Source organism: Pseudomonas sp. PKS (genome assembly GCF_051913525.1).
Classification (GTDB): Bacteria; Pseudomonadota; Gammaproteobacteria; order Pseudomonadales; family Pseudomonadaceae; genus Aquipseudomonas; species Aquipseudomonas guariconensis_D.
The window spans coordinates 1-46,356 of record NZ_JBEGDO010000033.1 but is presented as its reverse complement, the minus strand read 5'-3'; the positions used below and the strand labels follow the sequence as shown (position 1 = coordinate 46,356).

The 46,356-nt window shown below is 64.3% G+C and carries 41 protein-coding genes; 21 read left to right on the top strand and 20 right to left on the bottom strand.

Annotated elements, in window-relative coordinates:
* Nucleotides 1-107: 107 nt before the first annotated feature.
* The 3 genes from nudE to ABOA88_RS22950 form a co-directional block, all read right to left on the bottom strand.
* Nucleotides 108-659, bottom strand: a complete 552-nt coding sequence (gene nudE, locus ABOA88_RS22960) for an ADP compounds hydrolase NudE (RefSeq protein WP_367852180.1) — start codon at nucleotides 657-659, stop codon at nucleotides 108-110.
* 106 nt (nucleotides 660-765) lie between these two features.
* On the bottom strand, nucleotides 766-1,893 hold the full coding sequence (locus ABOA88_RS22955; RefSeq protein WP_196171204.1) for a helix-turn-helix transcriptional regulator: 1,128 nt from the start codon (nucleotides 1,891-1,893) through the stop codon (nucleotides 766-768).
* A 139-nt stretch (nucleotides 1,894-2,032) separates the two neighbouring features.
* Nucleotides 2,033-3,076: a Rieske 2Fe-2S domain-containing protein gene (locus ABOA88_RS22950; RefSeq protein ID WP_367852179.1), complete on the bottom strand. Its 1,044-nt coding sequence runs from the start codon at nucleotides 3,074-3,076 to the stop codon at nucleotides 2,033-2,035.
* Between the two features lie 203 nt (nucleotides 3,077-3,279).
* On the opposite strand from ABOA88_RS22950, the gene ABOA88_RS22945 reads away from it, so the two are divergent.
* Nucleotides 3,280-4,206 carry an alpha/beta hydrolase gene (locus tag ABOA88_RS22945; RefSeq protein ID WP_367852178.1) on the top strand — a complete coding sequence of 309 codons (927 nt, stop codon included), beginning with the start codon at nucleotides 3,280-3,282 and terminating at the stop codon, nucleotides 4,204-4,206.
* 94 nt (nucleotides 4,207-4,300) lie between these two features.
* Nucleotides 4,301-4,474 carry a hypothetical protein gene (locus ABOA88_RS22940; RefSeq protein WP_367852177.1) on the top strand — a complete coding sequence of 58 codons (174 nt, stop codon included), beginning with the start codon at nucleotides 4,301-4,303 and terminating at the stop codon, nucleotides 4,472-4,474.
* Between the two features lie 3 nt (nucleotides 4,475-4,477).
* Here the strand turns inward: ABOA88_RS22940 and ABOA88_RS22935 are convergent, their stop codons facing one another.
* A complete protein-coding gene (locus ABOA88_RS22935; RefSeq protein ID WP_230388077.1) occupies nucleotides 4,478-5,068 on the bottom strand; it encodes a TetR/AcrR family transcriptional regulator in 591 nt (196 codons plus the stop codon).
* Nucleotides 5,069-5,229: 161 nt separating this feature from the next.
* On the opposite strand from ABOA88_RS22935, the gene ABOA88_RS22930 reads away from it, so the two are divergent.
* Nucleotides 5,230-6,990, top strand: a complete 1,761-nt coding sequence (locus ABOA88_RS22930; protein WP_367852176.1) for an FAD-dependent oxidoreductase — start codon at nucleotides 5,230-5,232, stop codon at nucleotides 6,988-6,990.
* 433 nt (nucleotides 6,991-7,423) lie between these two features.
* Here ABOA88_RS22930 and ABOA88_RS22925 read toward each other — a convergent pair whose 3' ends face one another.
* The 4 genes from ABOA88_RS22925 to ABOA88_RS22910 all read right to left on the bottom strand — a co-directional run bounded on the left by ABOA88_RS22925 (nucleotide 7,424) and on the right by ABOA88_RS22910 (nucleotide 15,288).
* Entirely contained in the window at nucleotides 7,424-12,460 is a 5,037-nt protein-coding gene (locus ABOA88_RS22925; protein ID WP_367852175.1) for an inverse autotransporter beta domain-containing protein, read from the bottom strand.
* 487 nt (nucleotides 12,461-12,947) lie between these two features.
* On the bottom strand, nucleotides 12,948-13,703 hold the full coding sequence (locus ABOA88_RS22920; protein ID WP_196171198.1) for a glucose 1-dehydrogenase: 756 nt from the start codon (nucleotides 13,701-13,703) through the stop codon (nucleotides 12,948-12,950).
* A gap of 61 nt (nucleotides 13,704-13,764) precedes the next feature.
* On the bottom strand, nucleotides 13,765-14,268 hold the full coding sequence (locus tag ABOA88_RS22915) for a VOC family protein (RefSeq protein ID WP_196171197.1): 504 nt from the start codon (nucleotides 14,266-14,268) through the stop codon (nucleotides 13,765-13,767).
* A gap of 93 nt (nucleotides 14,269-14,361) precedes the next feature.
* On the bottom strand, nucleotides 14,362-15,288 hold the full coding sequence (locus ABOA88_RS22910; RefSeq protein ID WP_196171196.1) for a LysR substrate-binding domain-containing protein: 927 nt from the start codon (nucleotides 15,286-15,288) through the stop codon (nucleotides 14,362-14,364).
* Between the two features lie 236 nt (nucleotides 15,289-15,524).
* Between ABOA88_RS22910 and ABOA88_RS22905 the strand changes: the two genes are divergently transcribed.
* The 8 genes from ABOA88_RS22905 to ABOA88_RS22870 all read left to right on the top strand — a co-directional run bounded on the left by ABOA88_RS22905 (nucleotide 15,525) and on the right by ABOA88_RS22870 (nucleotide 23,563).
* Nucleotides 15,525-16,589, top strand: a complete 1,065-nt coding sequence (locus ABOA88_RS22905) for an aromatic ring-hydroxylating dioxygenase subunit alpha (RefSeq protein WP_367852174.1) — start codon at nucleotides 15,525-15,527, stop codon at nucleotides 16,587-16,589.
* Nucleotides 16,582-17,694: an FAD-binding oxidoreductase gene (locus tag ABOA88_RS22900; RefSeq protein WP_367852173.1), complete on the top strand. Its 1,113-nt coding sequence runs from the start codon at nucleotides 16,582-16,584 to the stop codon at nucleotides 17,692-17,694. Before ABOA88_RS22905 ends, ABOA88_RS22900 begins: the two co-directional genes overlap by 8 nt.
* Nucleotides 17,695-17,784: 90 nt before the next feature.
* The gene (locus ABOA88_RS22895) at nucleotides 17,785-18,627 is read left to right on the top strand and encodes a transporter substrate-binding domain-containing protein (protein ID WP_196171193.1); all 843 of its coding nucleotides are present in this window, start codon (nucleotides 17,785-17,787) and stop codon (nucleotides 18,625-18,627) included.
* Between the two features lie 100 nt (nucleotides 18,628-18,727).
* Nucleotides 18,728-19,438: an ABC transporter permease gene (locus ABOA88_RS22890; RefSeq protein ID WP_196171192.1), complete on the top strand. Its 711-nt coding sequence runs from the start codon at nucleotides 18,728-18,730 to the stop codon at nucleotides 19,436-19,438.
* A gap of 15 nt (nucleotides 19,439-19,453) precedes the next feature.
* Nucleotides 19,454-20,191 (top strand): ABC transporter permease, encoded by a 738-nt coding sequence (locus ABOA88_RS22885; protein ID WP_367852172.1) that lies wholly within the window; start codon nucleotides 19,454-19,456, stop codon nucleotides 20,189-20,191.
* Between the two features lie 5 nt (nucleotides 20,192-20,196).
* Nucleotides 20,197-20,973: an ABC transporter ATP-binding protein gene (locus ABOA88_RS22880; RefSeq protein WP_230388075.1), complete on the top strand. Its 777-nt coding sequence runs from the start codon at nucleotides 20,197-20,199 to the stop codon at nucleotides 20,971-20,973.
* Between the two features lie 93 nt (nucleotides 20,974-21,066).
* A complete protein-coding gene (locus tag ABOA88_RS22875; protein WP_367852171.1) occupies nucleotides 21,067-22,614 on the top strand; it encodes an HAL/PAL/TAL family ammonia-lyase in 1,548 nt (515 codons plus the stop codon).
* A gap of 205 nt (nucleotides 22,615-22,819) precedes the next feature.
* Nucleotides 22,820-23,563 (top strand): hypothetical protein, encoded by a 744-nt coding sequence (locus ABOA88_RS22870; RefSeq protein WP_196171190.1) that lies wholly within the window; start codon nucleotides 22,820-22,822, stop codon nucleotides 23,561-23,563.
* A gap of 129 nt (nucleotides 23,564-23,692) precedes the next feature.
* On the opposite strand, the gene ABOA88_RS22865 is transcribed toward ABOA88_RS22870, so the two are convergent.
* The 4 genes from ABOA88_RS22865 to ABOA88_RS22850 form a co-directional block, all read right to left on the bottom strand.
* Nucleotides 23,693-23,845 (bottom strand): DUF3309 family protein, encoded by a 153-nt coding sequence (locus tag ABOA88_RS22865; protein ID WP_043215415.1) that lies wholly within the window; start codon nucleotides 23,843-23,845, stop codon nucleotides 23,693-23,695.
* 109 nt (nucleotides 23,846-23,954) lie between these two features.
* On the bottom strand, nucleotides 23,955-24,497 hold the full coding sequence (locus ABOA88_RS22860; protein WP_367852170.1) for a WYL domain-containing protein: 543 nt from the start codon (nucleotides 24,495-24,497) through the stop codon (nucleotides 23,955-23,957).
* 247 nt (nucleotides 24,498-24,744) lie between these two features.
* Nucleotides 24,745-25,653 carry a LysR family transcriptional regulator gene (locus tag ABOA88_RS22855; protein ID WP_043215411.1) on the bottom strand — a complete coding sequence of 303 codons (909 nt, stop codon included), beginning with the start codon at nucleotides 25,651-25,653 and terminating at the stop codon, nucleotides 24,745-24,747.
* Between the two features lie 70 nt (nucleotides 25,654-25,723).
* Entirely contained in the window at nucleotides 25,724-27,148 is a 1,425-nt protein-coding gene (locus ABOA88_RS22850) for an aminotransferase-like domain-containing protein (protein WP_070571661.1), read from the bottom strand.
* A gap of 439 nt (nucleotides 27,149-27,587) precedes the next feature.
* Between ABOA88_RS22850 and ABOA88_RS22845 the strand changes: the two genes are divergently transcribed.
* Nucleotides 27,588-28,997, top strand: a complete 1,410-nt coding sequence (locus ABOA88_RS22845) for an amino acid permease (protein WP_070571662.1) — start codon at nucleotides 27,588-27,590, stop codon at nucleotides 28,995-28,997.
* A 51-nt stretch (nucleotides 28,998-29,048) separates the two neighbouring features.
* Here the strand turns inward: ABOA88_RS22845 and ABOA88_RS22840 are convergent, their stop codons facing one another.
* Nucleotides 29,049-29,798, bottom strand: a complete 750-nt coding sequence (locus tag ABOA88_RS22840; RefSeq protein ID WP_367852169.1) for a FecR domain-containing protein — start codon at nucleotides 29,796-29,798, stop codon at nucleotides 29,049-29,051.
* A 72-nt stretch (nucleotides 29,799-29,870) separates the two neighbouring features.
* Nucleotides 29,871-30,791 (bottom strand): AraC family transcriptional regulator, encoded by a 921-nt coding sequence (locus ABOA88_RS22835; protein WP_196171186.1) that lies wholly within the window; start codon nucleotides 30,789-30,791, stop codon nucleotides 29,871-29,873.
* A 102-nt stretch (nucleotides 30,792-30,893) separates the two neighbouring features.
* Here ABOA88_RS22835 and ABOA88_RS22830 point away from each other — a divergent pair, with 102 nt between their 5' ends.
* Genes ABOA88_RS22830 through ABOA88_RS22810 form a run of 5 tightly spaced genes read left to right on the top strand, consistent with a single transcriptional unit; the run spans nucleotide 30,894 to nucleotide 35,338 of the window.
* Nucleotides 30,894-31,454, top strand: a complete 561-nt coding sequence (locus ABOA88_RS22830) for a carboxymuconolactone decarboxylase family protein (RefSeq protein ID WP_196171185.1) — start codon at nucleotides 30,894-30,896, stop codon at nucleotides 31,452-31,454.
* Nucleotides 31,455-31,502: 48 nt separating this feature from the next.
* The gene (locus tag ABOA88_RS22825; RefSeq protein WP_367852168.1) at nucleotides 31,503-32,567 is read left to right on the top strand and encodes an acyl-CoA dehydrogenase family protein; all 1,065 of its coding nucleotides are present in this window, start codon (nucleotides 31,503-31,505) and stop codon (nucleotides 32,565-32,567) included.
* On the top strand, nucleotides 32,564-33,391 hold the full coding sequence (locus ABOA88_RS22820; protein WP_367852167.1) for an ABC transporter ATP-binding protein: 828 nt from the start codon (nucleotides 32,564-32,566) through the stop codon (nucleotides 33,389-33,391). The genes ABOA88_RS22825 and ABOA88_RS22820 overlap by 4 nt, the downstream gene beginning before the upstream one ends.
* Nucleotides 33,378-34,583 carry an ABC transporter substrate-binding protein gene (locus ABOA88_RS22815; RefSeq protein WP_196171182.1) on the top strand — a complete coding sequence of 402 codons (1,206 nt, stop codon included), beginning with the start codon at nucleotides 33,378-33,380 and terminating at the stop codon, nucleotides 34,581-34,583. Before ABOA88_RS22820 ends, ABOA88_RS22815 begins: the two co-directional genes overlap by 14 nt.
* Nucleotides 34,583-35,338, top strand: coding sequence for an ABC transporter permease (locus ABOA88_RS22810; RefSeq protein ID WP_367852166.1), 756 nt, complete (start codon nucleotides 34,583-34,585; stop codon nucleotides 35,336-35,338). Before ABOA88_RS22815 ends, ABOA88_RS22810 begins: the two co-directional genes overlap by 1 nt.
* 28 nt (nucleotides 35,339-35,366) lie before the next feature.
* Here ABOA88_RS22810 and ABOA88_RS22805 read toward each other — a convergent pair whose 3' ends face one another.
* Together ABOA88_RS22805 and argC are read right to left on the bottom strand one after the other, a co-directional pair.
* Entirely contained in the window at nucleotides 35,367-36,053 is a 687-nt protein-coding gene (locus tag ABOA88_RS22805; RefSeq protein ID WP_196171180.1) for a GNAT family N-acetyltransferase, read from the bottom strand.
* A gap of 56 nt (nucleotides 36,054-36,109) precedes the next feature.
* Entirely contained in the window at nucleotides 36,110-37,042 is a 933-nt protein-coding gene (gene argC, locus ABOA88_RS22800; RefSeq protein ID WP_196171179.1) for an N-acetyl-gamma-glutamyl-phosphate reductase, read from the bottom strand.
* A gap of 217 nt (nucleotides 37,043-37,259) precedes the next feature.
* Here argC and ABOA88_RS22795 point away from each other — a divergent pair, with 217 nt between their 5' ends.
* The 3 genes from ABOA88_RS22795 to ABOA88_RS22785 all read left to right on the top strand — a co-directional run bounded on the left by ABOA88_RS22795 (nucleotide 37,260) and on the right by ABOA88_RS22785 (nucleotide 39,317).
* Nucleotides 37,260-38,141, top strand: coding sequence for a LysR family transcriptional regulator (locus tag ABOA88_RS22795; protein WP_367852165.1), 882 nt, complete (start codon nucleotides 37,260-37,262; stop codon nucleotides 38,139-38,141).
* 97 nt (nucleotides 38,142-38,238) lie between these two features.
* Nucleotides 38,239-38,508 (top strand): hypothetical protein, encoded by a 270-nt coding sequence (locus ABOA88_RS22790; protein WP_196171177.1) that lies wholly within the window; start codon nucleotides 38,239-38,241, stop codon nucleotides 38,506-38,508.
* Nucleotides 38,509-38,627: 119 nt separating this feature from the next.
* Nucleotides 38,628-39,317, top strand: a complete 690-nt coding sequence (locus tag ABOA88_RS22785; protein ID WP_196171176.1) for an MOSC domain-containing protein — start codon at nucleotides 38,628-38,630, stop codon at nucleotides 39,315-39,317.
* A gap of 9 nt (nucleotides 39,318-39,326) precedes the next feature.
* Here ABOA88_RS22785 and ABOA88_RS22780 read toward each other — a convergent pair whose 3' ends face one another.
* The 3 genes from ABOA88_RS22780 to ABOA88_RS22770 form a co-directional block, all read right to left on the bottom strand.
* Nucleotides 39,327-39,968, bottom strand: a complete 642-nt coding sequence (locus tag ABOA88_RS22780; RefSeq protein WP_367852164.1) for a TIGR04211 family SH3 domain-containing protein — start codon at nucleotides 39,966-39,968, stop codon at nucleotides 39,327-39,329.
* A gap of 269 nt (nucleotides 39,969-40,237) precedes the next feature.
* Nucleotides 40,238-41,611 (bottom strand): nucleotide 5'-monophosphate nucleosidase PpnN, encoded by a 1,374-nt coding sequence (gene ppnN / locus ABOA88_RS22775; protein ID WP_043215370.1) that lies wholly within the window; start codon nucleotides 41,609-41,611, stop codon nucleotides 40,238-40,240.
* Nucleotides 41,612-41,799: 188 nt separating this feature from the next.
* Nucleotides 41,800-42,861 (bottom strand): YeiH family protein, encoded by a 1,062-nt coding sequence (locus ABOA88_RS22770; RefSeq protein WP_196171174.1) that lies wholly within the window; start codon nucleotides 42,859-42,861, stop codon nucleotides 41,800-41,802.
* Between the two features lie 109 nt (nucleotides 42,862-42,970).
* Here ABOA88_RS22770 and ABOA88_RS22765 point away from each other — a divergent pair, with 109 nt between their 5' ends.
* Nucleotides 42,971-43,861, top strand: coding sequence for a LysR substrate-binding domain-containing protein (locus ABOA88_RS22765; RefSeq protein WP_367852163.1), 891 nt, complete (start codon nucleotides 42,971-42,973; stop codon nucleotides 43,859-43,861).
* A 28-nt stretch (nucleotides 43,862-43,889) separates the two neighbouring features.
* Here the strand turns inward: ABOA88_RS22765 and ABOA88_RS22760 are convergent, their stop codons facing one another.
* The gene (locus ABOA88_RS22760; RefSeq protein WP_440127990.1) at nucleotides 43,890-46,343 is read right to left on the bottom strand and encodes an invasin domain 3-containing protein; all 2,454 of its coding nucleotides are present in this window, start codon (nucleotides 46,341-46,343) and stop codon (nucleotides 43,890-43,892) included.
* Nucleotides 46,344-46,356 lie beyond the last annotated feature (13 nt).

Here is a 46,356-nt window from a genome sequence, read left to right as displayed (position 1 = left end):
TTTTGCCCAAGAGCAAAAGTAGGTCGCCGTAAAGGCGAAAAGCGCCGGTGGCGCCACCGCCAACACCGGATATTCACCCAATCTGAAAGCCCAAGCCCTACTTGAGTTCAGCCACGCTCAGCCAGGACCCCCATGGCCATGAACAGCGCCGCAATGGCCCGGGCTTCATGCAACTCACCACTGGCCACCAGCTTAGGAACATCCCCCAAAGCCACCGCCAAACACTCCAGAGGCTCAGGCTCATCACCACCCTCCATACTGCAAGGACTCAGCTGCTCAGCCAGCACCACCCGACAACGGTGACACAGATGCCCCGGCGCCAAGGTCAGCTCACCCAGCTCGGTCAGCCGACCGGCCCGCAGGCCGACTTCCTCCCCCAACTCACGCTGCGCCGCCTCCAAATAGCCCTCACCGGTATCGGCACCGCCCTTGGGCAAGCCGAGGATGGTGCCTTCGACCCCCACCGCATACTCACGCACCATCAGCACATGCTGCGGATCCGGCATGGCCACCAGCAGCACCGAGCGGTAGCCGGTACCGCGCAGGCGCTCATAGACGCGATGCTGGCCATTGCTAAAGCGCAGGTGCAGGGCTTCGATCTGGAAGTGGCTGCTCTGGGCCAGCAGCTCGGTCTTGAGGATGGTTGGGCTCTGGCGCATGGCGGGGCCTCTGGCGACGGAAAGCGACAGGGCTACTGTGCGCTGCCAGCCAGTGCCTGCCATCGTCCGAGCGGACGATGGCCAGGCAGGCGGGTAGGGCGGGGCTTCAGCCCAAGGTGGCGACGCTGCGCAGGATCAACCGCACGAGCATGGTCTGGCGTGTGACGCCGGTCTTGGAGAAGGTCGAGCGCAGATGCGCACGCGAGGTATTGCGGCTGATGCCCAGCTCCTCGGAGGCTTCGTCGAGGGTCAGGCCGTTGGCCAGTAGCATCGCCAACTGGGTTTCGGCCGGGGTGAAGTCGAACAGGGCGCGGACGATCTCCTGGGGCGCCGAAGACTGCTGCTCCGGGTCGCTGATGAAAATGACCACGGTCGGGCACTGCTTGCCCTCGCTCCAGGCCGACAGCGGCACTGAACGCACGATGATGCCCAGGTCCGCACGCCCGGAGGGGCGCTTGACGCGCATGGCCTCGACCACCGAGGCCAGGTTGCCTTTTTGCGAGAGCATGGCCTGGCGCACCAGGCGGCGAAACTCTTGGGTATCCCGGGCACTGCCGACTTGCAAGCCATCGTTGACCTGCTTGATGCCGTCCTTCTCCTGCAGCAGGCGTTCGGCCACCTGGTTGGTCTGCAGCACCTTGCCGGTGTCGTCGAGGATGATCGTGCCCACGGCCATCTGGTCCACGGCGCCGGCGTACAGGTTGCGTTCGGTCTCGATGCGGTTGAGCTGCATGTGCAGCTTGATCGAACGTTCCAGGTGCGGGATGAACCGCGCCAGCAGGTGTTTTTCCGAGTCGACGAAGGGCGCATCGTCACGCCCGCGGCTGATGCGCAGGCGGCACTGGGCGCCGTCGTTGGTGTTGATGTCCACACCCAGGATGTGAAACACATCCACCGGCTCCAGGAAGTTGCGGAAGAACTCCGACTGCTTGAGCTCGGCTTCGGGCATGAAGTCGGCCAGGGCGACCACTTCCCGGTTCGGCAGCCCGACGAATGGGTCCAAGGCGAAGAAGTGTTTGTTGTAGGACGCGGTGGCGTCGCTGGAGCTGCCGTTGGTGCTGACCATCAAGCCGTCGACCTGGGTGCTGGGCGGGCGCAGGATGAAGGTGACGTACTTGCTGTGCAGCAGGCTGTTGAGCTGATTGAGAAAGGTGACCCAGGGGATGGATTCCAGCGGGCCCTCGTAGAGCTGGCCGACCAGCTCGCTGAAGTCTTCGAAACTGAGAGTCTGCATCGGTGGTTACCGCTTCTTATTATTAGCATTGGCGTCGGCGAGCATATAGGCAGCCCTTGTCCGCGCGCAATGTCCTGTTGCGGGGCCCGACAGCCGCCCGTTCGGGCGGTTGCCAGGTTGTGCCAGGCGGGTGTAGCGGTCAGGCGCGCTCGCGGCTGCGCACGACGAATTGCTTGCTGTCACGGGTCTCATCGGCCAGCAAGGCGACGTCGGTGTAGAACTGCTCGTACCAGCGGCGCAGCTGGTACACCGGGCCGTCGCCGTCGCACAGCAGCGGGTTGTCGACGCGGGTCTTGGTGTGCCAGATGGCCACATCTTCGTAGAAGGCTTCCTGGGCCTGCTTGACGTAAGCCTTGGCGATGGCCTGGTTTTCGTCCTCGGACAACCCAGGGATCTTCTTGACCAGCACGCCATAGCGCAGGGTGAAGCTGTTGAGGTCGATCGGCACGTGGCAGTTGAGCAGGATCGAGTGGATCGGCTGGCCGCCCATGGCACCGGTCATTTCGGTGATCTGGTAGGCCGGGCCGTAGTAGGTGGCCACAGTGGTCAGCTCGCTGTCGCCAGACAACCGCTCGCTGCGCGCCCGCATGATCTGGGCGGCGGTGTGGCCTTCGAAGACGTTGCTGAACTCCTCGACCGGTGCGCCATGCACGCTGCCGAAGTGCGCCATGTCGGCGACGTTGTCGATCAGTTCGCGGCAGTTGGTGTCAATCTTCAGGTCGGCGATTTCCCAGTGGGCCCAGGCGTCGTCGAAGCAAGCGTCGATGCGCGGGATGGCCTGCTCGGCGATCGGCGGGTTGCCTTCGGGGTCGTTCCACACGAACAGCAGGTGGTTCTGCTCCATGATCGGCCAGCGCTTGATCTTCGCCCGCGGTGGGATGCGCTTGGCGTAGGGGATGTCGTCGCACACGCCGTCGGCGTTCCAGCGCCAACTGTGGAAGGGGCAGCGGATGGCGTTGCCTTCGATGCAACCGGTGCTCAGGTCGGCGCCCATGTGCGGGCAGTAGCCGTCGAGGATGTTGAGCTGGCCGTCTTCGCCCTGGAAGGCCACCAGGCGGGTGCCGAAGACATCCAGGCGGTGCGCCTTGCCGTCACGGTATTGGGCCGCCAGGCCCAGGCAATGCCACCCGCGCGCGTAGCGGTCCTCCAGCAGTTTGGCTTCGATACGGTGCAGCGTGCTCATGTTGTTGTTCTCCGGTCTTTGTTGGGGCCGCCGGCCGTACCACGCCACCTTGGTCACTGGCAGCTCGGTTGGCGGTACTGATGCACCCGAGTGATTCTGCCGCGCGTGACGCATCGGTCATCGTCTGAACGGACGATGGCCACCGTCGACGGTGCCGATCTACTGGCGTGCATGCCTACCTCGCAACGTTCAAGGAGAGCGCCATGCCCCTCGATAACCAGCTGGCCGCCGTGCTGCAGGGCTTCACCGCCCAGGGCGAGCCGGACTACGCCACCCTCGATGCCGTGCAGTACCGCCTGCACGCCGACAACCTGATGCCGCCGCTGCCGGGGCCGGACATGGCCGAAGTGCGCGACTTCAAGGTGCGCGGTGCGGCAGGCCTGTTGCCCGCGCGGCTGTACCGCCCAATGGCCGGCGAGGACTTGCCGCTGCTGGTGTTTTTCCATGGCGGCGGGTTTGTCATCGGCACCCTCGACACCCACGACAACCTGTGCCGCACCCTGGCCTTTGAGACCCGCGCGGTGGTGGTGTCGGTGGCCTACCGCCTGGCGCCAGAAGCGCGCTTTCCGGCGGCGCCCGAGGACTGTTACGCCGCCACGCGCTGGCTGGCGGAACACGCCGCCGAGCTGGGCGTGGATGCCAGCCGTCTGGCGCTGGCCGGGGACAGTGCAGGCGGCAACCTGGCCATCGCCGTCAGCCGCCTGGCCCGGGAGCGCCAGGGGCCGGCGATCCGTCATCAATGCCTGTTCTATCCGGTGACGGACGCGGCGTGCGACAGCGCGTCCTACCGCGACTTCGCCGAGGGCTACCTGTTGTCGCGGGCAATGATGGGGTGGTTCTGGGCGCAGTACCTGGAGCACCCGGAGCAGGGCGCCGACCCTTTGGCCTCGCCGCTGCGCGATGACGATTTGCAGGGCCTGCCGGCCACCACGCTGCTGACCGCCGAGCATGACCCGCTGCGCGACGAGGGCGAGGCCTTCGCCGAGCGCCTGCAGGCGGCCGGGGTGGCAGTGCGTGTGCAGCGCTGCGACGGCATGGTGCATGGCTTCATCAGCATGGCGCCGTTCGTCGAGGCGGCCGCCCGAGCGTTGCAGGGCGCTGCGGCGGACATCCGTCGGGCACTGTCGTGAAATTGATCCGCCTCGTCCGTTTGGACGAGGCGGGCCGAGAACGTCGCTTCTAGTCTGGCTTCACAACGTCTCCCTCGCGCATAGAGGCATGGCCATGAAAACAACAACAAGATTTTGCCTGACCCTGATCGTGTGTGCCTTCGCCGCCGCCTACGTGGCCGCCGTCACACGGCCTTTGCCCGTGCCGCTGAGCATGGCCTACTACTGCCAGCCCAACTACCAGCCCTGCTACCTGCCGATGCCCAGCGCCATGCGCCTGTTGCCCTGACGCTCAGGTGCCCAGGTGGCGTAGCAGGCGCAGCTGCTTGCGGATCTGCTCGGGCGCCTCGGGCACTAGGCAGTAGGCCAGGCATAGCCGGCTGATCAGGGCGATGCTGTCGTCCAGGCTGACGCTGGCGCCGTGGCGCTCGACATGGCGCTCGAAGGGGCCGGCCAGCAGTTGCTGCCACAACGGCGCGATGTCCTCGAGGATGTAGGCGAACACCTCGGGGCTGGCCGCCTTGGCCAGGTAGCCCTGGTGAAACCCGCCCCGGTGCTGGTCGCGGTAGCGCACGGCAAAGCACAGGCATTCTTCCAGGTAGCGCTCGAAATCGTTCTCGAAGCCGACCAGCTGTTGCTGCATGGCACTGAAGAACCCGGCGTTCTCGCTGCTGATCACCGCCTGCACCAATTCCTGCTTGGTGGCGAAGTAGCGGTACAGCGTGCGTCGGGAAATATTCGCCCGGCGCGCCACGTCGTCGATGGCAAACCCCTCCGGGCCCACCTCGCTCATCGCCGCCAGGGCGCATTCGAGGATCTGCTGTCGCCCTTGCTCGGCACTGTCCATGCGGCTGGCATCGCCCCAGCGCAGTTGTCGGGTCATGGCGGAACCTTCTGTGGTCATCGGGATTGGCGGCGATTGTCGCACTTAATGGCACGGCTGCAAGTTTTTGTGTCATCGCAATGGCTCTTAAATAAGAATATGTGACATAGTGCGAGCTCCATGGAATCGCGGCCAGCGGTCGCCAGCGGGGAGGTGCATCGATGAACAATGACAATCAGCAGGCTGTGCACTGGGACGCCGTCTACGACGTGGTCGTGGTCGGCTCGGGGGCCGGGGCCATGACGGCGGCGTTGCGGGCCCACGACCAGGGGCTGTCGGTCCTGATGGTGGAAAAGGCCGCCGAGTACGGCGGCACCACGGCCATCTCCGGTGGCGGGATCTGGATCCCCTGCAACGACCAGATCGAAGCGCTCGGCGGCAACGATTCTCGCGAGCAGGCCCAGGCCTACCTGCGGGCCACGGTCGGCGAGGACTACGACCCGGCGCGCATGGACGCCTACCTGGAGCATGGCCCGCGCATGGTTGGCTACCTGGCCGCCCAGGCGCAGACGTACTTTCGCGCCGTGAAGCGCTACCCGGACTACTACCCCGAGCGCGAGGGTGGCAAACCCGGCTACCGCACCATGGAGCCGGCGAGCTTCGATGCGGCGCGCCTGGGGGATGAATTCCAGCGCCTGCGCGCGCCGTCGCCGGCCACGCTGATCGCAGGGCGCATTGCCATGACTCAGGTCGAGGCCCACACCATCCTGGCCAAGGAGCCCGGTTGGCTGTGGCTCACCGCCCGCCTGGGCCTCAAATACATGGCCGACCTTGCCTGGCGCCGGCGCACGCCGCGTGACCGGCGCCTGACCTTGGGCAATGCCCTGGTCGCTAGTCTGCGCGCGGCGATGCAGGCGCGGCAGATCGAGCTGTGGCTGCAAGCGCCGATGCGCAACCTGTTGAGCCATGGGGGCAAGGTGACGGGGTTGGTGGTCGAGCGCCAGGGCAAGCCTGTGAACGTGCGCGCGGCGTTTGGAGTGATCCTCGGTTGCGGCGGCTTCGAGGCCGACCAACTGATGCGCGAGCAGTACCTGCCCAGCCCGACCCGCGCCGAATGGACGGCCGCGCCGCCGATCAACACTGGCGATGGCATCCGCGCAGGCCTGGCCCAAGGCGCGGACGTGGCGCTGATGGACCATGTGTGGGGCGCACCGACCGTGCGTGTGCCGGGCGAGGAGAAGCAGCGTGCGCTGTTCGTCGAGCGGGCGTTTCCGCGCTGCATCATGGTCAATGGCCGCGGCGAGCGCTTCGTCAACGAGGCCGCGCCGTACACGGACATCATCTACGCCATGTATTCCGACCAGGCGCGCACCGGCGCCAACGTGCCGGCCTGGCTGATCTTCGACGCCGAATACCGCAAGCGCTACCCCTGCGGTGTGCTGCTACCAGGCTCGGTGCAGCCGGACAGCAAGATTCCCGAGTGTTGGCTGGACAACGTCATCTACCGCGCCGACAGCCTGGCGGCGCTGGCGGGCAAGATCGGCGTGAGCGCGGCGGGGCTGGGGCAGAGCGTGCAGCGCTTCAACCAGATGGCGGCCCAAGGTGTGGACACCCAGTTCGGCAAGGGCGACAGCCTGTTCGACCGCTACTACGGCGACAGCAATTGCCGGCCCAATCCGTGCCTGGGGCCGGTGGAACGCGGGCCGTTCTATGCCTTGTGCATCGATGCCGGGGAACTGGGGACCAAGGGCGGCTTGTGCACCGATGCCGATGCCCGCGTATTGCGCGCGGATGGCTCGGTGATCGAGGGGTTGTATGCCATCGGCAATACCAGCGCGGCGCTGATGGGCAAGACGTATCCGGGGCCGGGGTCGACGATTGGGCCGGCGATGACGTTTGGCTACATTGCGGCTAATCATTTGGCGGGGCGGGTGCATCGGGAGCCAGAGAGGGCGTTTCGATTGGGATGTTCCGTCAATTGAGAGGTGAGTCGTCCCCAGCGTATCTAGGGAAAGGATTGGTATATATAAAATATGACTAATTTATCACCTGCAATTCAAGGGTGGAGATAATTAAAAAGCCTCCGGGCAGGAGGCTTTTTATTCTATTTGTCAATACTATACGCAGAGCGTAGGTGTTGTGGCAGTCTCGGGCATGACGTCTGGTGCGGGAAATAATGAATTGTTGTTATAAGTAAGCGGTTTTAATGTCATGTCTTCCCATCGGAGACATCAGCCCCCTCCAGATGAACGGTGAGCTCGGCCTTTTCGAAAGCTACCTTCGGGAACTTTGAATCATAGAAAGTTTCCTGATGCCAGGTTTGAGCATGAGTATTTATTTCCCACAGGAAACTAGCAAGGGGGTGGGCGCTCCCGCACGATGAGGAATGAACGCTCGCCATGCGGGTGGCGCTACTTACAAGGTTTTCTTGCAAGCGAAATGATGATACTCCCCTTCAGGTAAAGGTGTTGAGCTGTTTACAGCGATAGACGCCAGTAAATACTTGCCCGGCTCTGCTAGACTGTTTGTCCATGTATCGTTTGGGAGATTGCCCTTGGAGACGCCCTGACTTCCCCATTCACCGCGCAGCCCTCTGTCAAAGGTTGAATAGCTAATGTCCTCAAAATAGGGAAGGACGCCACCCTGACTTATGCATGTGGACCGACCAGTGGCGACGGTCCCGTAGTTGCTCGTGGTATAAAAGAACCAATCTTTGCTTGTGAACGTATAGCTCAGTGCCGCACCGCCGCGCTTGTCTTGCAGCGTGATGGTGACAGGCGTGCTAGAAGATGGCATGTCGATCAGCGTGATTTCCCCGCTGCTGGTCACGCTCACCAAGGACGGAGCGCTTGAGCTCCAGTTGTAGTGCAAGTAGTTTCCACCCATCAAGTCAAGCGTGAACGTCCCCCCTACGAACCCTGTCTTGGGGACAGAGGCGGAAGGCGCGAACGTCTTGCTCCCTATCCGCACGGCCTTGATCTCGCCATAGGCATCGACCGACACGTTGAGGTTGCCAATATCCGAGCCGTTGTATTGCGGATGCAGGGTATACAGGTTGGCCAGGGCTGTCTTCATCGTCGCGGTGTAAACCCCCGTCGTGCCTGTTTCGGTGATGGTGCTGAAGGTCGGGGTAGCCGTGTAGCCCGATCGGTCTACCACACGCAAGGACAATTGACTCGCAATGCCGGTGACAGGCTGGTTCAGGGTATTTTTGGCAACGATGGTCACTGTTGTTGTTGCCGAGTCGTCCGCCGCAATGCTCTTGTCGCTTACGGCAATGGACGAGTGCAGGGCAACCGGCGGCATGGGCAGCAGCTCCACCGTAGCTTGCAAGCTGCCGATGGCGGCGTTGTTGCGCAACGGGATGACTGTCCAGATATCGATCTGGGTGCCCTTCAAGGTTGCGGTATAGCGGCCCGCGCTCGTTTCGCTCACGGCACTTACCGTCATGTCCGTGCCTGCGGGGGTGCCGTGGCTGTCACGCACATCCAAGGTGAGCCCTGCAATGCCCGTCACGGGGTTGTTGTAGGCATCCTTGGCCTCGAAGGTCAGAACGGACTCCTGGCTGCCGTTTGCAGGAATGGAGGGCGGGCTAGCCTTGAAAGCGGATTTGCCGACGTCCACTGCGCCCGGCTCCACGATTATCTTCTCTTCGAGGTCCAGGGCGGCACTTTCAAAGAGCGGCGTTACTGTCCAGGTGTCGGCTTTGGTCCCGCTCAGGTTCGCCTTGTAGACGCCTGGCGCGGATTCGGTCAAGGCGGTGACGGTGACGTCGGAGCCTGCGTCCGCGCCGCTGTCGTTCTTCACGCTGAAAGACAGTTTGCTGGCGATGTCGGAGATCGGGTTGTCTTCGGCGTCCTTGACGGTGAGCGTCAGGACCGAGATGTCGCCGCCGCCGGCGATGATGTTGTTCGGCGCGGCGGTGAGGGTCGAGCGTGCTGCCGCGATGGGGCCGGCAGTCAGGGTCACCTTGGCTGCGAGGCTACCGAGGGCGCTGCCTTTGAACTGCGGGGTGACGGTCCAGACATCGGCCTTGGTCCCTTTGAGCGTCGCAGTGTACGTGCCCGGGGTGGTTTCCTTGAGGGGGTCCACGGTCACGTCGCTACCCGCCGCGCCGCCGGCGCTGTCAGTTACATCGAAGGCAAGGTCGCCAACGATACCGGTGACCGGGTTGCCTTTGGCGTCCTTGGCAGTGAAGGTCAGTTCGGACGGGGTGGAACCATTCGCTGTGATGGTGTCCGGGGCGGCGGCGATCGTCGAGGTGCCTGCGTCCACCACGCCAGCGGTCAGCACCACTTTCTCGCTCATGCCGGTGGCGGCGCCGTCGAGGATGAGCGCCACGGTCCAGGTGTCGGCCTTGGTGCCTTTGAGGGTCGCGGTATAGGTGCCTGGTGCGGACTCGCTCAGGTTCTCGATGGTGACGGCTGTGCCGGCCTCCTGGTCATGGTCGTTCTTCACGGTGAAGGTGAGCTTGGTTGCCAGGCCAGGGATCGGGTTGTTCTTGGCGTCCTTGGCGCTGAGAGTGAGCTGCGAGCTGTCGCTGCCGTTGGCATCGATAGGGTTTGGTGCGGCGGTGAATTTGGACAGGGCAGTGTCCAAGGTACCGGCAACCAAGGTCACGTCGGTGGCCAAGGCGCTCAAGGCGCTGCCTTCGAGCTGTGGGGTCACGGTCCAGACCTCGGCCTTGGTGCCGCTGAGCTTGGCGGTGTAAATGCCTGGGGTGGTTTCCTGCAGACGGGTGATGGTCACTTCGCCACCCGCCGGTGTGCCGAAGCTGTCGCGCACATCGAAGCTCAGGTTTGCCGCGATGCCGGAAACAGGATTGCCCTGGGCATCATTGACCTCCAGTTTAAGGTCGGATTCGCCAGTCCCTACCACGACGGAGGGTGGGTTGGCAGTGAAAGCCGATTTGCCGACGTCCACTGCGCCCGGCTCCATGATTACCTTCTCTTCGAGGGCCAGGGCGGCACTTTCAAAGAGCGGCGTTACTGTCCAGGTGTCGGCTTTGGTCCCGCTCAGGTTCGCCTTGTAGACGCCTGGCGCAGATTCAGTCAGAGAGGTGACGGTGACGTCGGAACCGCCATCGCCGCCGCTGCTGTTGGTCACGCGGAACGTCAGTTTGTCGGCGATGTCGGAGACCGGGTTGTCTTCGGCGTCCTTGACGGTAAGCGTCAGGGTCGAGATGTCGCTGCCAGTGGCTTCGATGGGGTTCGGCGCGGCGGTCAGGCTCGAGCGTACTGCAGCGATGGGGCCGGCGCTCAGCGTCACGGTGCCATTGAGCGTGCCGAGGGCGCTGCCTAGGTACTGTGGGGTGACGGTCAACACACCGGCCTTGGTGCCGGAGAGGCGAGCGGTGTAGCTGCCCGGGCTTGTTTCGGTCACTTGGCTGAGGGTGATACCGGTGCCCGGCGCGGTGCCAGCGGCGTCCGCGACGAGGAAAGTCAGTTTGTCAGCGATGTCCGGGACTGGGCTGCCGTCGGCATCGTTGGCTGTCAAGGTCAGGGTGGCCACGGTGGTGCCGCTGGTGTCGATCTTGTCGGGGGTGACCTTGAAGGCCGAGGTGCCGGCGTCAGGTACCCGGTCCACGATTGCGATCTTGGCCGATGCCAAGGCCGTGCTCTGGATGGACGGTGTGAGCGTCAGGGACTGCGGCAAGGTGCCGGTGGTGACGGTCACTTCGTATACGCCAAGCGATTTCTGGCTGAAATCCGACACCGTGGCGCCTACGGCGGCAGTGCCATGGGTCACGGCCATACTCAGGTCGCTCAGCGGCACGTCGATCAGGCCGTCCTGGGCGTCGCGCACGGTCAAGGTCAACACCTGGACGCCACCTTTGGTCGGCACGACGCTGTCGCTGGGCAGGAAGGTGCTGCGCGCGGCATCGAACACCGGCGCGTTGACCGTGACTTGTGTTTCGCTGCGGTTGGAGCGATTGCCTTGTCTATCCACGGCCACACCGTGCAAGGTGTAGGTGTTCACGGCCTGGGCGTCAGTGCGGTAATTGGGCAGGGTGAGCTGGTAGTCGCTGCCGCCCAGGTGCTCGATCTTGCCGCCGGCCTGCAGCAGGGTGTCGGCGCTCCAGTCAATGCGGTCAAGGCCGTACTTGCTCTGGACCGTCACCTGCAGGGACTTGCGCTCGCCACCGGCGCCGGCCACTTGACGGGGGACGTTCAGGCGGATGACTTCTTTCTTGCGGTATTCGAGGACGATGTTGTTGTTGCGCTCGACCAGGTCGTAGCGGCTGCCGGCCAGGGTGCGCATGGCCGCGACCTGGCTTGGGTCGGTCTGCTTGTTCCAGCTCTGGCCCAGGCTCCAGTTGAACTGCATGCCGAACTGGGTATCGCTGGCACCGGCATCGCCGCGACGTTGCTCGGCGCTGAAGGTGAGCAGCGGGATCGGGGTGTAGGTGACGCCGGTGGTCACGGCGTGAGGGTTCTTCTTGCGGTTGTCCTTGCCGAACAGGCCGACTTCGTTGCCGTAGTATTTTTCGTAGGTCAGCTTGCCGCCCAGTTGCGGCATGGACGGCAGCCAGCCTTCGGCGCGCACGTCCCAGCCGTTGGCTGGGCGTTCTTCGTAGTCGACCAGGTCGGGCGAGGTGCGCCAGTTGCTTAGGCGATGGTAGCCGTTGGCACTGAGCTTGAGGTAGTCGCGCCAGTATTCCACGCCCACGCCCAGGCGCGAGTGGCTGCGCGAGAGGTCGTGGTCGAAGAAGGTGTTGACGCCGACCATGTAGCCATCATTGAAACGGCGCACGCCCACACCCAGGTTGGCCTGGTTGCGGTCGTCGGTGCGGTGGATGCTGCCTTGGGTGAAGAGCAGGTGTTTTTCTGTGTCGTGTACCGGCAGCAGCAGGTCGAGCGAAGAGCTGGCCAGGGACAGTTTGTCATCGACGTTGATCTGCACGCGGGCAGTGCCGTAGCGGCTCAGCCACTCCTGGGTCTGGGCGCTGACTTCGCTGACCGCCATGCCGCGGGCCATGGAGGCTGCGGCGTCGCCCTTGTTGACATCCGAGGTGAGGAAGTTGGCGGTGCTGCTGGCCACGCCGGCGAGCTTGCGCGATTGCGCCTCCTGGTTCTGCTCGCTCGATGTGTTCGTCAGGCCGCTGGAGTTGAGCTCGGGTAGGGCCATGCGCGGGGTGCTGGGTACTTCCAGGCGGTCGCCTGGACGCAGGTTGTCAAAGCCATTGGCGAAAGTGCGGTCCTGGTTGAGCGTGCGCAGCTCAGCCACGCTCATGTTGAAGCGGGCGGCCACACGCTCGACGGTTTCGCCGGGGGCCAGGGTGTGAAGGACAGTGCGTTGATGTTGTGCGGTGCCCGGCGTTTGATCGCTGGCAGCACCGGCGTGGGTGGGGGTGAGGGCGACGGTCAACGGCAAGACGGCCTGGATGGCGATGTTCATCCAGGCCAACGCACGGGTGGGGAGTGACAGTTGCGAAGGCGATTTCCTAATCATTAGATGATCCCGAAAGTTCTTCAAACGCCAAATAATGGCGAACGCCTGTATCACCCACCGCGCTTTACAGGCGGCAAGGAAAGTTGCAGGAGGGAAGTTGCTCCTGAACTTTTTATTAGAAAGAGGTGCCGGCGGTATTGTCCGCTCGGGCGATGCAGGCAAGTGTTTGTAACTCCCGGGGCCGCGCGCTGTAGCGTGTGGGCGCTGAGGTGCAGGAGCCTTGGGTGTTACAGGTTTGATATTCGAAATAACGCAGCTAAGTTAGGGCTGCTGTGATGTGAAGAGTACGGGGATGAGTCGGGCAAATCTGTAGGAATTATCCGATTCTGTAGGAATAGGTAACTTTTTGATGAGGTTGTAGGACAACTCTACAAGTTTCAATGGGAGGGGAGGAGCACGGTTTTGCTTTTACTGTAAGCAACTTGGGGAGGCAACGGGCAAACGGCTTAGCCCCTGGGTGCGCAGGGCGCCCCCAGGGGTAGGACACTCAACCAAAGGTGGTGCCGGCGAGCATGCCACCGTCGATGATGAACTCGGAACCGGTGCAATAGCTGGACTCGTCACTGGCCAGGAACAGCACCAGGTTGGCCACTTCCTCGGGCTGGCCGATACGCGGAATCGGCAGGCCTTTGTAGACCTGCGCCGGGTCGAAATCAGCCATTTCCGGTGGGCGCGACATGACCGTGTCGATGCCGCCCGGGTGCACCGAGTTGACCCGGATCCCCAAGGCGCCCAGCTCCAGAGCCGCGGCCTTGGTCATGCCGCGCACGGCGAACTTGCTCGACGAATAGGCCGTGCCGTAGGCCACACCTTCCATGCCGGCGGTGGAGGAGACGTTGACGATCGAGCCACCGCCTGCCTGGCGCATGGCTGCCAGCACCGACTTCATGCCCAGCCAGCAACCGACCTGATTGACTTCGATCACCCGCTTGTAGTCCTCCAGCGAGCAATGCTCCAGCGGTGCCATGCGCAGGATGGCGGCGTTGTTGACCAGCACATCGAGCTTGCCGAACTGCGCCTGGGTCACCTCGACCGCCGCCTGCCACTGCTCGGGCTGGGTGACGTCCAGCGGTTGGAAGCGTGCGGCGTCGCCCAGCTCGGCGGCCAGGGCCCGGCCTTCGGCCTCCAGGACATCGGCGATCACCACGTTCGCGCCTTCGGCGACGAAACGCCGAGCTTCTGCTGCGCCCTGGCCGCGTGCGGCACCGGTAATCAGGGCGACTTTGCCTGCCAATCGACTCATCGTGTAGCTCCTTTTGTTGTTATCAAAGGGCCCCGGTGCTCGCACCGGAGCAGGGAAATGCTCAGGCGGCGAACTCCCGCACGGGCTGTTCGCCATCCCAGAGGCGGGCTTGAGCGATGCCGTGGTCGATCATCTGGCGCAGGCCTGCGCCTTCGATGACTTCGAACAGCACGCCTGGCTCGTTGGGGTTTTGCAGGTAGCAGACGCGGGTGGTGGCGTTGCCGGCTTCGAACACCGGTTGCAGCCCACGCTCACGCAGGTTGGCGACGGCGCTGTCCAGTTCGTCCACCAGCCAGGCCATGTGGTGCAGGCCTCGGGCGTCGCGGTAAGGGGAAGGGCCGTCGCTGGTGGTGTGGATCAGCTCGATCTGCAGGCCGCCCTGATAGGCCAGGCCCACGTTCATGCGAACCTCCACGGCCTGGCCTTGGTAGTTGCCCTGAAGCTGGACATCGCGAAACACCGTCCAGGGCCCGACGCCCAGTTGCAGCCAATGGTCGATGCTCTGCTCAAGGTCCTGGACCACGAATCCGAGTTGATCGAAGGCTTGTGGAGCAGGGTGGTGCATGGCGCGCGTCCTCTCTATGACACGTATTTATTATTTTGTGTCGGCATAATGGCACAAAATAATAAACATGTGTCATTGAAAAAGAAGCGAACCTCAGTCGTCCAGCAACCGCTGGCTGACCTCCTGTTGATCACGTCCCCGATCGATCAACCAGCGTTGGAACGCGCGGCAATGGCTGCGGTGGATGCTGCCGGGGTTCCAGGTCAGGTAGTACGAGGCCGGCATCGGCAGTGCGCGCAGGCAGGGCAGCACCAGTTGGCCGTTGGCGATGTCGCGGCTGATCATCGAATACTGCGCCAGGACGATGCCTTGCCCGTCGATGGCGGCCTGGATGGCCATCGATGACAGCGAGTAGATCCGGTAGTTGGTGATCTGCACCACGCCGACGCCCGTCGCCTGGAACCACTGCTCCCAGGACGGCGGTGAGTCGAACTTCGGTCGCCAGTCGATGGTGATCAGCGGGTGTTCGAGCAACTGCCCTGGCGCCACGGGCTCAGCCAGCAGGTGTGGGCTGCACGCCGGCACCACGCAATCGCGGAACAGCTCGATGGTGTGCTGGTCGTCGTGAATGCCTTCGCCATAGCTCAGGCGAAAGTCCACGCCGTTGGCCTGGGCCTCGGAAGGTTCGGTGTGGGTGCCATCGAGGTAGAGGCTCAGTTCGGGATAGCCCACCTGCCATTCGGCCACCTGGGGCGCCAGCCATTTGGAGAGCAGCGAGGGCAGGGCGCTGATATAGAGGTTGTTGGTGTTCTTGGAGCGTTCGAGTTCCGCATAGGCCGCGCGCAGACGTTCGAAGGCCTGGCCGCAGCCCTCGTGAAAGCGCTGGCCGGCGGCATTCAGGCGCAGACGCTGACCTTCCTTGACCGTCAGGCTCAGGCCCACGGCTTCTTCGAGAATTTTCATTTGCTGGCTGACGGCGCCGGGCGAAATGCCTAGGCGTCTGGCGGCCTGGGTGATGCCGCCGCACAGGCCGACGGCTTCGAAGACTTCCAGGGCGCGCAAGGGGGGGAGTTGGCTCATGGGGTGCTCGTTGGAAGAGGTTGTGGGGTACCGGAGTGCCTGTGGGAGCGGGTTTACCCGCGAAGAAGGCACCTCGGAACAAGCCAGTGGCCGATATCAAAGCTACCGCATTTGTAGTTTAGAAAAACTAAATAAATCAACAGAAAACACTATCTATTCTTTTGTATCTCCCAGGCCTAGGCTGTGTTCCAAGAACCTGATGCAGCCCAAGACAACAACAACAGGAGCCTCACGCCATGTTCTTGAGAAATGCCTGGTACGCCGCCGGCTGGGACACCGAAGTCAAGCAGGCGCTGCACGCCACCACGCTGTTGGGCGAGCCGGTGGTGCTCTACCGCAAGGCCGACGGCGCGGTGGTGGCCCTGGAAGACGCCTGCCCGCACCGCAAGCTGCCGCTGTCGATGGGACGCCTGCAAGGCGACACGGTCGAGTGCGGTTATCACGGGTTGACCTTCGACGGCGCAGGCAGCTGCGTGAAGGCTGCGTGCGTGTCGCGTATCCCGCAGGCGGCCAAGGTGCGCAGCTACCCGGTGCACGAGCGCTATGGCCTGGTCTGGCTGTGGATGGGCGATCCGGCGCTGGCCGATCACGCCAAGCTGCTGGAGATACCCGAATGGGATGACCCGGCCTGGGGGCTGAACCGCGGCGACTCGATGACCATCGACTGCAACTACCTGTACATGACCGACAACCTGCTCGACCCGTCCCATGTGGCCTGGGTCCACCAGAGCAGCTTCGGTATCGCGGCCTGCGAGTCCGAGCCTTTGCAGACCCAGGTCAACGACGACGGTGTAGTGGTCTCGCGCTGGTTGTATGACATCGACGCCGCGCCGTTCTACCGCCAGTACCTCAAGTTCGAGGGCCGCTGCGACCGTCTGCAGTACTACGAAGTGCGCTACCCGGCCCATGCCATCATCAAGGGCGTGCACACCCCGGCTGGTAGCGGCGGGGAGGGCGCGCCGGTGCACGAAAAAGCCTTCCTGATGGACTCCTACAACTTCATGACGCCGGTGGACGAGAACCGCACCCGCTACTACTGGTTCCAGCTGCGCAACTTCGATGCCGACGACGAGGAGGTCTCTGGTCAGTTCGCTGCCGATGTACGCCACGCCTTCGAGGAAGACCGCGTCGTGCTGTCGGCGGTACATGCCGGGATGAAACAACGCCAGAGCCCGAACATCGACCTGGCCATCGACGCCGGCCCGCTGCGTTTTCGCCGCGGCATGGAGCGCCTGATCCGCGAGGAACAGCAGGCGGCCCAGGGGCTGCTAGCGACTGTCGAGGTGCCCGCCCATGCCTGAGGCACTCCCCACCGCACAGGGCTTTGCGCCCTTCGAGGTGACAGCCAAGGTGCGCGAGAGCGCGACCATCACCTCGCTGCTGCTCAAGCCTGCGCTGAACGATGCGCCCATCGCCTTTCGCCCGGGGCAGTTCATCGTGGTGCGCATTCCCCAGGCAAAGGGCCCGCAAGTGCTGCGCGCCTACAGCCTGTCCAGCGATCCGGACGATGCGCGGCTCTTGCGCATTTCGGTCAAGCACGAGCAGGCCCCGGCGCACCTGCCCGAGGTGCCGGCGGGGGTGGGGTCGAGCTTTCTGCATGACGCGCTGCAGGTGGGTGGACAACTGGATATCGCTGGGCCCTCCGGCAATTTCGTCCTGGACGAAGACAGCGATCGCCCGGTGCTGCTATTGAGTGGCGGCGTGGGCCTGACGCCGATGGTGAGCATGCTGCACCGGCTGGTGACCCATTCGACGCGGGCGGTGTACTTCGTCCACGCCTGCGAGAACGGCAGCGTGCATGCCCTGCGCGACGAGGTGTTGGCGCTGGCGGCCAGACGCCCCGGGGTGCGGGTGCACTTCTGCTACCGGGCGCCCACGCCGGAGGATCTGCAAAGCGCTCATCACCACAGCAGCGGTCTGGTGACACGCGAGACCCTGCAGGCGCTCTTGCCGCTGGACGACTACGACACCTACCTGTGCGGCCCGCGGCCGTTCATGCAGGCCAACTGGCGGCTGTTGCGTGGTCTTGGGATCGAGCGTGCGCGCATTCGCTACGAGTTCTTCGGTCCGGCGACGATTCTCGATGAGGACGAGCCCGCCGCCCCAGCGGCCGCGCCGGTGATGCCTGTGGCCGAGGGCGCGCTGAGCGTACGTTTCGAGCCGTCGGGCCAGGCCGTGGTCTGGGACGAGGCCTGTCCGTCGCTGCTCGATTGCGCCGAGCAGGCGGGCCTTGCGCCACCGTTCAGTTGCCGTGCCGGGTTGTGCAACGCCTGCATGACCCCGCTGCTCAGCGGCACGGTCGAGTACGCCGAAGCGCCGCTGGCCGAGCCTGCGCCTGGGCATGTCCTGTTGTGTTGTGCCCGTCCGACGTCGCCAGTGGTCCTGGCGCTGGGCGGCAAGTCGTAACGCTGTTGGCAACACCCGTAGCACCGTGATCGTGATCCGCCTTGCCCGCGTGCCCCTGACGGCCCTTGTGGTCCGCATCGGAGAATAACAATGAACAACAAGAAACTCGGATTCGCCGCTTGCTCGCTGTTGCTGGCCCTGGCCAGTTTCAATGCCCCCGCCAAGGAGTGGGAGAGCCTTCAGATCGCCACGGAAGGTGTCTACGAACCCTGGAACCGCACGTTGCCGGACGGCAGCTTCGATGGCTTCGAACCGCAGATGGCCAAAATCCTTTGCGAGCGCATGCAGGTGCGCTGCACCCTCGTCGCCCAAGACTGGGACGGGCTGATCCCGGGGCTGAAGGCCGGCAAGTTCGACGTGGTGATGGATGCCCTGGCGATCAGCCCCCAGCGGCGCCAGGTGATCGACTTCTCCCGTCCTTACACCAAGGCACCGGCCACCTTCGTCGCCCTGCGTTCCAGCAGCATCGACCTGGGCGGTGGCAGCCTGAGCCTGCGTGGCGATGCGGCCCAGGACGGCCCGCTGGTCGATGCGCTGCGCAAGAAGCTCGAGGGCAAGCTGATCGGCATCGTCTCCGGCACCGTGTACAGCAAGTTCATCCACGACCAGTTCGGCCAGGTGGCGACCATCCGCGAGTACAAGACCCCACCGGAGCCTTTGATGGACCTGAAGAACGGCCGGGTGGACGTGGTCTTCGAAGACCTGGGTTTTCTTGCCGGGGAGATGCAGCGCGGTGGCAGTGATGTGGTGCTGGTGGGCCCTGCGATCAACGGGCCGATCTGGGGTGAAGGCGAGGCCTTCGGCATTCGCCAGGGCGAGCCGGAACTCAAGGCCAAGCTGGACGCGGCGATCGCATCGCTGATCGCCGACGGCACCATCGCCGAGCTCAGCCGCAAGTGGTTCAAACACGACTTCACGCCGCCCACGCACTGAGCGAGTGGCGTCGGCAGGCCTCGACCGGGGGCCTGCCGACCGGCTTCAGATGTGCGGCGGCCCTCGGGTTGCCGCGCCAAGACACGCTGATGAGTGGGGTATGCACGTGATCGATTTGATCGGGTTCGGCGCGACCGGCTGGGGCAGCGTGCTGCTGCTGGCCGCGCTCATGACGCTGTTGGTGACCCTGGCGGCCTTGCTGATTGGCGCGCTGCTCGGTGCGCTGGTGGCGGCGGCGAAACTACAGGGCAACGGGCTGTTGCGCTGGCTCGGCGAGATGTACACCACGGTGTTTCGCGGTGTGCCGGAGTTGCTGGTGATCTACCTGTTCTTCTATGGCGGTTCGGCCCTGGTGAGCCAGGTCGGCCAGTTGTTTGGCGCCCAGGGGTTTGTCGGCATGCCGGCCTTCGTGGTTGGGGCGCTGGCGGTGGGGGTGGTGTCCGGGGCCTACCAGGCCGAGGTCTACCGCGGGGCGTTCCAGGCGGTCTCGCGCAGCGAGCTGGAGGCCGCCAAGGCGATCGGCATGCCGATGCTGCTGCGCTTTCGACGGATCATCGCGCCGCAGGTGCTGCGCTTTGCCTTGCCGGGGTTGGGTGGGGTCTGGCAGATCAGCCTGAAGGACTCGGCGCTGATCTCGGTGACAGGGCTCGTCGAGCTGATGCGTGCCAGCCGCGTGGCGGCGGCGTCCACCGGCCAGTTCGTGTTGTTCTTCATCACCGGGTGTGCGCTCTACCTGTTGCTGACGGGGTGCTCCAACCTGGTGTTCTCGCGTGCCGAACTGCGGGTCGGCAGGACCTTGCGGCGCGGTTGAAAAAGGGGCTTGAGTATGTCGATCGACGTTGTGTTTCTAGGCGACACCCTGCTGCAACTGTTGCGTGCCTTGCCCACCACCTTGGTGTTGTTCGCCGCCTCGGTGGGCCTTGGGACCTTGCTGGCCGGTGGGGTGGTGTGGCTGCGGGTGTGCGACGTGGCGGTGCTTCGCCACCTGGCGCGGGGCTACATCTTCCTGTTCCGCGGCTCGCCGCTGCTGATACAGCTGTTCTTGTTGTACTACGGCCTGAGCCAGTTTCCAGAAGTGCGCCAGAGCCCGCTGTGGCCTGTGCTGCGCGATCCGCTGGCCTGCGCGGTGATCGCCCTGGCGCTGTGCACGGCCGGCTACATGGCCGAGATCTTGCGTGGCGGCCTGCTGGCGGTGCCAGCGCAACAGGTCGAGGCCGGGCGGGCGGCGGGGATGTCCGGTTGGCTGCTGGCGCGACGGATCATCATCCCGATTGCCCTGCGCAGCTGCCTGCCGGCCTATTCGACGGAGGTCATCCTGATGATGAAGGCCACCTCGTTGGCGAGCCTTGTGACGGTTTACGAGATCTCAGGGGTAGCCCAGCGGATCATCTCCGAGACCTACCGCACGCTGGAGGTGTTCCTTTGCGCTGCGCTGATCTACCTGGTGTTGAACTTCCTGATCGTCCGCACACTGGCGCGGGTCGAGCGTTGGCTTTCGCCCACACAACCGGCCGCCGCGCGACCGACAACAAGAAAGTACGCCGTGAGCGTGCGAAGAGGGTAAGTGGCATGACAACTGGCAACGATCCGGTGCTCGAGATCAAGCACCTGCGCAAATCCTTCGGCAACCTGGAGGTGCTCAAGGGCATCTCGCTGCAAGCCCACCAGGGGGACGTGGTGTCGATCCTCGGCTCCAGCGGCTCGGGCAAGAGCACCTTCCTGCGCTGTATCAACCTGCTGGAGACGCCCGATGCAGGCGAGATCCACGTGGCCGGCGAGCAGATCGCCTTCAAGCGCGGGCGACACCGCCTGCCGGTGCCCGCCGACCGGCGTCAGGTGGACCGCCTGCGCCCGGAGCTGGGCATGGTGTTCCAGAGCTTCGGGTTGTGGTCGCACATGACGGTGCTGGAGAACGTCATCGAAGGGCCGCTGCATGTGCAGAGGCGCCCGCGTGGCGAGTGCATCGAGCAGGCCGAGGCGCTGCTGGAGAAGGTCGGCATGGCCGACAAGCGCCACCATTACCCGGCGTTTCTCTCTGGTGGCCAGCAGCAGCGGGTGGCCATCGCCCGCACCCTGGCGATGCGGCCACGGGTGATCCTGTTCGATGAGCCTACCTCGGCGCTGGACCCGGAGCTGGTCGGCGAAGTGCTCAAGGTGATGCGTTCGCTCGCCGAGGAGGGCCGGACCATGCTGGTGGTGACCCACGAGATGGGCTTTGCCCGCAACGTGTCCAACCGCGTGGTGTTCATGCACCAGGGGCTGATCGAGGCCCAGGGCTCGCCTGAGGAAATGTTCAAGGACCAGCGCTCGGAGCGTTTCAGCCGGTTCATCCTCAGCCAGGCCTGATTCCTACACACATCAACGATTTTTCGCCTGTTCCTGTACAGGACGGGCTTCCTGCGCCCTGAAAAAAGGCCAACGAGTAGAGAGAGCAGAGCAATGCGTATTCACCCCCAAGATATTTCCACTGTGGTCCTGGACGACGCCAAGCCAACCCTCGAGCAGTTCATCGCGGTCGCGCGCTATGCCGCGAAGGTGGAGTTTTCCGACGCCTATCGCGCCCGTGTCGACCGCTCGCGTGGGTTGGTCGAGCGCTTTCTGGCGGAGAACCGCCTGGTGTATGGCGTGACCACCGGTTTTGGCGACAATGTGCGCCACGTGATTTCGCCGGAAGATGCCCAGACCTTGCAGGTGAACATCGTGCGTTCCCACGCCGTGTCGGTGGGCGAGCCGCTCAACCGTGAGCAGGTGCGGGCGATCCAGCTGATGATCCTGGTCAGCCTGGGCAAGGGCTTCTCCGGCGTGCGCATGGCGCTGCTGGAGCAGATCGCGGGCCTGCTCAACAACGATGTCATGCCCTTTGCCCCTGGCGAGGGCTCGGTGGGTTACCTGGGCCCTGAAGGGCACCTGGCCCTGGTGCTGATCGGCGAGGGCAAGGCCAAGGTGGCCGGGGGCGAGTGGATCGATGGCGCCCAGGCGCTGCGTCAGGTGGGTATGCAGCCGCTGGAGTTGCAGTGCAAAGAAGGCTTGGCGATGCTCAACGGCACCACGTCGGTCACCGCCATCGCCACCCTGGCCCAGTACAACGCCAACCAGGCGGCCCAGGTCGCCGACGTGGCCGCGGCGCTGTCGCTCGAAGTGCTCAAGGGCACCATCCGCGCCTTCGACCCACGCTACCACTCGGTCAAGGCGTATGCCGAGCAGGCCCAGACGGCGAACACCATCAAGCGTCTGCTCGGTGACAGCCGGTTGATCGAGGAAAACATCGATTACCGCCTGCAGGACACCTACAGCCTGCGCGCCATTCCCCAGGTGCACGGCGCCTCCAAACGCTTCATCGCCTACGCCCAGGCCTGCATCGACAACGAGATCGCCTCGTCCGGTGACAATCCGGTGATATACCCGACCTGCGAGGGCAACGGTGTCGCCATCTCCGGGGCGAATTTCGATGGCTCCTTCGTGGGCATGGCGGCCGACACCTTGTGCAATGCCATGACCAACCTGGCGAAGATCTCCGAGCGGCGCACCGACCGCATGGTCAATTCCCACTTCAGCGAGATGCCGGCCTTCTTGGTGCGCAACCCGGGGCTGAACAACGGCTACATGATCATCCAGTACACCGCGGCGGGGCTGCTCGGGGAGATGAAGGTGCTGTCGCACCCGGCCACCATCGACAGTGTGTCGACCTGCGGCAACCAGGAAGACCCGGTGAGCTTTGCCTTCAACGCGGCGATCAAGGCCTACCAAGTGTCGCGCAAGCTGGAGTCGGTGCTGGCCATCGAGCTGTTGGTCGGCTGCCAGGCGTTGGACTTTCATGATCCGGCCAAGGCATCCAGTGCCACACGTGGTGTGTACACGTTGGTGCGCAGCCTCGTGCCGGTGGCGGATGAGGACCGAGCGTTCTATCCGGACATCGTCGCGGTGACTGGCCAGGTGCGCTCGGGCGAGGTGATGGCCACGGTCGAGGAGGTGCTCGACCGGCGTTGAAGGGTACCTGCGGGCCGCGTTGCGGCCCATCGCAGGCTTCACCACCTCCTACAAAAAGCGACGTAAGTCACTGTAGGATTTGGCGAAGCCGGCGATGGACCGCACAGCAGCCCCACGTTTCTCGCCCTTGCTCCCGTCCCCGAACCTTGGCACCCTTTGCCGGCCATTGCGTATCGCCAAAACAGCAAAAAAAGGAACCGCCAAGGTGAGCTGGGAAAAAGTCGGGAAAGCCCTTGTGGGCGTGCTGGCCGTCGCGACCTCGGTCGCTGCGCTGTACATGGCGCTCAGGGGCGACAGCGGCCTCGAGGCGCGCCTGACCTACGCTTACCTGACCTACCCGAGCCAGTTCAGCGAGCGCATCAGCACGACCAACGATCTGCTCAAGTACGAGCGTCTGCACGCCCAGGTGAGTGCCATCGGCAAAGGCGCGTTGGACCATCAGCAGGTCGACAAGGTGGTCGACCTGGCCCAGGCGCCTTACCTGCAACTGTTCGCCAAGCCCTTCGAGGCGGGGTTGGTGGACCATCGCACCGGCCTGCTCATCGAGCTGCGCAACAAGGGCCAGACGCCGCTCAAGAACGTGCACATCCGCCTGCCAGCCAAGGGGCTGGTGCAGATTCGCGACGATTCCGGCAACGACAACATCCTCCAAGCGCCGACCAGCACGATCGATATCGACACGATCGGGCGGGAGGGGGCGTGCAAGGTGTGGGTCTACTTCGACTCCGACTACTCGCTGATCCGCCAGGGCGGGATCAGCATTCGCCATGCCGGCGGGGCGGCGGATGTACAGGTGTACCGGGAGCTGGTGGGGTTCCCGGCCTGGGTCGGGCGCTATAGCCGCGAGGTCAGCGTGCTGGTGGCGGGGCTGGCGGTGGCTGTGCTGGGGTTGTGTGCTGTGTGTCTGAGGCAGCGGCGCAAGCTGGCGCTTGTTCGCAAGGCCGCCTGATTCGCGGGTAAACCCGCTCCCACAAGGGCTGTGTCGAGCCCGCTTCTTGGGTGAGCCCGCTCCCACAAGCACCAGCGCAAGCCGTGTGGGAGCGGGTTTACCCGCGAATGGGCCGCTACCGGCACTCACTCATATGTAGCCGATCAACAACAACACCAACAGCACGACCAGCACCACGCCAATGATGCCGGAAGGGCCGTAGCCCCAGGCGCGAGAGTGGGGGAACACAGGCAAACCACCAATCAACAGCAGGATCAGGATGATGATGAGGATCGTGACCATGGTTGAATCCTTGCGTCAGTGGATGGGAAGGGGCCCGGCAATGTTGGCCTCTTGCTAAGTCCGACTGTTGCGTGGACGCAAAGATTCCATCGAATCCCGGATCGTCGCCTCAGTTGTGTTCCTCATGCAGGGCCAGGCTCTGGCGCAGCAGCTCGAGCATGGCACTGCGCAGCGCCTCGGGCGCCTGGACGCGGATCGCGCCAGCGTGGGACAGCAGCCAGCCCATCAGCGTGGCGTTGTCCTGCACCGTGGCGCTGAGGTGGGCGCCGCCACCGGGCAGGACGTTCAGGCGCATGTCCCCGGCCAGCGGCTGTTGTTGCAGACGTTGGGCCAGGGCATCGTCGACCCAGGCCTGCAATTGCACGGATGGCGCGGGGGCCAGCTCGTTCGGCTGCAGGGGGCGAACCTCACCCGGGGTCAGGCCCGCCTTCCAGTGCCAGCCGTAGGGCATTCCTTTGGCATTGCACTGCAACGGGAACAGGGTCGCCAGTTCGTTGAGATCGCGTTCGACCGTGCGCTTGGTGGTCTTGTGGCCGATCCTGGCCAGTGCTGCTTGCAACTGGGTGGCGCTCATGCCGGGGTGACGGTGGGGCAACAGGTTGAGCAACTGCCATTGGCGAGCGATGGTGTGGCGGGTGGTATGGCTGGGCAACGCGGCATCCTTGTCGAGCAGGGGGCTGATCGCTCGGGTAGTGGCGATTGGCTATGCCGGGAAGCATACACAAGCTGGCGGATCGGATCCAACTTGGGGCGATAGAGGCGTGGCCGTGTGGGGTGTGATTCAGGCCGTTCCGCTCTACCGGTGAACGCAAACACCGCGTCGTCTGTTTCGAGACTGAGGCCGTTCCCTCAGGGATCGCGGCGTTCTCAAGCTCTGCGCTGCACCTATGCGCGCCTTGTTACGCCAGGCTTTCGCACAGGCCCTCGATGAAGGCTTGCTCGGCCCGGCTCATGCGCTGGTCGCGGTTCCACAGCAGGTGCACATCCACATCGGCGATGCCGTCGAGCGGCGGCAGTTTCCACAGCAGTCCGGCGGCCACGTCCTCCTGCACGCCATGTTCGGGCAGGCAGCCGATGCCGAACCCGGCGATCACCAACCGGCGCACTTCCTCGAAGCTGGGCGAGGAGGCGACGATGCGGCCGGTGAAGCCTTGCTGGTCACGGAAGATGGTCAATGGCGAGAGCATGCCGCCGATCTGGTCGCTGCTGAAACTGACGAAGTTCTCCTGCTTGAGGTTGCCCTCCAACTGCCCGAACAAGCGGTGGTGCTTGCCGCAGAAAAATGCATAGCGCTGGCGCTGGAGCAGGCGTTGTTCGAGGCGGGCATGCCGGTGGCGGCTCAGGCTCAGGCCGGCGGTGGCGGTCTTTTCCTGCAGGGCGGCGACGATGTCTGTACTGCGCATCACCTCGATCTCCATCTCCACCCGCGGGTACTGCTGGTGGAAACGCGCCAGGAAGTCATCGAAGCGTTGGCAACACAAGCGGCTGATCATCAGCAGGCGGACCTTGCCGACCACCTCCGCGCTTGGCTGCTCCAGCAGCCCGCTGATCTGCGCGACCTGCCCATACACCTCGCCTGAGAGCTCGAACAAGCGCTCGCCCACCTCGGTGAGCACGAAGCGTGGTCCGCGGCGGGCGATCAGCGGACGACCGAGCTGCTCTTCCAGGCGCTTGAGCGCTTGGCTCACCGCCGGTTGGGTCAGGTGCAGACGCGCGGCGGCGCGGCTGATGGAGAGCTCCTGGCCGATCACCCGGAAGGTGCGCAGCAGGTTCCAGTCGAGGCGGTCGTTGAAGGGGCGGTTGGGCATGGTGGGGTTCGATGATCAACGGGTGGAGACTTGAGTTTAGCGGTGCGCGTACGGTCGGGGCCGGTAGGGGCTACATCCCGCCCCGACGCACATGCTTGACCAGCACCTTCTCCAGCAATTCCCACATGGCCGGCTCGGTGCTGAAGGCCACGTTGAAGCGCATCCAGCCGGTGGCCTTGGCATCGACCATGAACAACTGACCGGGCCCGAGCATGATGCCTTGCTCCAGGGCATCGTCCAGCAGCGCGGCGCTGTCGGGGATGGCGGGGTGGCGGGTCCAGATGTACATGCCTTCGTCGGACTCGGTGAACAGCTCGAAGCCCAGCCGGTGCAGGTGCCGGCCGACTTCCTGGTGGGCTTCGGCCAGGCGCTGGCGCAGGCGCTTGAGGTGCTTGCGCCAACGGCCGTCGATGATGGCCGCATACACCACGCGCTCCATCACCTGGGAGGTGGTGAGCCCCGAGCGCATCTTCAGGTGCAGCAGATGTTGCATGAGTTCGGGGTTGGCCAGCAGGTAGCCGACCCGCACATTGGGCGAGATGCTCTTGGAGTAGCTGCCCACGTACACCACCTGTTGCAGGTGATCGAGGCTGGCCAGGCAAGGCTGCGGCTCGGCGATCATGTCGGCGTACAGGTTGTTTTCCACCAGACGGAAACCATGGCGAGCGGCCAGTTGCAGCAGGCGATGCAACTGGGGCAATGGGGTACGCGAGCAGGTGGGGCTGTGCAGGTGCGGCTGGGTGAAGAACGCCGTGGGCCGGTGGTGGGCGAGCAGGCGCTCCAGTTGGTCCAGGTCGTAACCGGCCGGGGTGCGTGGTACGCCCACCAGGGTCGCGCCCTGGGTGCGCAGGATGCTCATCAGGTTGGGGTAGCCGGGGTCGTCCACCAGCACCACATCGCCTGGGCGTACCAGGGTGCGCACGGCCAGGTCCAGGGCTTGGCTGGCGCCGTGGGTGAGCATCAACTGTGCAGGATTGGCGACGATCGACAGCTCTTGTTGCAGGTTCTGCGCGGTCAGCACACGCAGCTCGGGCAGGCCCATGGGGTCGCCATAGCCGGAAAGTTCCAGGGGGCTGCCGGCCACCTGGCGCAGGCCACGACGCAGGCCGTCTTCGTACATCCAGTCGTTGGGTAGCCAGCCGCAGCCGGGTTTGTACGGCAGTTGTCGGGTTTCGAAGATCTGTTGCAGGTACCACTCGGAGTTGAACGTCGGCCGGGTGGTATCGGCCTCCTGCTGCTGGTTGTCGAGCAACTCGCTTGCCGCACGGTTGACGAAGAACCCCGCGTTGCCCCGGCTGACCAGCAGGCCCTGGGCAACCAGGCGGTCGTAGGCTTCGACCACGGTGAAGGTGCTCACCGAGTAGGTGGCGGCGAAGGCGCGGATCGAGGGCACCTTGGCGCCAGGCTTGAGGGTCTGCTTGTCGATCAGCTCGCGCAATCCATCGATGATCTGGTTGACCAGCGGCGTGGAAGAGTCGGGGTGTAGTTGCAGCATTCGGGTGCCTTCAGGGGTGCGTATCGCCAAGCGCCTGCAGGGTGTTGCGGGTGTATTGCATTGGCGGCCTGTACAGTGCAGTGCGTATTTCGTGCCGCTGTGCATGGCTCTGTGTGGCAGACATTTTTACATTACGTGTCAGTTATCGCCACCAGCGTACATGTCAGCGTCATGCACAATCACAAATTCGCTGCTTTGCCGTCGAGGTCCGCCTCGCACCTTCATTTCGTCGCACCGAGCCGTTGCCGCTCGGCCAGCACAGGTTTCAGTTCGTCCGGGGGCCAGCCTTCGGACGCGTAAGCAGGCCGCCATGGAAGGCCTGCGTGTGCCCCAGAGCACACCTTCCTGCCCGCATAGGTACTGATGTTAGGTGAGACCGATAGCCATCGGGGTTTCACAGTTTTTCCTTGGATAAAAAGAAGCACGGGGTACACAACTGATGGACGCAACATCCACATCCACCACCGCGAAGGGAGCGCACGAGAGCAAGCTCAGTGCCTCCCTCAAGTCGCGCCACCTGACGATGATGTCGATCGCCGGGGTCATCGGCGGCGCCTTGTTCGTCGGTTCCGGCAGCGTGATCCACAGCGCCGGACCGGCTGCGGTCCTGGCCTACCTGGCCGGCGGCATCCTGGTGGTGCTGATCATGCGCATGCTCGGCGAGATGGCGACTTCCTCGCCGGACACAGGCTCGTTCTCTACCTACGCCGACCGCGCCATCGGCCGCTGGGCCGGTTTCACCATCGGCTGGCTGTACTGGTGGTACTGGGTCATCCTGATGGCTTGGGAAGCCTACGTGGCGGGCAAGATCCTGCATGGCTGGTTCCCTGGCGTCAGTGTCAACGTGTTCGTGCTGGCCACGACCTTGGTGCTGATCACGGTCAACTTCTTCAACGTCAAGCACTACGGCGAGTTCGAGTTCTGGTTCGCGCTGATCAAGGTGGTGGCGATCGTCTGCTTCCTGACCGTGTGCACCGCAGCGGTGTTCAACATCTGGCAGTTCGGTGAAGTGCGTGGCGTGAGCCACTTGACCGCCGAAGGCTTCATGCCCAATGGCATCACCACGGTGATCGGAGCGCTGCTGGGGGTGATGTTCGCCTTCCTGGGCGCGGAGATCGTGACCATCGCGGCGTCCGAAGCCAAGGATCCGTCCACCCAGATCGTCAAGGCGACCAACTCGGTGGTCTGGCGTGTGTGCCTGTTCTACGTGGGTTCGATCTTCCTGATCGTCTGCCTGGTGCCGTGGAACGACCCGCACCTGGGTGAGTCCGGCTACGGCGCCTACCGTCGTACCCTGGAACTGCTGGGTGTGCCGTACGCGGAGCTGCTGATGAACTTCGTGGTGCTGACCTCGGTGAGCAGCTGCCTGATCTCCGGCCACTACACCGCCTCGCGCATGCTGTTCTCCCTGGGCCAGCGTGGCGATGCACCGTCGATGTTCAAGATCACCCGTGCCGGTACCGGTGTGCCGGTGTACGCGATCATGGGTTCGTGCGTGGTGGCGATCTTCTGCGCGCTGATCAACTTCAGCGAGACCCTGCGTCCGAAGGACGTACTGGAAACCCTGATGAACACCACCGGCATGATTGCCCTGCTGGTGTACCTGGTGATCGCCTTCTCGCAGCTGCGCATGCGTCGCAAGTTGCAGGCCGAAGGCAAGGAGATCCGCCTGAAGATGTGGCTGTTCCCGTGGTTGACCTACCTGGTGATCGCCTTCATCGTGGCGGCCCTGGTGACCATGGCGTTCATGCCTGACTACCAGATCCTGGTGATCTCCACCGGCATCGCCGCGGCCATCGTGGTGGCCATGGGCGTGGTGCACCAGATCCGCACCGGCAACCGCCACTAAGGCGCTCTTGCTGCATGACGCGGCCGGCTCCCCTCGGGGACCCGGCCGTTTTCATTTCTGCACGTCAGACCGGCTCACCACGGTCAGCCAGCGGGTGTAGGTGTCTACCCTGATGGGCAGCTCGGCACGCAGCTCGGCCAGGGCCTGGTCGCTGTCGTCCAGGGGCAGGTCGCGCCAGACCCGCAGGCCTTGCAACGCCTCGGCGTCGAACCACAGCAATCCCTGGCGGTGACGGGCCAGGCGCTCCAGGGTCTCGCTCAGGGGCTGGCCGTCTGCGGGCAGGCGCTGCAGATGCCACGCCGCCTGCAAGGTGCTGCTGTCCACGCTACCCAGGGTGCCCGGACCGCTGGCCTCGAAGCGCAGGTGCTGACCTTCGCGCAATGACAAATGGCCCGTGTCGCCCTCGAGGTCGGCCTGGCCTCGCAGCACACTGACCTCGCTGACATCGCCCAGGCGCTCGACGATCAACTGCCCCGCAAGGGGGCGCAAGGTGCCCTGGGGCGTGCTGATCCGAAAAGGTCGTGCATCGCCTGTGGCGATCTCGATCAACAGTTGGCCCTTGAGCAATTGCAGGTGCCGCTGCAGGGCATCGAACTCCACATCCACCGACGAGCTGGCGTCGAGGGTCAGCAGGCTGCCATCTTCGAGCTTGCGGGTCAGGCGGTGCTGGCTGTCGGTGGCAAGGTCGGCCAGCTCGAAGCCCTGTCCCATCCACGGGGAAGCGAGCAGGGCGGATGCCGCCACCAGGGCCACAATGGCCAGGGGCAAGGCGAGGCGTGGAAACAGACGGCGTGGGGTCATGGGCGTGGGGCGTATTTCTGGCTGGGCTCAATCCAAGGATAGCCCCTTCACAAGCCCAGCCCCTGCGCGGCGTCAGTGGCCTGGCGGGTCTTCGTGCTGGCGGCGATAGGCACCGGGTTGCACGCCCACGGCCTTGGCGAACGCGCGGGTGAAGGCCGCCACCGATTGATACCCCACCTGCGCCCCAACTTGCTCCACGGTATTGCCGGCCTTGAGCAGTTGGCAGGCATGGCGCATGCGCAGCGCCAGTAGCACCTGGCCCGGCGATTGCCCGGCCAGGTCGTTGAAGCGCTTGAAGAACGCCGAGCGCGACAGCCCCGTGCAGGCGGCCATGCTTTCCAGGGTCCAGGCCTGGCCCGGGCTGGCGATCAATTGCTCCAGCAGCGGGGCGAAGGCTGGCTGGCGGGCAAGGGCGACCAGCCCGTGCAAGGCCTCCCCGGCATGCACCTGTTGGCGCAACACGTACAGGAACAACAGATGAGTCAGGCGCTCGAGCAGCGTCTGCGAGGGCGCGGGTGAGCGGCGGCATTCTGCCAGGATCAACTCGAACAACGCCCGTGCGGCATGCCCGGCCGGGTCATCGGCGCGCAGCAGGATCCAGTCGGCCAGGCCGTCGACGATCAGCGTCGACAGCCCCGATTGAAAGTGAAAGAACCCACACACCAACCCGACGCCTTCCTCGGCCTGGGTGTCCAGTGCCTGCATGTGCTGGCGTGGCTGAGTGCAGGCGCTGGCCGGGTCGGCATCACTGGAAAGCCGATAGCCCAAGTCGCGCAGCAGGAACACCGCATCGCCACGCTCCAGGCGCACGGCCTCGGGATGGCCATCGACATGCAGCCAGCAATGCCCCTGCACCACCAGATGGAAACTGGCCCGGCCCATTCCCTGGGTGCTGGCATGCCAGCCGCCACAGTAACGGCCCACATGGAACAGGCTGGCATCGAGCTCCAGGCGCTCTAATAACCAATCGACAAGGTGGCTGGATGAAATCATCTAATGCAAAGACTCAGGAGCAAGGAAAGGCGACTGATGAATATGGAGGCGGATTCTTATAACCAACAGACTATAAGCACACCTACCCAAGGAGACGACTCCATGACATCGCGCATTACTCTACACACTCTGCAAAGCGCCCCGGAAGCGGCACGGCCTTTCCTGGAAAACGCCCTGAAGAACTCAGGCTTCATCCCCAACTTGCTGGGCGTCCTGGCCAATGCGCCGGCGGCCCTGGAAACCTACGTGACCGTCTCGGCACTCAATGGCAAAGCCGAGCTGACCCTGGCCGAGCGCGAAGTGGTGCAGTTGATCGCCGCGACCGAGCATGGCTGCGACTTCTGCGTCGCCGGTCACACCGCTGTTGCGCTGAACAAGGCCAAGCTGCCCCAGGAAGTGGTCGACGCCTTGCGTGCCCGCGGCGAGCTGCCCAATGCCCGGTACGAAGCCCTGGCGGCGTTCACCCGCGAAGTGATCGCCACCCGTGGCAACGTCAGTGACGCTACCTACGGCGCCTTGCGCGAGGCGGGCTACAGCGAAGGCAACGCCCTGGAAGCGATTCTCGGCGTGAGCCTCGCGACCCTGTGCAACTTTGCTAATGTGTTCGCCCAGACGCCGCTCAATGACGAGCTGGGCCAATACCGCTGGCAGCCTTCGGCCTGATCCGCCTGGTGCCGGCCTGGCCGGCGTTTCGAACAAAGGAGTAGGGACATGCTTGATTGCGCATTTCGACAATGGCTGGATGCCAATGCCGAAGCCATTGACCAGGGCCAGTGCGATCCGCACCTGGTACTGGCGCGAATCGCCGAATCGCAGTTGCTGCGTGTCGGTATCGAGCCCGCCCTAGGCGGCTCGGGCGGCCGGGTCACCGACGCTGTCGAAGCCATCGCCGCCATCGCCAGCCGGTCCCTGGCCGCGGCCTTTGTCTGCTGGGGCCAACGCTCGTTCATCGAGTACCTGTTGCAGAGCCCCAACCAGGGCCTGCGCGAGCGGCTGCTGCCCAGCTTGCTCGCCGGTGAGCTGGCCGGTGCCACCGGGCTGTCCAACGCCATGAAGTACCTGTCGGGCATCGAGGCCTTGCAAGTCTTCGCCCAGCCTGCGGCAAACGGCTGGGCCCTGGACGGCCGCCTGCATTGGGTGACCAACCTGCGCAAAAGCGGCTTTGCCGTGGCCACGGCGATCGAAGACGCCACCGGCGGGCCTCCGTTCGTGGTGGCAGTGCCCTCGAACCTGTCGGGCCTCGAGCGCTCCGACGACCTGGCGCTGATGGGCTTGCAGTCGAGCAACACCGCCGCGCTGGCGTTCCGCCAGGTGGCACTGGGGCGCGAGTGGCTGCTGCATGAGAATGCCCGTGAGTTCCTGCCCAACGTGCGCCCGGCGTTTCTGGCGCTGCAGTGCGGCATGGCGATCGGCCTTGCGCGGCGTGCGCTGGAGGAGGTGAGTGGGCACTTGCAGGGGCGCGGTTCGGTCCTCGACGAGGCCCGGCAGGTATTGGCCGAGCGTCTGGAGAATACCGTGGGCGAGCTCAAGCAAGGCTTGCTTGAGGGACGCTTCACCCAGCAGCCGGCGGCGCTGTTCAAACTGCGCATCATCCTCGCCGAAAGTGCAGCCGATGCCGTGCAGTTGGAACTGCAGGCCAGCGGTGGCAAGGCTTACCTCACCGCGTATGGGGAAGGTTTCGCTCGGCGCTGGCGCGAGTCGGCGTTCGTGCCCATCGTCACCCCGAGCCTGGTGCAACTGCGTGCCGAGCTGCAACGTCAGGCGGCCGCAGCATGACCCAGGCGTTACTCCAAGCCCGCGACATCAGCCTGGGCTACCTGCGCGATGGCGGCTGGCAAACTGTACTGGAGCGCTTCGACCTGGCCCTGGCGCCGGGGGAGGTGGTCAGCATCCTGGGCCCCAGCGGGGTGGGCAAGTCCAGCCTGCTGCGCGTACTGGCCGGGCTGCAGCAACCTTGCGGTGGCAGCGTGACCCTGCACGGCGAGCCGTTGCAGGGGCCGCACCCGCGTCTGGCCGTGGCCTTCCAGGATCCGAGCCTGCTGCCCTGGCTGAGCCTGGAGAAGAACGTCGCTTTCGGCCTGGACTTCGCCCGCCAGCCCAAACTCAGTGCAGTCGAGCGGCGCGCCCGTATCGATCATGCGATCGAGGCGGTGGGGCTGGCCCACGCGCGCAGCCAGTACCCCGCGCAGCTCTCCGGCGGCATGGCCCAGCGCACCGCGCTGGCCCGCTGCCTGGCGCGTCAGCCCCAGGTGCTGCTGCTCGATGAACCCTTCGGCGCGCTGGACGAGGTGACCCGCGCCGATATGCAGCAACTGCTGCTGCAACTGATCGCCACCCATCGCACGGCGGCGGTGCTGATCACCCACGATATCGACGAAGCCCTGCTGTTGTCCGATCGCGTGTTGCTACTGGGCAACCACCCGGCGCGCATCCTCGGGCAATGGGCTGTCGACCTGCCGCAGCGACGGGCGCAGCGGGTCGAGGAGTTGGGCACGTTGCGTATCGAGATCCTCAAGACCCTACGGCGGGCGAGCCGCTCCCCTGACCCTGTTCCTTCTCCCTTGCCGCTGCCGTCGGAGGCTCGCCATGTGCATGGATGACTGCTGTTCTTCTACTTCCCGTCGCGACTTCATCAAGCTCGGCGCCATGCTCACCGCGGCAGGTGCCTTGCCGCTGCTCTCGAGCTTGCAGGCGCGCGCCGCCAGCGAACCGGATGCCCCGGTGCGCATTGGCTATCTGCCGATCACCGACGCCACGCCGTTGCTGGTGGCGCACAACAATGGCCTGTTCGAGGCCGAAGGCATCAAGGCCGAGCGCCCGGTGCTGCTGCGTAGTTGGGCCCAGGTGATCGAGGCGTTCATCTCCGGCCAGGTCAATGTGATCCACTTGCTCTCGCCGATGACCATCTGGGCCCGCTACGCCAGCCGAGTGCCGGCCAAGGTGGTGGCCTGGAACCACGTGGGCGGCTCGGGACTGACCGTGGCGCCGGACATCACCGACGTCAAGCAGTTGGGCGGCAAGACCGTGGCGATCCCGTTCTGGTATTCGATCCATAACGTGGTGGTACAGCAACTGCTGCAAGCCAACGGCCTTACGCCGGTTTCCAAGCCGGCCAGCGCGTCGCTGGCGGTCAACGAGGTCAACCTTTTGGTGCTGCCGCCGTCGGACATGCCGCCGGCCCTGGCCAGCAAGCGCATCGCCGGCTACATCGTCGCCGAGCCCTTCAATGCCCTGGCCGAGGACCTTAAGGTCGGTCGCGTGCAGCGCTTTACCGGCGATGTGTGGCGTAACCATGCCTGCTGTGTAGTGTTCATGCACGAGCACGACCTGAACAACCGCCCCGAGTGGTCGCAGAAGGTGGTCAATGCCATCGTCAAGGCCCAGCTGTGGACCCGCGACCATCGGGCCGAGGCAGCAGCGCTGCTGTCGAAGGCCGGTCCCAACAAGTACACCCCGCATACCCCGCAAGTGCTCGCCAAGGTGTTGGCACCGGCCGCCGAGGACCGCGCCGGTTATATCGCCAGTGGCGCGATCGCGCATCAGCAATGGGATGAGAAACGCATCGACTTCCAGCCGTATCCCTTCCCCAGCTACACCGAAGCGCTGGTCAAGCACCTCAAGGGCACGCTGATCGAGGGCGACAGTGGCTTCCTGGCCGGGCTGGATCCGGCCCAGGTGGCGCGCGATCTGGTCGATGATCGCTTCGTGCGCACGGCCATCGAGGCGGCCGGTGGCTTGGCGGCGTTCGGCCAGCCAGACAGTTTCGAGCGCTACGAGGAGTTCGCCGTCTGATGGGCAAGTCTGTCATGCATGGTGCCCTGGGCCTGGCGGGGCTATTGGGGCTGTTGCTGCTGTGGTGGGCGGGGGTGCAGGTGTTTGGAGAGGCCGACGGCCTTTCGGCGCGTTTCTCGCCCCAGGCCACGCTGGCCAGCCTGGTGCAACTGCTGGGCGAGGGCGAGGTCTATGGGCATGCCTGGGTCAGTCTCAAGCGCATCCTGGTGGGGTTGTTGCTGGCGTTGTTGGTTGGCGTGCCATTGGGCTTGCTGGTGGGCAGTTACCGCCACCTGGAGGCTGCGACCACACCGGCGTTCCAGTTCCTGCGGATGATCTCACCGCTGTCGTGGATGCCGGTGGTGGTGATGCTGATGGGGGTGGGCGACCAGCCGATCTACTTCCTGCTGGCCTTCGCCGCGCTGTGGCCGATCCTGCTCAACACCGCCGCAGGTGTGCGCCAGCTCGATCCGCGCTGGCTGCAGTTGTCCCGCAGCCTGAGCGCCACGCGCTGGGAAACCTTGTGCAAGGTGATCATCCCTGGGGTGATCGGCCATGTGTTGACCGGGGTGCGCCTGGCGATCGGTATCCTGTGGATCGTGCTGGTGCCGTGCGAGATGCTCGGGGTCAGCGCAGGGCTAGGCTATTTCATCCTCGATACGCGGGACCGGCTGGCCTATTCGGAGCTGATGGCCATGGTGCTGCTGATCGGTGTGCTGGGGTTCATGCTCGATGCGCTGGCCCGTGGACTGCATCGGCGGTGGGTGCACGCCTGAAATCGCCGGGACCGCCCGGCGATCCCGTTCAATGCACGGTCTTGCGCTGCTTCACACAGGCTTGTGCCTGCAAGGCCAGGGCATCGAGGCGTTCGTCGCGCTGTTTTTCCGCCGCCATCATGGCCTCGTCGCCATGCTGCTTGAGCAGGTAGGCGTGGATTTGCCGCACTTCGGTGGTGCGATAGATCGGGGCGATGTCCAGACGGCCGACCAGTGCACCACTGGCGTGTCCGGTGCTGCTCATCAGCACCTGCGGGCCGGCGGCGGCGGCCACCTGCAAACCCATTGCCTCAAACCATGGCACCTGCCCGGCAAAGACATTGAGCTCGACACAGGCATAGCGTGACTGCACATCGGTCAGCAGTGCCCGGGCAATGCCTTGGCGGCGGTGGTCTGGGTGCACGGCGAGAAACGCCAGCACGCAGGCCTGATCGTCATCCTGTGCGGGCAGGGTGAGGGCGAAGCCGCGCAGCTGGTCCGGTGCCTCGGCATCCAGGGCCAGGGTCAGCGCCACGGCCAGGCCTCGGGTGCCGTCCATGGCCTGCAGATACTGATGCACCTCCAGGCCGACGCCGTACTGGTACAGCGGGTACAGCGGGTTGTCCGGGGTGATGGCCACGCTGCTCAACTCACCGACATGGTCGATCACCAGCTGACGGATTTGATTCTGGAAGGATTCGGGGGGCACACCGTCGAGGCGGCTGAGAATGAACATCGGGCAAGCTCCAGCAGGTCGAACCGTCCCGCGCCGAGCGGAGCGGGAGGCACAGTCTAACCCAGGGCGGCGAGCATCAGGTCGAGGTTCTGCACGGCGGCGCCCGAGGCGCCTTTGCCGAGGTTGTCGAACACGGCCGTGAGTACCACCTGGCCGTGGGCCGGGTTGGCGAACAGGGCCAGGCGCAGGTCGTTGGTGTCGTTGAGCGCCTCGGGGTCCAGTTTACTGGCCGGACCCTGCTGATGCAGTGGCATCACCTGTACATGGCGTGCGCCCTGGTAGTGCTGCTCAAGGCAGGTCTGCAAGTGTTCGGCGGTGATGCCGCCGGCCAGCAGGCGCAGTTGCAGGGGGATGCTCAGCACGATGCCCTGGCGGTAGTCGCCATAACCCGGCAGGAACACCGGGCGTGCAGCGAGCCCGGCGTGTCGCTCGATCTCCGGTACATGCTTGTGGGCCAGTTCCAGGCCATAGAGTTGCAGGGCAGGCACCTTGACGGCGCTAGTTTGCTCATGAAGCTCCACCGCCGACCGGCCACCCCCGGAATACCCCGAGATTGCATGGATGCTCAGCGGATAGTCCGCCGGCAGCAGCCCGGCCTGGATCAGAGGGCGCAGCAGGGCGATGGTACCGGTCGGGTAGCAACCGGGGTTGCTCACCCGCTTGGCCCGGGCGATGCGTTCGGCTTGTTCGGCGTCCAGCTCAGGCAGCCCGTAGACCCAGCCGGGCGTGGTGCGGTGGGCGGAGCTGGCGTCGATCACCCGTACCGCCGGGTTGTGGATGGCCGCCACCGCTTCGCGGGCCGCGTCGTCAGGCAGGCAGAGCAGGGCGATGTCGGCGTCGTTGATGGCCTCGGCGCGGCGTTGCGGATCTTTGCGCTCGGCGTGCGGCAGGGTCAGCAGTCGCACGTCCTGGCGGCCTTGCAGGCGGGCATGGATCTGCAGGCCGGTGGTGCCTTGGTCGCCGTCGATGAAGACGAGAGGGGTGTGCATGGTCGGGGTCCGTGTGCGAGGGAGAGGGCCTATGCTCGCCTGCGGCTGGACGAAAGAAAATTTGAATATCATGATGCTTTACTTCAGAAAAAATGAATGGCCGTGTCGGCCTTTTCGCGGGTAAACCCGCTCCCACAGGCCGACCGCTGAACCGGGATCCACGCCTTACCTGTGGGACGGGTTTACCCGCGAAAAGGCCAGCCCTCAGAGAACCCCAATGCGCGAAATCAGCCTCGACCGCCTGCGTACCTTGGTCATCATCGCCGACCTCGGCTCCTTCGCCGAGGCCGCCCGCCAGCTCAGCTTGGCGCCGCCCACCATCAGCCTGCACGTGGCCGAGCTGGAAGCGCGTGTGGGGGCGCCGCTGCTCACCCGCACCCGTGGCCAGGTGCGTCCCACCACGGTGGGCGAGACGCTGCTGGCCCGCGCCCGTCGCCTACTGGCTGATGCCGACCTGGCCCTGGACGAGGTGCGCCGACAGGTGCAGGGACTGACCGGGCGAGTGCGCCTGGGGGCCTCCACCGGGGCCATCGCCCACCTGCTGCCCAAAGCCTTGGAGCATCTGCGCGAGGCACATCCGGGCATCGACGTGCAGGTGCAGGTCCTGACCTCCCAGGCTTCCCTGGCGCGCCTGCGGGAGGGCACGCTGGACATCGGCCTGGTGGCGCTGCCCCAGGTGGCGGGCAGGGGGGTGAAGCTCACCCCCTGGCGACGCGACCCGATCATGGCCTACCTGCCGGCCGACTGGCAGCCGCCAGCCAGGGTCACGCCGGCCTGGCTGGCCGAGCGGGCGCTGATACTCAACGACAGCACCACCCAGCTGTCGCGGGTGACGGCGGAGTGGTTCGCGGCAGCGGGGCTGTACCCCGAGGCGCGCATCGAGCTGAACTACAACGATGCGATCAAGAGCCTGGTGGCGGCGGGCTATGGCGCGACACTGCTACCCCAGGAAGGCGAAGCGGAGCAACTGAACCCGCGGATTGCCCAACGGCCGTTGCGCCCAGGCCTGTGGCGCCAGCTTGGGATCGCCTACCGGGAAGGGCAGGTGGAGCGGGCCACCGAGTACGTGCTGCAGGCGCTGGAGCGGTTGCGCCAGTGAGCTCTGGCTGAATCCCAGAGCAAGGCTATGCTTTTGGCTGCGTCGGACCCGCCGACGTGCCTGCCAGAAGTCCGGCTTTTCTCACGGAGAACACACCATGAAATCCCTGACATTGCTGCTGATCGCTTCTGCACTGAGCTTCACCGTCCACGCCGAAACCGCTCCTGAAACCAACTGCGCCGCCAAGATCAAGGAACTCGAGGACATCCACCGGACCGATGGCCAGGCCTTGCACGGCGGCATGGCCAAGGACTATCAGAACCTGCTCAACCAGGCCAAGCAGGCCCAGGCCGCGGGTGACATGGCTGAATGCCAGGCCTCGGCAGACCGCGCCAAGACTATCTACAACAAGGCCCGCGGCAAGTAGCGCGCCGACCGCCCGGGCCTGGTCGTCACCGGTGCGATGGGCCTGGGCAGGCGATTCGAATCGTGGCGTTCCTGTCTCTGGGGTAAGCTGTGCGCCGGCAACCCCAACGAGACCCTGGCATGACTCTGAACAGCCCCATCCTGGACAGCCTGCTCACAGGTCTGGCCCAACCCTTCACTCGCCCCGGTTCGCGCAGCGCCATTGCCAAGCGGCCCCGACAAGGGGCGCTGGCCGTAGGCCGGCTCGGGCTTGAAGGCGACGAACAGGGGGATCTGCGGGTCCATGGCGGTGTGGAAAAGGCCATCCACCACTATCCTCGCGAGCACTACGCAGCCTGGGTGGCGGAGCTGGGCGAGCATCCACTGCTGGCGCAGCCTGGCGCCTTTGGCGAGAACTTCAGCACCACCGGTTGGCGCGAGGCGGATGTCTGCCTGGGCGACCGGATCCGCGCAGGTTCGGCGCTGCTGGAAGTGTCCCAGGGGCGCATGCCCTGCTGGAAGCTCAACGACCGTTTCGACGTGGCGCAGATGGCCTTGCGCGTTCAGCAAAGTGGGCGCACCGGTTGGTATTACCGGGTGCTGGAGGAGGGCGTGGTGCAGGCGGGCGAGCGTTTGGAGCTGGTCGAACGCCCGCACGGCGAATGGTCGGTGGCGCGCCTGTCGGCGGTGCTATTCGACAAGCGCCTGGAACCCGAGCTGTTGCGCGAATGCCTGGCATTGCCACTGGTGCCGTCCTGGCGCAAGACCCTGCAACGGCGTCTGGAGCAGCGCCAGATCGAAGACTGGGCGCCACGTTTGCACGGCGCCTGAGCGCTGTCGTCAGAACCAGCGGTCGTTGCGTTTGCGACCGCGGGTCAACGCCGGCAGGATCAACCCCGCGAGCAGGCCGGCCCCGGCGATGCTGCCGCCGTAGACCATGTAGCGCATCATCACCTGTTTGTTCTCGTCACCCAGGCGCGCCTGGGTGTCACGCAGCGACGACTGCACCTGGTCGAGTTGTTCGTTGAGCGACTTGTTGCGCGTTTCCAGTTCGTCGATCAGCGCCTTGCGCGAGTCGAGGGTTTCCTGCATGCCCTGGACGCGATTCTTCCAGCTGTCGTCGATGCTCTTGAGTTGTTCGGTCAACTGCGTCACCTGCGCGTCGAGTGCCGGCAGGCGTTCGGCCTGGCCCGGGACCGATTGCAGGTCGCTGCTCAGGATCCATACCAGATCGCCGTTCTGCCCGCGGACCTGGCTGTATTCCCCTTGGGTGCCCACCAGCGTGACCTTCTGCCCGGCCTTGACCGAACCAACGATGCGGTGGCCGTTGGTGGGGCCGCTGCGCACATAGGTGCTCAGGCTGTCGCTGACCCAGCGTGCGTCGCTGGCCGGCTCTTCGGCATGCGCGGGGATAGCCAGGGCAAGCAAGGAGGCTGCGAGCAGGGGGGCAAGGGCAAAGGAGGCAGGTCGGGAATCAGGCATGGTGGTCTTCGCTGGAGCTGGACAAAAGAAGGCCCGATGGCTGGGCCGATGAACCGGTCGGTGAGTTGACCGTCAGCGAAAGACCGTTTTTATCGAAGCAGGTTCACTGCTTGTTGTAGGAAATGTCTGCAGGATGTTGCGAGTAGAAGGTCAAGGGGCTGTGGCGCTGGCGCGAGCTATGTGGTGTCCGCTTCGCGGGTAAACCCGCTCCCACAAGGGCCGTGCGGACCTGTTGGGCGCGAGTTCAGCCGCTGAGCGGTCGCGACGGGTTAGGTCACTACCTGATAGCAAGGCACATACGCTGCCCCACCGGGCAACTTCATCCGGTGCTGATCAACGAAGGCCTGCAGCAAGCGCCCCAGTGGGTCGAGCACCGCGCTGTCGCCACGGATCTGGTATGGCCCGTGCTCTTCGATCAGGCGAATGCCCTTGTCCTTGACGTTGCCCGCCACCACCCCGGAGAAGGCCCGGCGCAGGTTGGCGGCCAGCTCGTGGGGCGGCAGGTCCCGGCGCAGCTCGAGGTTGGCCATGTTTTCATGGGTGGGGTCGAACGGGCGCTGGAAACCTTCCTCGATCTTCAGCAGCCAGTTGAAGTGGAATGCATCGTTGCGCTCGCGGCGGAACTGCTTGACTGCCTTGAGCCCCTCGACCATGTGCCGGGCCACTTCGGCTGGGTCGTCGATGATGATCTGGTAATGCTGCTGGGCCGTCTCGCCCAGGGTTGCGCCGACGAAGGCATGCAGCTGCTGCAGGTACGCCTCGGCGCTGCGCGGGCCAGTGAGCACGACAGGGAAGGGCAAGCCTTCGTTGTCCGGGTGCATGAGGATGCCCAACAGGTACAGGAACTCCTCGGCCGTGCCTGCGCCACCGGGGAAGATGATGATGCCGTGGCCGACCCGCACGAACGCCTCCAGACGCTTTTCGATGTCCGGCAGGATCACCAGTTCATTGACGATCGGGTTGGGCGCTTCGGCGGCGATGATGCCCGGCTCGGTCAGGCCCAGGTAACGGCTGCCGTGCATGCGCTGCTTGGCATGGGCGATGGTCGCGCCCTTCATCGGGCCTTTCATCACGCCTGGGCCGCAGCCGGTACAGACGTCCAGCTTGCGCAGGCCCAGCTCGTGGCCGACCTTCTTGGTGTACTGGTACTCCTCGCTGCTGATCGAGTGGCCGCCCCAGCACACCACCATCTTCGGCTCCACGCCCGGGCGTAGGGTGCGGGCATTGCGCAGCAGGTGGAAGACGTAGTCGGTGATGCCCTGGGAGCTTTCCAGGTCGATGCGCTGGCTGGCCAGCTCGCTTTCGGTGTAGACGATATCGCGCAGGGCGCTGAACAGCATTTCGCGGGTGCTGGCGATCATTTCGCCATCGACGAAGGCGTCGGCCGGGGCGTTGAGCAGCTCCAGGCGTACGCCGCGGTCTTGCTGATGGATACGAACCTCGAAGTCCTTGTAGGCCTCGAGGATGGTCTTGGCATTGTCGACATGGGCGCCGGTGTTGAGGATGGCCAGGGCGCACTGGCGGAACAGGGTGTAAAGGCTGCCGGTACCGACTTCACTCAGTTGCTGGACTTCACGTTGCGACAGCGTCTCCAGGCTGCCTTTGGGGCTGACGGATGCGTTGATGACATGGCGTTGGGGCATCTAAGTCTTTCCTGTGCAATGAAACTTCCTACTTGGACACCACCATACCGACAAAAACGCACGGCAACGAGGGGGGCGCGGAAAAAGCCTCGTTGCCGCCTGCCAAACAGTTACCCTAGCCCTGCACGATCGTGGGCGGCGGCATAGCCTGCGATGGCGCACGGCGCTCCTGGATCAGCCGCTGCCATTCATCCGAAAAGCCGTTGTACTCCCAGGGTGATGGCCAGACCGCCACCGATCAGCCATAGGTTGAGGATCGCCCCGGTGATCAGCGCGCGCGGGCCAGCCTGGCGGATCTGGCTGAAGCGGGTTTCCATGCCCAGTGCGGTCATGGCCATGGTCAGGGCGAAGGTGTCGAGGCTATTGAGGGTGTTCACCACCGGCGACGGTAGGACCTGCAACGAGTTGACCAGCACCAGCAGCAGGAAGCCAAAGGCGAACCATGGCACGGCGATACGCCCGCCGCCCTGGGCCTGGCCTTGCTTACGCGAGCGGCTGATCCACAGGCCCACCACCAGCAGCACCGGCACCAGCAGCAATACGCGGGTCATCTTCACGATGGTGGCGATGTGGGTGGCCTCGGGGCTCACGTTGCTGGCCGCACCCACTACCTGCGCCACTTCGTGCAGGGTGCCACCGAAGAACAGGCCCACGCCGAGATTGTCGAGCTGCACCCAGCCGGCGCTGACCGCCAGTGGGTAAAGGAACATCGACAACGTGCCGAACAGCACCACGCTGCCGACCGCCATGGCCGCCTTGTGTGGCTGCGAGCGCAGCGCCGATTCGAATGCCAGCACCGCAGCTGCGCCACAGATCGCGCTGCCCGCAGCGGTCAGCAGCGCCGTGTCGCGGTCAAGCTTCATCACCTTCATGCCCACCAACAGGCCCACCAGCAGGGTGCTGACCACTACCAGCAGCGAGACTGTCAGCCCCGACCAGCCCACCTGGGCGATCTCTTGCAAGCTCACCCGCAGACCAAAGAACGCCACGGCCAGGCGCAGCAGGTTGCGCGCCGAGAAGTTGACCCCCGCCGCCCAGCTTTCCGGCAGCCCATAGCGCAGAGCATTGCCATACAGGGCACCGGCGACGATGCCGACGATCAGCGGGCTGATCCCCAGCCCGGCGATGGCCGGCAGGGCCGCCACCTGGGTGACGGCGAGGGCGAACAGGGCGACGAACAGAATACCGTTGAGCCGCCCACGGGTCGCGTGGGAAGGCGCAAGGGCGGGAGTAGGGTGGGCCGTGGCCATGGTAAGACCTCCGATGTGTATTGATGAGGTCTACGTTAATTCAGTTATAAGCTTATAAAAAATCGTGATTTAGGATGGCAAGTATCCGCTAAGCTGATATTTTGAACATATGACCCCTGAACAGCTGATAACTTTCGCCACCGTCGCCGAGCACGGCAACATCAGTCACGCCGCCGCCGCGCTGCACTTGTCGCAGCCGGCCGTGTCGGGTCAGCTGAAGTTGCTGCAGGAAGCGTTCGGTGAGCCGCTGTATCAACGTGCCGGACGCGGGGTGCGCCTGACGGCCGCCGGCGAGCAACTGCTAGGCCACGCCCAACGCCTGCGCGAGACCTTTCTCCAGGCCCAGGCCCTGCGCGACGCCATGCGTGGGATGGAGCGCGGCACCTTGCGCATCGGCGCCAGTACCACCCCAGCCAGTTACCTGTTGCCCTACCTGATCGCGGACTTCCACGCCCGCTACCCGGACATCGCGATCACCACGACCCATGGCAACACGGCGGAAATCGTCGCGGCTCTGGGGGAGCTGGACATCGCCTTGATCGAAGGCCCGCCAGGCCAGGAACTGCCGCTTGGCACCAGCGTCACCGCCTGGCGCGAGGACGAGATCGTCGCCATCGTGCCAAGCGGCCATCCGCTGGCCGACGGCGCTCAGGTGCAGACGCTTCAAGCGCTGGGGGCGTATCCGTTGGTGCTGCGCGAAAGTGGCTCGGGGGTACGGCAGTTGGTGGAGCGCGCCTTTGCCCGGGAGGGTGTGCCGATGCGCGTGGCGCTAGAAATTGCCGGGGTGGAGGGGGTCAAGGAAGCGGTACGGGCGGGAATGGGCATCGGCTTCGTGTCGGCGATGTCCATTCGCCATGAAGACAGCGCCCTGTACCGGCTGGGCATTGCGCCGCAGCCGCTGACAAGACGCTTTTCGATTTTGATGCCCCATGCCGCCACGCCGTCGAGGGCGGCGGGGCGGTTTATGGGGATATGTCTGGGTGAGGGTGTCGCTGCTTAGCGTATCGCGACACCGGGGTTCACTAATATTATTTTAGGGGCATGCGGCAAAAAGCCCATAGTCTATTATCGTAGGCATCGGTATTGATTACTTTACCAGTAGGCTCAGGACTGATCTGTGTGCTTAGCGCAAGACGATAGCCTGGGATGGAGGCCGGCTCATTCAACCACAGTGCTGGAACTGTTTGATGTGCATGTAGATAGCCCCATTCAGAAGTAACCGTGCCCAATGATCGAACATTTTCCCCTAATGTCGCTTCTTTTTTCGTGACCGGGGAGAGTCTGAGGGAACTGCACGCGCTCATGGCACTACTCCAGTCTCTGCCTCCGTTGACCAGCTCATACCAGGTGCTGATTTTGAGCGTGTAGCTGTGGGTGACGGAACTACCTTTACGTGTTCCCGTGATCGTAATGGTGCCCGAGGCCCCGGCTGGAGGAGATTTGAAACCAAAAACACCATTGTTAAGATGAACCAGCCAGGAAGCCGTTGAAGTCCAATCATAGTCGTGAGCCTGGGCATTATTCGCTAGCACAGGAGTGAAGTTAGCGCCGGTGTGTGCTGTGGTTAGGGAACCTCCCTTGATGGGGAATGAGTGCTTAGGTATACCCGCACTGATTGCTACGATTTCGGTCGTCTGTAACTCAACGGGCCTTTTAAAACTACTCATGGCAACGCCATTGAGCCGAGGTATTACGTAGTAATTCCCTGGCTTTGTCCCTGTTAGTGACGCTGTGTAAAAACCTTTCCCCTCTTCGCGGATAGGGCCCGATGTAATGCCGGAAGTTGGTTGTCCTAAGTGGTCAGTGAGATTGAATTCGAGTTGATCTTTAAGGCCACTCAGCGGATTGCCAAGGCGATTCGCGATACGAAATCTTACCAAGCTCAAATCGACATCGTCCGCCAAGGCGTTCGGGTCCACCGACAGGCTGGACTGGGCCTCTGCTGGTGGCAGCTCGGTCAGCGTCACATCAAGCTCCAAGATATCCATCTGATCGCTATCAATTTGTGGTATGAACGCGTAGGTCCCTGGCAGCAGCCCCCGCGCTTTTGCGATGTAGACGCCAGTCGTACCGTCCTCTTGGAAGGGGTCGACAGTCAGATCAGGAGGTGTTGGTGTTGTACCGGCGGCATTGGTCACAACCAACTTCAGCCTATTCCCAAGCCCGCTGACAGGCTTGTCGTTGGCGTCCTTGGCCTTGAAGGTCAGTGTAGAGGTGTCAAGGTTGTCCGCCTCGATGCTGGCGTGCGAGGCGTCGAAGCTCGATCTGGTTGCGTCCGGGGGCGGAGCCGTCAGTTGCACCTTAATGGCCAGTGGGTCCATGACCTCGCTGTCGACCTGTGGCCTAAGGGTATAGGTGTCTACCTTGAGGCCGCTCGCTGACGCGGTATAGACCCCGGTCGTGCCGTCCTCCTTGATGGTGCCCATCGAGAAATCAGGTGGTGTCGGTGATCCTCCAGCGTCGGTGGTGACGAGGAACTTCAGAGTATTGCCCAAGCCGGTGACAGGTTTTCCATTCTCGTCCTTGGCGGTGAAGGTCAACTGCGTGAAGTGTTTGCCACTCGCCTCGACGCTCGGCGGCATGGCTTCGAACTTCGAGTTGCTGAAGGTTGGCGGCAAGGCGACCACTTTCACCGTGGTCGTCACGCCCGCCAGCGCTCGGCGTGCGATGGTCGGGACGAAGGTATAGGTGCCTGCCTGCGAGCTGCGCAGTGCCGTGGTATAGACACCGGTGGTGCCGTTTTCCTGGAACGGGTCAATCGTGATATGGCCCGGTGCCGGTGGTTTACCGCTGCTGTCGGTGACGTTCAACGCCAATGTGTTGCTCAGGCCGGTGACGGGTTTGCCGTTGATGTCCTTGGCTACGAACTCAAGCACGGAGGTTTTGTAATCGTTGGCCGGGATGACGTCTGGCCTAGCCTCTAGGGTCGATGTGGAAGAGGCTGGCGGCAATGCTTTAAGGAGGATTTCAGCATTCAGGCGCCCTACAGGCTGGCTGCCGAAGTATGGGGAGACAATGTAGCGGCCGGCCAGTTTGCCTTTGATCGTCGCGGAGTACGTACCCTTGGGGTGCTCCTCGATGGTGCTTACTGTCACATCCGGTGGCGATATGCTGCCCTTGTCGCCCTTCACCATGAATTTCAAACTCTTGGCAATGCCTTCCACCGGTGCGCCGTTGGCATCATTGGCCGTGAAGGTCAGTAGAGCGGTGGTCGTGTCATCGGCGGGAAGCATTGCGCGGCTTGTGACAAAACTCGAGTTGCCTTCCTCCGGCACAGTGCTGACGGTGCTGACCTGCGCTTGCGACAGCGCAGTCCCTTGAACGGACGGGGTCAAGGTAATCGATTGCGGCGTCTTGCCTGCGGTCACCCGTACTTCATAGTGGCCCGCCGAGACACGCTCAGGCTTCGAGACCACGATGCCGCCGGCGCGCGTTTGCGTCTCGGTGACGGCGATCTGGATGTCCGCCAGGGCGATATCCACCGGTTGCTGCTGC

Bases quoted from the DNA above. Each gene is read 5' to 3' on its own strand.
- nudE (WP_367852180.1), bottom strand. From the start codon at position 659: ATGCGCCAGAGCCCAACCATCCTCAAGACCGAGCTGCTGGCCCAGAGC.
- ABOA88_RS22955 (WP_196171204.1), bottom strand. From the start codon at position 1,893: ATGCAGACTCTCAGTTTCGAAGACTTCAGCGAGCTGGTCGGCCAGCTC.
- ABOA88_RS22950 (WP_367852179.1), bottom strand. From the start codon at position 3,076: ATGAGCACGCTGCACCGTATCGAAGCCAAACTGCTGGAGGACCGCTAC.
- ABOA88_RS22945 (WP_367852178.1), top strand. From the start codon at position 3,280: ATGCCCCTCGATAACCAGCTGGCCGCCGTGCTGCAGGGCTTCACCGCC.
- ABOA88_RS22940 (WP_367852177.1), top strand. From the start codon at position 4,301: ATGAAAACAACAACAAGATTTTGCCTGACCCTGATCGTGTGTGCCTTC.
- ABOA88_RS22935 (WP_230388077.1), bottom strand. From the start codon at position 5,068: ATGACCCGACAACTGCGCTGGGGCGATGCCAGCCGCATGGACAGTGCC.
- ABOA88_RS22930 (WP_367852176.1), top strand. From the start codon at position 5,230: ATGAACAATGACAATCAGCAGGCTGTGCACTGGGACGCCGTCTACGAC.
- ABOA88_RS22925 (WP_367852175.1), bottom strand. From the start codon at position 12,460: ATGATTAGGAAATCGCCTTCGCAACTGTCACTCCCCACCCGTGCGTTG.
- ABOA88_RS22920 (WP_196171198.1), bottom strand. From the start codon at position 13,703: ATGAGTCGATTGGCAGGCAAAGTCGCCCTGATTACCGGTGCCGCACGC.
- ABOA88_RS22915 (WP_196171197.1), bottom strand. From the start codon at position 14,268: ATGCACCACCCTGCTCCACAAGCCTTCGATCAACTCGGATTCGTGGTC.
- ABOA88_RS22910 (WP_196171196.1), bottom strand. From the start codon at position 15,288: ATGAGCCAACTCCCCCCCTTGCGCGCCCTGGAAGTCTTCGAAGCCGTC.
- ABOA88_RS22905 (WP_367852174.1), top strand. From the start codon at position 15,525: ATGTTCTTGAGAAATGCCTGGTACGCCGCCGGCTGGGACACCGAAGTC.
- ABOA88_RS22900 (WP_367852173.1), top strand. From the start codon at position 16,582: ATGCCTGAGGCACTCCCCACCGCACAGGGCTTTGCGCCCTTCGAGGTG.
- ABOA88_RS22895 (WP_196171193.1), top strand. From the start codon at position 17,785: ATGAACAACAAGAAACTCGGATTCGCCGCTTGCTCGCTGTTGCTGGCC.
- ABOA88_RS22890 (WP_196171192.1), top strand. From the start codon at position 18,728: ATGCACGTGATCGATTTGATCGGGTTCGGCGCGACCGGCTGGGGCAGC.
- ABOA88_RS22885 (WP_367852172.1), top strand. From the start codon at position 19,454: ATGTCGATCGACGTTGTGTTTCTAGGCGACACCCTGCTGCAACTGTTG.
- ABOA88_RS22880 (WP_230388075.1), top strand. From the start codon at position 20,197: ATGACAACTGGCAACGATCCGGTGCTCGAGATCAAGCACCTGCGCAAA.
- ABOA88_RS22875 (WP_367852171.1), top strand. From the start codon at position 21,067: ATGCGTATTCACCCCCAAGATATTTCCACTGTGGTCCTGGACGACGCC.
- ABOA88_RS22865 (WP_043215415.1), bottom strand. From the start codon at position 23,845: ATGGTCACGATCCTCATCATCATCCTGATCCTGCTGTTGATTGGTGGT.
- ABOA88_RS22855 (WP_043215411.1), bottom strand. From the start codon at position 25,653: ATGCCCAACCGCCCCTTCAACGACCGCCTCGACTGGAACCTGCTGCGC.
- ABOA88_RS22850 (WP_070571661.1), bottom strand. From the start codon at position 27,148: ATGCTGCAACTACACCCCGACTCTTCCACGCCGCTGGTCAACCAGATC.
- ABOA88_RS22845 (WP_070571662.1), top strand. From the start codon at position 27,588: ATGGACGCAACATCCACATCCACCACCGCGAAGGGAGCGCACGAGAGC.
- ABOA88_RS22840 (WP_367852169.1), bottom strand. From the start codon at position 29,798: ATGACCCCACGCCGTCTGTTTCCACGCCTCGCCTTGCCCCTGGCCATT.
- ABOA88_RS22835 (WP_196171186.1), bottom strand. From the start codon at position 30,791: ATGATTTCATCCAGCCACCTTGTCGATTGGTTATTAGAGCGCCTGGAG.
- ABOA88_RS22830 (WP_196171185.1), top strand. From the start codon at position 30,894: ATGACATCGCGCATTACTCTACACACTCTGCAAAGCGCCCCGGAAGCG.
- ABOA88_RS22825 (WP_367852168.1), top strand. From the start codon at position 31,503: ATGCTTGATTGCGCATTTCGACAATGGCTGGATGCCAATGCCGAAGCC.
- ABOA88_RS22820 (WP_367852167.1), top strand. From the start codon at position 32,564: ATGACCCAGGCGTTACTCCAAGCCCGCGACATCAGCCTGGGCTACCTG.
- ABOA88_RS22815 (WP_196171182.1), top strand. From the start codon at position 33,378: ATGTGCATGGATGACTGCTGTTCTTCTACTTCCCGTCGCGACTTCATC.
- ABOA88_RS22810 (WP_367852166.1), top strand. From the start codon at position 34,583: ATGGGCAAGTCTGTCATGCATGGTGCCCTGGGCCTGGCGGGGCTATTG.
- ABOA88_RS22805 (WP_196171180.1), bottom strand. From the start codon at position 36,053: ATGTTCATTCTCAGCCGCCTCGACGGTGTGCCCCCCGAATCCTTCCAG.
- argC (WP_196171179.1), bottom strand. From the start codon at position 37,042: ATGCACACCCCTCTCGTCTTCATCGACGGCGACCAAGGCACCACCGGC.
- ABOA88_RS22795 (WP_367852165.1), top strand. From the start codon at position 37,260: ATGCGCGAAATCAGCCTCGACCGCCTGCGTACCTTGGTCATCATCGCC.
- ABOA88_RS22790 (WP_196171177.1), top strand. From the start codon at position 38,239: ATGAAATCCCTGACATTGCTGCTGATCGCTTCTGCACTGAGCTTCACC.
- ABOA88_RS22785 (WP_196171176.1), top strand. From the start codon at position 38,628: ATGACTCTGAACAGCCCCATCCTGGACAGCCTGCTCACAGGTCTGGCC.
- ABOA88_RS22780 (WP_367852164.1), bottom strand. From the start codon at position 39,968: ATGCCTGATTCCCGACCTGCCTCCTTTGCCCTTGCCCCCCTGCTCGCA.
- ppnN (WP_043215370.1), bottom strand. From the start codon at position 41,611: ATGCCCCAACGCCATGTCATCAACGCATCCGTCAGCCCCAAAGGCAGC.
- ABOA88_RS22770 (WP_196171174.1), bottom strand. From the start codon at position 42,861: ATGGCCACGGCCCACCCTACTCCCGCCCTTGCGCCTTCCCACGCGACC.
- ABOA88_RS22765 (WP_367852163.1), top strand. From the start codon at position 42,971: ATGACCCCTGAACAGCTGATAACTTTCGCCACCGTCGCCGAGCACGGC.